This is a genomic window from bacterium, from assembly GCA_037147175.1.
Lineage (GTDB): Bacteria > Cyanobacteriota > Vampirovibrionia > Gastranaerophilales > UBA9971 > UBA9971.
The window spans coordinates 1-52,905 of record JBAWVS010000013.1 but is presented as its reverse complement, the minus strand read 5'-3'; the positions used below and the strand labels follow the sequence as shown (position 1 = coordinate 52,905).

General features: G+C 33.0%; 50 protein-coding genes, 1 tRNA gene and 1 CRISPR repeat array. Of the genes, 30 read left to right on the top strand and 21 right to left on the bottom strand.

Annotated elements, in window-relative coordinates:
• Nucleotides 1–131: 131 nt before the first annotated feature.
• The 7 genes from WCG23_04860 (at nt 132) to cysK (ending at nt 5,736) form a co-directional block, all read left to right on the top strand.
• The gene (locus WCG23_04860; protein MEI8389200.1) at nt 132–872 is read left to right on the top strand and encodes a hypothetical protein; all 741 of its coding nucleotides are present in this window, start codon (nt 132–134) and stop codon (nt 870–872) included.
• Nucleotides 873–918: 46 nt separating this feature from the next.
• Nucleotides 919–1,689: a hypothetical protein gene (locus tag WCG23_04855; GenBank protein MEI8389199.1), complete on the top strand. Its 771-nt coding sequence runs from the start codon at nt 919–921 to the stop codon at nt 1,687–1,689.
• Nucleotides 1,690–1,854: 165 nt separating this feature from the next.
• On the top strand, nt 1,855–2,307 hold the full coding sequence (locus tag WCG23_04850; protein ID MEI8389198.1) for a CBS domain-containing protein: 453 nt from the start codon (nt 1,855–1,857) through the stop codon (nt 2,305–2,307).
• 169 nt (nt 2,308–2,476) lie between these two features.
• Nucleotides 2,477–2,698: a hypothetical protein gene (locus tag WCG23_04845; GenBank protein MEI8389197.1), complete on the top strand. Its 222-nt coding sequence runs from the start codon at nt 2,477–2,479 to the stop codon at nt 2,696–2,698.
• A gap of 107 nt (nt 2,699–2,805) precedes the next feature.
• Entirely contained in the window at nt 2,806–3,747 is a 942-nt protein-coding gene (locus WCG23_04840; protein MEI8389196.1) for a tetratricopeptide repeat protein, read from the top strand.
• 28 nt (nt 3,748–3,775) lie between these two features.
• On the top strand, nt 3,776–4,672 hold the full coding sequence (gene era / locus WCG23_04835) for a GTPase Era (protein ID MEI8389195.1): 897 nt from the start codon (nt 3,776–3,778) through the stop codon (nt 4,670–4,672).
• A 119-nt stretch (nt 4,673–4,791) separates the two neighbouring features.
• On the top strand, nt 4,792–5,736 hold the full coding sequence (gene cysK / locus WCG23_04830; GenBank protein ID MEI8389194.1) for a cysteine synthase A: 945 nt from the start codon (nt 4,792–4,794) through the stop codon (nt 5,734–5,736).
• Between the two features lie 339 nt (nt 5,737–6,075).
• On the opposite strand, the gene WCG23_04825 is transcribed toward cysK, so the two are convergent.
• Nucleotides 6,076–6,612, bottom strand: a complete 537-nt coding sequence (locus WCG23_04825; GenBank protein ID MEI8389193.1) for a hypothetical protein — start codon at nt 6,610–6,612, stop codon at nt 6,076–6,078.
• Nucleotides 6,613–6,795: 183 nt separating this feature from the next.
• On the opposite strand from WCG23_04825, the gene WCG23_04820 reads away from it, so the two are divergent.
• Entirely contained in the window at nt 6,796–7,671 is an 876-nt protein-coding gene (locus WCG23_04820) for a sugar ABC transporter permease (GenBank protein ID MEI8389192.1), read from the top strand.
• Here WCG23_04820 and WCG23_04815 read toward each other — a convergent pair.
• Nucleotides 7,668–8,069, bottom strand: coding sequence for a hypothetical protein (locus WCG23_04815; GenBank protein MEI8389191.1), 402 nt, complete (start codon nt 8,067–8,069; stop codon nt 7,668–7,670). The two genes, WCG23_04820 and WCG23_04815, sit on opposite strands and share 4 nt — an antisense overlap.
• A gap of 233 nt (nt 8,070–8,302) precedes the next feature.
• On the opposite strand from WCG23_04815, the gene WCG23_04810 reads away from it, so the two are divergent.
• Entirely contained in the window at nt 8,303–9,133 is an 831-nt protein-coding gene (locus WCG23_04810) for a carbohydrate ABC transporter permease (GenBank protein MEI8389190.1), read from the top strand.
• A 9-nt stretch (nt 9,134–9,142) separates the two neighbouring features.
• Here WCG23_04810 and WCG23_04805 read toward each other — a convergent pair whose 3' ends face one another.
• Entirely contained in the window at nt 9,143–9,466 is a 324-nt protein-coding gene (locus WCG23_04805; GenBank protein MEI8389189.1) for a hypothetical protein, read from the bottom strand.
• A gap of 224 nt (nt 9,467–9,690) precedes the next feature.
• Between WCG23_04805 and WCG23_04800 the strand changes: the two genes are divergently transcribed.
• The gene (locus WCG23_04800) at nt 9,691–11,745 is read left to right on the top strand and encodes a phospholipase D-like domain-containing protein (protein ID MEI8389188.1); all 2,055 of its coding nucleotides are present in this window, start codon (nt 9,691–9,693) and stop codon (nt 11,743–11,745) included.
• Nucleotides 11,746–11,760: 15 nt separating this feature from the next.
• Nucleotides 11,761–13,665 (top strand): 3'-5' exonuclease, encoded by a 1,905-nt coding sequence (locus WCG23_04795; protein MEI8389187.1) that lies wholly within the window; start codon nt 11,761–11,763, stop codon nt 13,663–13,665.
• 116 nt (nt 13,666–13,781) lie between these two features.
• Here the strand turns inward: WCG23_04795 and rpsT are convergent, their stop codons facing one another.
• Both rpsT and WCG23_04785 read right to left on the bottom strand, forming a co-directional pair.
• A complete protein-coding gene (rpsT, locus tag WCG23_04790) occupies nt 13,782–14,057 on the bottom strand; it encodes a 30S ribosomal protein S20 (protein ID MEI8389186.1) in 276 nt (91 codons plus the stop codon).
• A 162-nt stretch (nt 14,058–14,219) separates the two neighbouring features.
• Nucleotides 14,220–15,410, bottom strand: a complete 1,191-nt coding sequence (locus WCG23_04785) for a phosphodiester glycosidase family protein (GenBank protein MEI8389185.1) — start codon at nt 15,408–15,410, stop codon at nt 14,220–14,222.
• Between the two features lie 393 nt (nt 15,411–15,803).
• On the opposite strand from WCG23_04785, the gene WCG23_04780 reads away from it, so the two are divergent.
• Entirely contained in the window at nt 15,804–16,364 is a 561-nt protein-coding gene (locus tag WCG23_04780) for an NADH peroxidase (GenBank protein ID MEI8389184.1), read from the top strand.
• Nucleotides 16,365–16,583: 219 nt separating this feature from the next.
• On the opposite strand, the gene WCG23_04775 is transcribed toward WCG23_04780, so the two are convergent.
• On the bottom strand, nt 16,584–17,090 hold the full coding sequence (locus WCG23_04775) for a hypothetical protein (protein ID MEI8389183.1): 507 nt from the start codon (nt 17,088–17,090) through the stop codon (nt 16,584–16,586).
• Between the two features lie 420 nt (nt 17,091–17,510).
• On the opposite strand from WCG23_04775, the gene WCG23_04770 reads away from it, so the two are divergent.
• Entirely contained in the window at nt 17,511–18,038 is a 528-nt protein-coding gene (locus WCG23_04770) for a hypothetical protein (GenBank protein MEI8389182.1), read from the top strand.
• 96 nt (nt 18,039–18,134) lie between these two features.
• On the opposite strand, the gene WCG23_04765 is transcribed toward WCG23_04770, so the two are convergent.
• The gene (locus WCG23_04765) at nt 18,135–18,905 is read right to left on the bottom strand and encodes a glycosyltransferase family 2 protein (GenBank protein MEI8389181.1); all 771 of its coding nucleotides are present in this window, start codon (nt 18,903–18,905) and stop codon (nt 18,135–18,137) included.
• Between the two features lie 191 nt (nt 18,906–19,096).
• On the opposite strand from WCG23_04765, the gene WCG23_04760 reads away from it, so the two are divergent.
• Together WCG23_04760 and WCG23_04755 are read left to right on the top strand one after the other, a co-directional pair.
• On the top strand, nt 19,097–20,278 hold the full coding sequence (locus WCG23_04760) for a patatin-like phospholipase family protein (protein ID MEI8389180.1): 1,182 nt from the start codon (nt 19,097–19,099) through the stop codon (nt 20,276–20,278).
• 192 nt (nt 20,279–20,470) lie between these two features.
• On the top strand, nt 20,471–20,893 hold the full coding sequence (locus WCG23_04755; protein MEI8389179.1) for a hypothetical protein: 423 nt from the start codon (nt 20,471–20,473) through the stop codon (nt 20,891–20,893).
• A gap of 53 nt (nt 20,894–20,946) precedes the next feature.
• On the opposite strand, the gene WCG23_04750 is transcribed toward WCG23_04755, so the two are convergent.
• Nucleotides 20,947–21,582 carry a sigma-70 family RNA polymerase sigma factor gene (locus WCG23_04750; GenBank protein MEI8389178.1) on the bottom strand — a complete coding sequence of 212 codons (636 nt, stop codon included), beginning with the start codon at nt 21,580–21,582 and terminating at the stop codon, nt 20,947–20,949.
• 29 nt (nt 21,583–21,611) lie between these two features.
• Nucleotides 21,612–22,694: a flagellar biosynthesis protein FlhB gene (gene flhB, locus WCG23_04745; GenBank protein ID MEI8389177.1), complete on the bottom strand. Its 1,083-nt coding sequence runs from the start codon at nt 22,692–22,694 to the stop codon at nt 21,612–21,614.
• A 107-nt stretch (nt 22,695–22,801) separates the two neighbouring features.
• On the opposite strand from flhB, the gene tsaB reads away from it, so the two are divergent.
• Nucleotides 22,802–23,530: a tRNA (adenosine(37)-N6)-threonylcarbamoyltransferase complex dimerization subunit type 1 TsaB gene (gene tsaB, locus WCG23_04740; GenBank protein ID MEI8389176.1), complete on the top strand. Its 729-nt coding sequence runs from the start codon at nt 22,802–22,804 to the stop codon at nt 23,528–23,530.
• Nucleotides 23,531–23,539: 9 nt separating this feature from the next.
• On the opposite strand, the gene WCG23_04735 is transcribed toward tsaB, so the two are convergent.
• A complete protein-coding gene (locus tag WCG23_04735; GenBank protein MEI8389175.1) occupies nt 23,540–25,381 on the bottom strand; it encodes a hypothetical protein in 1,842 nt (613 codons plus the stop codon).
• Nucleotides 25,382–25,660: 279 nt separating this feature from the next.
• Here WCG23_04735 and WCG23_04730 point away from each other — a divergent pair, with 279 nt between their 5' ends.
• The gene (locus WCG23_04730; GenBank protein ID MEI8389174.1) at nt 25,661–25,981 is read left to right on the top strand and encodes a hypothetical protein; all 321 of its coding nucleotides are present in this window, start codon (nt 25,661–25,663) and stop codon (nt 25,979–25,981) included.
• Nucleotides 25,982–26,138: 157 nt separating this feature from the next.
• Nucleotides 26,139–27,008 carry a class I SAM-dependent methyltransferase gene (locus WCG23_04725; GenBank protein MEI8389173.1) on the top strand — a complete coding sequence of 290 codons (870 nt, stop codon included), beginning with the start codon at nt 26,139–26,141 and terminating at the stop codon, nt 27,006–27,008.
• Here the strand turns inward: WCG23_04725 and scpB are convergent.
• Genes scpB through smc form a run of 3 tightly spaced genes read right to left on the bottom strand, consistent with a single transcriptional unit; the run spans nt 27,005 to nt 32,041 of the window.
• Entirely contained in the window at nt 27,005–27,619 is a 615-nt protein-coding gene (scpB, locus tag WCG23_04720; protein ID MEI8389172.1) for an SMC-Scp complex subunit ScpB, read from the bottom strand. The two genes, WCG23_04725 and scpB, sit on opposite strands and share 4 nt — an antisense overlap.
• Nucleotides 27,619–28,554: a segregation/condensation protein A gene (locus WCG23_04715; GenBank protein MEI8389171.1), complete on the bottom strand. Its 936-nt coding sequence runs from the start codon at nt 28,552–28,554 to the stop codon at nt 27,619–27,621. The genes scpB and WCG23_04715 overlap by 1 nt, the downstream gene beginning before the upstream one ends.
• A complete protein-coding gene (gene smc / locus WCG23_04710; GenBank protein ID MEI8389170.1) occupies nt 28,547–32,041 on the bottom strand; it encodes a chromosome segregation protein SMC in 3,495 nt (1,164 codons plus the stop codon). The genes WCG23_04715 and smc overlap by 8 nt, the downstream gene beginning before the upstream one ends.
• A gap of 234 nt (nt 32,042–32,275) precedes the next feature.
• Here smc and WCG23_04705 point away from each other — a divergent pair, with 234 nt between their 5' ends.
• Together WCG23_04705 and WCG23_04700 are read left to right on the top strand one after the other, a co-directional pair.
• Complete coding sequence (locus tag WCG23_04705; protein ID MEI8389169.1) at nt 32,276–34,117, top strand: cation diffusion facilitator family transporter; 1,842 nt, start codon at nt 32,276–32,278, stop codon at nt 34,115–34,117.
• A 359-nt stretch (nt 34,118–34,476) separates the two neighbouring features.
• Nucleotides 34,477–35,547: a CoA protein activase gene (locus tag WCG23_04700; protein MEI8389168.1), complete on the top strand. Its 1,071-nt coding sequence runs from the start codon at nt 34,477–34,479 to the stop codon at nt 35,545–35,547.
• 85 nt (nt 35,548–35,632) lie between these two features.
• On the opposite strand, the gene WCG23_04695 is transcribed toward WCG23_04700, so the two are convergent.
• Nucleotides 35,633–36,964, bottom strand: coding sequence for a hypothetical protein (locus WCG23_04695; GenBank protein MEI8389167.1), 1,332 nt, complete (start codon nt 36,962–36,964; stop codon nt 35,633–35,635).
• A gap of 211 nt (nt 36,965–37,175) precedes the next feature.
• Here WCG23_04695 and rsmH point away from each other — a divergent pair, with 211 nt between their 5' ends.
• The 4 genes from rsmH to WCG23_04675 are packed head-to-tail and all read left to right on the top strand — an operon-like array spanning nt 37,176 to nt 41,844.
• Nucleotides 37,176–38,102, top strand: coding sequence for a 16S rRNA (cytosine(1402)-N(4))-methyltransferase RsmH (rsmH, locus tag WCG23_04690; GenBank protein ID MEI8389166.1), 927 nt, complete (start codon nt 37,176–37,178; stop codon nt 38,100–38,102).
• 12 nt (nt 38,103–38,114) lie between these two features.
• On the top strand, nt 38,115–38,555 hold the full coding sequence (locus WCG23_04685; GenBank protein ID MEI8389165.1) for a hypothetical protein: 441 nt from the start codon (nt 38,115–38,117) through the stop codon (nt 38,553–38,555).
• 2 nt (nt 38,556–38,557) lie between these two features.
• Nucleotides 38,558–40,318 (top strand): penicillin-binding protein 2, encoded by a 1,761-nt coding sequence (locus tag WCG23_04680; protein ID MEI8389164.1) that lies wholly within the window; start codon nt 38,558–38,560, stop codon nt 40,316–40,318.
• 29 nt (nt 40,319–40,347) lie between these two features.
• The gene (locus tag WCG23_04675; GenBank protein MEI8389163.1) at nt 40,348–41,844 is read left to right on the top strand and encodes a UDP-N-acetylmuramoyl-L-alanyl-D-glutamate--2,6-diaminopimelate ligase; all 1,497 of its coding nucleotides are present in this window, start codon (nt 40,348–40,350) and stop codon (nt 41,842–41,844) included.
• On the opposite strand, the gene WCG23_04670 is transcribed toward WCG23_04675, so the two are convergent.
• Genes WCG23_04670 through WCG23_04660 form a run of 3 tightly spaced genes read right to left on the bottom strand, consistent with a single transcriptional unit; the run spans nt 41,834 to nt 43,873 of the window.
• Entirely contained in the window at nt 41,834–42,250 is a 417-nt protein-coding gene (locus tag WCG23_04670) for a secondary thiamine-phosphate synthase enzyme YjbQ (GenBank protein ID MEI8389162.1), read from the bottom strand. The genes WCG23_04675 and WCG23_04670 overlap by 11 nt on opposite strands.
• A gap of 3 nt (nt 42,251–42,253) precedes the next feature.
• Nucleotides 42,254–43,288: a PHP domain-containing protein gene (locus tag WCG23_04665; GenBank protein ID MEI8389161.1), complete on the bottom strand. Its 1,035-nt coding sequence runs from the start codon at nt 43,286–43,288 to the stop codon at nt 42,254–42,256.
• 12 nt (nt 43,289–43,300) lie between these two features.
• Nucleotides 43,301–43,873: a helix-turn-helix transcriptional regulator gene (locus tag WCG23_04660; protein MEI8389160.1), complete on the bottom strand. Its 573-nt coding sequence runs from the start codon at nt 43,871–43,873 to the stop codon at nt 43,301–43,303.
• A gap of 224 nt (nt 43,874–44,097) precedes the next feature.
• On the opposite strand from WCG23_04660, the gene pth reads away from it, so the two are divergent.
• The 3 genes from pth to WCG23_04645 all read left to right on the top strand — a co-directional run bounded on the left by pth (nt 44,098) and on the right by WCG23_04645 (nt 45,286).
• Nucleotides 44,098–44,673, top strand: coding sequence for an aminoacyl-tRNA hydrolase (gene pth, locus WCG23_04655; protein ID MEI8389159.1), 576 nt, complete (start codon nt 44,098–44,100; stop codon nt 44,671–44,673).
• Nucleotides 44,674–44,723: 50 nt separating this feature from the next.
• Nucleotides 44,724–45,200 (top strand): GNAT family N-acetyltransferase, encoded by a 477-nt coding sequence (locus WCG23_04650; GenBank protein ID MEI8389158.1) that lies wholly within the window; start codon nt 44,724–44,726, stop codon nt 45,198–45,200.
• Between the two features lie 14 nt (nt 45,201–45,214).
• Nucleotides 45,215–45,286: transfer RNA gene (locus WCG23_04645), tRNA-Asn, on the top strand.
• A 1,273-nt stretch (nt 45,287–46,559) separates the two neighbouring features.
• On the opposite strand, the gene WCG23_04640 is transcribed toward WCG23_04645, so the two are convergent.
• Nucleotides 46,560–47,093, bottom strand: coding sequence for a hypothetical protein (locus WCG23_04640; protein ID MEI8389157.1), 534 nt, complete (start codon nt 47,091–47,093; stop codon nt 46,560–46,562).
• A 212-nt stretch (nt 47,094–47,305) separates the two neighbouring features.
• On the opposite strand from WCG23_04640, the gene WCG23_04635 reads away from it, so the two are divergent.
• A complete protein-coding gene (locus WCG23_04635; GenBank protein MEI8389156.1) occupies nt 47,306–47,644 on the top strand; it encodes a MerR family transcriptional regulator in 339 nt (112 codons plus the stop codon).
• 58 nt (nt 47,645–47,702) lie between these two features.
• Here the strand turns inward: WCG23_04635 and WCG23_04630 are convergent, their stop codons facing one another.
• The 3 genes from WCG23_04630 to WCG23_04620 all read right to left on the bottom strand — a co-directional run bounded on the left by WCG23_04630 (nt 47,703) and on the right by WCG23_04620 (nt 49,057).
• Nucleotides 47,703–48,023, bottom strand: a complete 321-nt coding sequence (locus WCG23_04630) for a hypothetical protein (protein ID MEI8389155.1) — start codon at nt 48,021–48,023, stop codon at nt 47,703–47,705.
• A gap of 67 nt (nt 48,024–48,090) precedes the next feature.
• Nucleotides 48,091–48,450, bottom strand: a complete 360-nt coding sequence (locus WCG23_04625) for a hypothetical protein (protein ID MEI8389154.1) — start codon at nt 48,448–48,450, stop codon at nt 48,091–48,093.
• 76 nt (nt 48,451–48,526) lie between these two features.
• Complete coding sequence (locus tag WCG23_04620) at nt 48,527–49,057, bottom strand: hypothetical protein (protein ID MEI8389153.1); 531 nt, start codon at nt 49,055–49,057, stop codon at nt 48,527–48,529.
• Between the two features lie 197 nt (nt 49,058–49,254).
• Here WCG23_04620 and WCG23_04615 point away from each other — a divergent pair, with 197 nt between their 5' ends.
• Entirely contained in the window at nt 49,255–49,467 is a 213-nt protein-coding gene (locus WCG23_04615) for a helix-turn-helix transcriptional regulator (protein ID MEI8389152.1), read from the top strand.
• 8 nt (nt 49,468–49,475) lie between these two features.
• A CRISPR array of direct repeats spans nt 49,476–51,754; the repeat unit is 36 nt; unit sequence GTTTTGAATCTACCGTCTTTTCAAATATGTTATAAT.
• Nucleotides 51,755–52,026: 272 nt separating this feature from the next.
• Entirely contained in the window at nt 52,027–52,875 is an 849-nt protein-coding gene (locus WCG23_04610) for a transposase (GenBank protein ID MEI8389151.1), read from the top strand.
• Nucleotides 52,876–52,905 lie beyond the last annotated feature (30 nt).

Genomic DNA, 52,905 nt, shown 5'->3' with positions numbered 1-52,905 from the left:
AAGACGTGAAAAAAGAAAATTTGTTCTAAACTTTTAACTTAACTGAACACTAGAATATTTAAATTTAGGCAATTTATTTTCTTTACGATTTTTATAAAAAAGAAATAAAAGGAAATTTAAGAGCAAAAATTATGAATATTTGTAGTTTGATTAAATATAAATATAATGGTCTTTTTGAAAAAAAAATTCCGATAAATACCTATGGAAAAGTGTCAAAGCCTTTTATAAATGAAATGGAATCCACTATATCTGACTATCCCCGGATAATCCTTTCAAAATTACAAAAAGGTCGTCTTCTTGATGGTATAAGGCTTGCACCGAAAGTCTCGGACGCTTTCCCCGATTGTCCTGAAATACAAAAGTTTTACAGAGAAAATTTTTTACCCGGAACTAAAGGGACATTTGATGAATTATGTTATGGGATTTCTAATATTCTTGAAGGCGGACGGAAATTTATAGGTTTTTTTGAATCACCTTCTAATGGTGATAAAGCAAATAAAGGAGCCGTAGGGCATGAATTGGGGCATAAAATTAATGAGTGGTTGAAAAAGGCTATAGGTATGGAGATTTCTCAGACAGAAAGCTTTAAAGAGGTTGTAAGAAATGACTTGATAAACCTCCCTGATAGAATAAAGGAAAACCCCGATCTTCATCAAAAGTGGGGGAAGTTCAGTATAGACTATACTATTCAAGGTAGCAGTCAGTATAATCTTAAACCGTACGGCTTAAAAGAAATCTTTGCCGAATGCTGCGCTGCAAATACTACAGGAACTGCATCGGAAATAAGAATAAAATCAAAAGTCATGAAAGTATTTTTCCCTGAATCTTATAAATATGTAAAAAAATTCCTATATTTAATGGGAATGAGATAATAAAAAATTTATTTAATAAAAGAAAGGAAAGTTAAGAGAAAAAATTATGAATCTTTGCAGTTTGAATAATTATAGTAATAGTAAAGGAAATCTTTCTTTCGGGAAAAAAATCCCGATAAATGCTTATGGAAATGTATCCATTCCTTTTGTAAAAGAAATACAATCTTCTATAGCTGAATATCCCCAAACAATACTTTCAAAAATACTAAAAGATGGACTTATTGATGATATAAGAATTGCAACTAAAGCATCTAATGCATTTCCTGAGTTTCCTTATCTGCAAAAGCAGTTAAAAGATGAGACTGTTCACGGAGTTCTTCCTCCTATGACTTGGGATGATTTTCTGGCAGGAGTTGCAGTATCACATGAATGTTCAGGCAAACTTTTTAAAAATTTAGGTTTTTTTGAATCACCTTCTTCTGTTTGTACTAAAGCAAATAAAGGGACTGTTGGACATGAATTAAGTCATAAGGTTGATGAATGGTTAAAAAATCTTACAGGTGTTAATATTTCGCAGACAGATAGTTTTAAAAATGCTGCCAGAAAGGATATAGAGCAACTTCCTGAAAGACTAAAGTTAAATCCTTATTTACATCAAAAGTGGGGAGAAGAAAGTATAAATTATCTTACACAAGGCGGTACTTTCGATAATCTTAATGAGTATGGCTTAGGAGAAATTTTTGCCGAATGCGGCGCTGCAAATACTACAGGAACTGCATCGGAAATAAGCATAAAAGCAAAATTCATGAAAAATTTTTTCCCAGAGTCTTATCAATACGTTCAGAAATTTTTGTATTTGATGGGAATGAGAAAATAAAAAATTTATTTTTTTGAAACAAATTCGATAGTATTTCTGTTATAAAAATCATGAGAAATTTTAGCCATATTATGCACTTTCTATGGATGAAAAGGGTTTGGGGATTTGTTATTTTCAATTATATCAATGTCGCAAAATTAAAGAATACAGCTTGAGGAGAAAATTATGCAATTTTATGTAAAGGACATAATGTCCACAGAGCTAATAACAATAAAGGAAAACACCCAAATAAGAGACGTAATTAAAATATTTGTAAATAATGACATCTCGGGATTACCTGTGCTTGATCAGGACGGTTACCTTGTCGGGGTTGTAAGCTTAACAGATGTGCTTAAAAAAGAAAGTTCACATACTTTTTACCATACAACAATGAACAAAAACTATGAACTTGAACTGCTGGAAGATGCAAAGTTCTTTGATATGCCTGTTTCTTCCATTATGTCAGAAGATTTATACACTGTAGAAACGGATGCTACTATTGAGAAAATGTCAAAAATTATGTATGAAAAGAAAATACATCGTTTGCTCGTAACTGATTATAATAAACTTATCGGAATTGTAACAACTTTTGATCTTTTAAAACTTCTGGCTACAAGTGATGAATCTGTAGTTGTATAAAAAGTAATCTTTCTTAATATTTCATAAAAGCTTGAGTTCAATTTTTAATTGCAACACTACCCGTTTGGATATATTAAAATTCTCTAAAAGGGTAATAAAAAAATTTTGTTAATAACAGATAATCATGCACGTCCGATAGTTTTAGAGAAGAATAATAAGAAGAGGAAAAATGAAAAAAATATCTTATGTTGTTACTTTAGCCGCTGCATTGATTTTTGCAGGAAGCCAAATTGCAATTAGCCAAACAAATCAACCATGTCCGGTAAACAAACCTTGTCCATGCCAAAAAGTAAACAAACCATGCCCGCAAAAAACAACAAATACTCCTTGTCCTTGCCAGAAAAAGGCAGATAAAAAAGTCCATAAAACCGAATGTAAACACAAAGTTTAAGCAACGGCTCTTAATCTCTTAGGTAACTAATAAAAAGATTTCTGTTATTCTTCACAACAGAAGTCTTTTTGTTTTAATATTCCTGAATCTTTGGTAGAATTTACATTATGAATAAGATAAAAAAGCCGACAACATTAAATGAAATCAAAGAACTGATAAAGAAAAATCCTTCTGATACAAAAATTAGGGAAAATTACGCAACAATTTTGCTTGATGAAGGATTTCTCGATGAGTCTCTTGAACAGTATTCTCAGCTTTTCAGGATTTTCCCAAACAATCCTGATTATTGTTTTAACATAGGCATAATTTATGAAAAACAAAACCAAATTGACCATGCCATAAATTATTACGAAAAAGCAGTAAAATTATGCCCCCAAGATCCTGACTTTAGATATAGTTTGGCCTTTATGCTCGACAAAAAAGGTGAAGTGGACAGGGCTATAGAAGAATATAAAAAAACATTAACCCTTGATTATGAAGATTCCAACGCTCATTTTAACGTTGGCTGCCTTTATTTAAAGAAAAAAAATACAGAATTGGCAAAAAAACACTTTGAAGCCGCTGTAAAACTCAATCCTGATGATGTTTATGCCAGATTTAATCTTGCTTTTGAATATAAAAAAGAAGGCAAAATACAAAAGGCTCTTGAACAATACTATAAAATAACAGAATTAAGCCCTGATTACAGCTGGGCTTACTATAATATAGGCTGTATTTTATTTGAGCAGGGACAGATTGACAAAGCGGAAACATTCTTTAAAAAGACAACCGAACTAAATCCCAAAGACTTTGAAGCTTTCAAAGTCCTTTCAAATATAGCTATGGCAAAAAACAACCACGAAAATGCAATTAATTATCTTGAATCAGCTTTAATACAAAATCCTGAAAATGGCGATATTCATTATTACATAGCAGAAATTTATAAAAAAATTAACGAACCTGAAGATACTTTATTCCATTTAACCAAAGCCCTTCAAAATAAAGAAACTTTATCAATAGCGAAAGAAATTATTATTAGAGAACTTGAGGAACTTAAAAAGCAAATTTAATTATTATTAGTAAAACATAGGAGATAAAATGTCTTATAAATCAGGTTTTGTAGCAATAATAGGCAGACCGAATGTCGGAAAATCAACATTATTAAATCAAATTTTAGGTCAGAAAATCGCCATAACAAGCTCAAAACCCCAAACAACGAGAAGACGCATAAAGGGCTTTCATACTTCTGAAAAAGGGCAAATAATCTTCGTAGACACTCCCGGAGTTCACAAACCGCTCTACAAGCTTGGCGAATTTCTTCTGGACGAAGCAAAGCTTGCTATTCCTGATGCAGATTTGATTTTATTTATGGTTGACGGAACAGAAGTCGCAGGTCTTGGCGATAGATGGATTGTAGAAAACCTTCTGAAAACCGAAATACCTATCATAATGCTTATAAACAAAGTCGATCAGGTTAAAAACATGGAAACCAGAGATAATATAGTAAAAAGTTACAAAGATTTATTCGGGGAAAAATCTGTTCCTGTAATAAAAATTTCCGCAAAAACAGGCAGAAATGTTGATGACCTGATTAAAAACATCTACAGAAAGCTTCCTAAAGGTCCTCAATACTATGAAGAAGACCAAATAACAGACCAAAACCTCAAATCCATAGTTGCAGAAACCATAAGAGAAAAGGTCATACGCAGAACAAAAGAAGAAGTTCCTCACAGTATTGCTGTTATTATCGATAATTTTGAAGAAAAAGAAAATATAACAAATATTTCAGCAACAATTTTTGTTGAACATGAATCACAAAAAGGTATAATAATAGGCGACAAGGCCTCTATGCTCAAAGGAATAGGTACGGATGCACGAATAGATATAGAAAAATCTCTGGAACAAAAGGTTTTCCTTGATTTATTCGTCAAATTGAAAAAAAATTGGAGAAAAAATCCTTCTGCGCTTAAGCAGTTCGGATATACTTCAAAATAAATATTAAGAGACCTTTCTACTTGCTATTTTTTAAATTATCATATTTAATATAAAATCTAAATACGAATTTTAGGCATCCCGAAATTTTTTCTATTAGCCAAAAAAATGGAGCAGCACTGATGAAAATAGCAAATAATGTTACTGAATTGATTGGAAACACCCCTCTTGTTTATATAAACAGATTGACTGAAAGTTGCAGCGCAAAAGTAGCAGCCAAGTTAGAGTGTTTTAATCCGGCATGCTCCGTTAAAGACAGAATAGCTCTAAATATGATAGAGCAAGCCGAAAAAGAAGGCAAAATTACACCAGGAAAGACTACACTTATTGAACCTACAAGCGGAAATACCGGAATAGGACTTGCATTTGTCAGTGCAGTAAAAGGATATAAATTAATTTTGACCATGCCGGAAACTATGAGCATAGAAAGAAGAATGCTCATAAAAGCTTATGGTGCAGAAGTTGTACTTACACAGGGAAGTCTTGGAATGAAAGGTGCTATAGCAAAAGCCGAAGAACTTTCTCAATCACTTCCTGATGCGTATATTCTCCAGCAATTTGCCAACCCTGCAAACCCTGATATTCACAGAAAAACCACCGCAGAAGAAATATGGCTGGATACTGACGGACAAATAGATATTCTTGTATCAGGAGTCGGAACAGGCGGAACCATTACAGGGGTTTCGGAAGTTTTAAAACAGAGAAAGCCTGAACTTAAAGTGATTGCAGTAGAACCATCAAACAGTCCTGTTCTTTCGGGAGGAACTCCCTCTCCTCATAAAATTCAGGGAATAGGCGCGGGATTTGTGCCGGAAGTTTTAAACACAGGAATTATAGACGAGATTGTACAGGTAAAAGACGAAGATGCGCTTGAAACAGCAAGAAATCTTGCCCAAAAAGAAGGGCTGCTTTCGGGAATTTCATGTGGCGCGGCAATGTGGGCAGCGCTTGAAGTTGCAAAAAGAGAAGAAAACGCAGGCAAGCTTGTTGTAGTTATTTTACCAGATTTTGGCGAAAGATATTTGAGTACCGCTCTTTTCCAGCATCTTGCCGAAGTAAAGGCCTAGTAACAAATCATCTGCTCGACAATCTATAATAGTTTAATGTCTTTTAAAGGCTAAATGGATTGCCACGTCAGCTCTTTGAGCTGCCTCGCAAGGACGGGTTGAGTTAATCTGTCTATACTTTAATTTTGGTCAACTTTTATGCCTACCCGAAAAAGTTGGCTAATACTAAATTGCGGTTTATCAAGTAATAACACACAGCTGTCATTCTGAGGCTGAGCCGAAGAATCTGTTTAATTAACTTAAATTGCTAAAATCGTCATTGCGAGCAAAGCGAAGCAATCTATAAAAAATAAAACAGATTGATTAAGTTATTTAGCAATTCGACTTGATTATTTATTTCTATCTGAAATATTTTGAAATTTCTTCAAGATATTTTTCTAATACCTGATAGCCTGTATAATTTTTATTTGTATCTACATATCTTGTAGCGATAAGGTGCTTAAGTTCTTTCGCCCTTATTTGAATAATTTGGTCTGCTGCATACTGAAGTTCTCTATTTCTGGAATAACTCCATCTTTTGAGGAAAACAAGTTCATCTTCAATTTGCTTTGTTGTGCTTAATCCAAGCAGATTAAAGTCATATTTGGAAAGAATAGCTTTTTCTTCATCGTTGATTTTTGACTGAACAACAGGATGTCCAAAAACTTTTTTTATTATCATGAAGTTATCAGCAACTCTTCTATGAGATTCAGGAACACCTTTTCTTATAAAACAATTGTTTCTCATCATAAAATTAGGTTTCATTGTTTCTATTGTTAAGCTTTGTATACCTGAATTGGAACCATGAGGGCTTGTCATATATGTTTTTTTAACACTCTGCTCTAAAATCTGCTCTATAGGCTTTATTGATTCTTCTTTTATGATTTCTACTGCCATATTTATCCCCAAGTTATCTAATTAATTATATTGTTTGTCCAATTTAGTCAACAAATCTAAATAATATACTTCTCTATATTAAAACACAGGAAGTTATAAAATTAATTTATTTTGTAAATTTTATAAAAAATGTTTACAATTAGTATAATAAAGATTTGAATTTTTTATCTCAGGAGAAAAATTTTGTATAAATACTCAAAACGTTTTGTTCCATATCTTTTTTTGGCACCGGCAGCCATTATATTGATATTGTTCTTTTTTATTCCTTTCCTTGAAAGCTTTGCACTGAGTTTTCAAAGCTACAGAAATGACATCTACAATCCTCAATGGGTGGGTTTGGAAAATTATATAAAGCTTTTTCATTCCCCGATATTCTGGAAAACTCTGACAAATACATTTATCTATCTTATAGGCGTTGTTCCTTTGCTTGTTGTTTTGTCTCTTATAATTGCAATTCTTGTAAATCAAAAACTGAGAGGAATAAAATTATTCAGAGTAGTTATTTATATCCCCGTAATAGTGTCTATAGTCGTTGCAGGAATAGCATGGAAGTGGATTTATGCAGATAACGGGATTCTCAATTATTTGATGAGCCTGTTTAATCTTTCCAAAATAGGCTGGCTGACTGATCCGAGATTTGCCCTGTATTCGGTAATGGCTGTAACTGTGTGGAAAGGGCTTGGATATTATATGGTAATTTATCTTGCTGCATTGACGGGCGTACCGAAGGACCTTTATGAAGCTTCTGATATAGACGGTGCAAACATCTTACAGAAACACTTGGCGGTTACTGTTCCTCATTTAATGCCTACAATTACACTTGTAAGCGTTATAAGCTCAATTTCTGCAATGAAAGCTTTTGTGGAAATCTATGTAATGACGCAGGGCGGGCCCTTAAACGCAAGCAAAACAATAGTTTATTATATTTATCAAAGAGCTTTTGAAAACCTTGATATGGGCTATGCATCGGCAGCAGGCATGGTTCTTCTTGTTATCGTAATGGTGATGTCAATTATTAATGTTAAGTTTTTTGAGAAAAACAATATTCCCGCAGCTTAAAAGCTTGATTGAAGTTTTATATCGCCTTTTGTTTTATCTGCGTTTTTGTAAAGTTCTATTTTTCTTAAATTTTTATAGCAGGATCTCAGCTCTTTTTCTGTGTCTAAAGCTTGACAGTATTTTAAGGAAGCTTCAAAATTAGCTTTCCTGTCTGCCCATTTATTGTTTTTTTCTCTTAACTGCACGTTTTCTTTCATCAATAACCCTATAGGCAAGCCAACAAAAGAAATAATAAAAATTTTACTGAATGCTTTTTCTACAGCTGTTAAACCTTCACTATTCGGTATGGCGTTTACATATTTAGGAGGCGCAAATTCGCTAAATTCAGGGGCTTTAATTTTAGAATTTAATAAGGACTGTTCGATATTTCCCTGCAAGTTCTGCGAAAAAACAGGCATTGTCAAAAAACTTAAAACGAGAAATAAACTTATAAAGCTGCGCATATTGGTGCTTACCTACATTAATATTTCACATTTTATTATAATTCAGTCTTTTTTTGCTGTAAATTGTTTGTATAATTTTTAATTACCGTATTATATAAGCTGAAAAAATACAAAAAGAGTTTATAGGCTGTAAAAATCTGAAAGAAAATGTTAAAATAAATTAAAAATAATGGATAAAAACCTTGAACTTGAAAAAAATATTTTCTTATATAACACTGCTAATCCTTGCAATAATCTCTATAGGTCCTTTCCTATGGCTTTTATCTACAGCATTAAAATCACAAAACGAAAATATTTTTGCTTATCCGCCTGTATTAATTCCTCAACACTTCACGCTGGAAAACTTTACAGGAGTATGGAAGCAAATTCCTTTTATGGGATATATAATAAACAGCTTTATCGTTTCAGGAATTACCGTATTTCTTAATCTTTTGCTTTCTGCTCTTGCCGCATACCCTCTTGCAAGGATGCGTTTCAAAGGCAAAAACATGATTTTTTATGCTGTACTTGCAACCATTATGGTTCCTTTTCAGGTAATTATGATTCCTATTTATTTAATGGTATTAAAACTTAACCTTGTTGATTCTGCTTCTGATTTTGCAGGCTTTGCAGGGCTGATTTTGCCTTTTTCAGTTAATGCTTTCGGGATTTTTCTTATGCGTCAAGCTTTCCTTGGAATCCCCAAAGAACTTGAAGAAGCTGCAATAATTGACGGATGCAACACTTATGACATCTGGCTAAAAATATTTATGCCTCTGGTAAAACCGGCGCTTGCAACACTTGCTATATTTACTTTTGTCGGAGCATGGAGCGAATTTCTCTGGCCCAGTATCGTTTTGACAAGACAGGAAATGTATACGCTTCCTGTTGGAATAAATCACCTCCAAGGCGTATTCAGCTCAAATTGGCGCTATATTTCCGCAGGCGCGATAATAGCAACTATTCCTATTCTTGTATTTTTCTTGATGCTTCAAAGATATTTTATAGAAGGAACTACACAGGGCGCTGTTAAAGAGTAATTTGAAATTCTAAAAGTTATCGACAATCTTTGACACAGGTTTTGCCACAATATTCCATAATTCTGAAAACCCGATAAGGAAAAGTGCATTACTTCCTGCTGATTTTAACAAAGCAGAGCCACGCTGTCTTGAAAGGAGTCCCATTCCCAATCCAAATATTACACCGACAGCTCCTTCCGTTAAAATTCTTTTAGTTACATCCCGACCTGACCGCTCATAGGAGTCTGCTGCCTTTCCAAAAGCAAGCTTTTGCTCTTTTGGTTTATGGTTATCCTGAAAATCAAAACGTACCTGTTTTAATGACAGGGCTGGCTTAATCGAATCTATAGTCATATTTTTTCCTTTGTTAGTCCTTCTAAATAATTAAACCCGATAAGAATTAATTATTGCTATAATTAGCTGAGTGTATTAAGAATTGTAAAAATTAAAACAGTAAAAGTATTTTAGTATCATGTTTTTTTATGTTTGTATTTTATACAGATAGGTGGATAAAAAGTTTTTATTGAAAATTTTAATGTAGCAGGTTTTGGGTAGATATTTAAGAGAGTGTCTCTAAAATGAATTTAATTACAAATAAATTTAATAAAGAATTAAATAACAGCTATTTTAATTTAATATCTTTTGCTGCGTCTAACAATGACAATTCTGATCCAATTTTAAAGCAAAAAAAAAGAAGAAATGAAACAGAAGTTATTAAGGTAACTCCTAAAATATATAAAAGATTACTCCAAATTTCCGAAGACAGAGCCAGTTCAGTCAGTGCGATTTTAGAACAATTATTGCCTAAAGCTGCTGTGTCAGGAGTAATACCGCAGTCCAGTATTACAAGAAAAGTCGGTAAAACAAAAATCAAAACACTTATTGACGGCGGACAAATCTTTGATGAAGCTCTTAAATATGTAAGATCTGCAGAAAAATCTATTCAGGTAGAACTATTTGATTTTCAATGCAAAGAAGATCTTAATATTAGCCCGAGTTATTCAAAAGTCCCCGGTTCAAAACAACAGCAAGACCTATACGAAGAACTTATTAACAAAGCGGAAGAAAAAAATCCTGACGGCTCCAAAAAAGTAAACATTCAGGTTATTCTTGATTCAAAAAAATGGTACAAAAAAAGCGGCAATTATTATAAAAATATACAAATGATTAAGCGAATGGTTGAGGCAGGTATTGATGTTGTTCCTTACCCGAGACCAAGACAGGGCGGCTCAATAATTCAGCACGTAAAATTCCTTGCAGTTGACAGCAAAAAAGTGATTCTCGGTGGCATGAACTGGAGTAATCATTCACCTGTTAATCACGATGCTTGTTTGGGTATTGAAACAAACGAAGATAAAAACCCTGAAAAAAATTCAGAAGTAGATAATTTAATTGACACTATTTTTAATAATGACTGGAAATTTTCCTGGAAAATGCTTGGTATATACGGAGCTATGCCTGAAAAAGAACGGCATTCGAATTTAAGTATCCTTACTGAAATTCTTCCTGAAGCTGAAGATTACATGAGGCTTATAGGCGATATTTTTGATACACCAAAGTATAAAGACAGATACGAAAAAGGAGATTTAAACCTCCCCGTTGTGAAACCTGTAAAGAGTCCTGCCGTTAAGATACTTGTAAATTCTTCAAGAGAATATAAAGAAAATGATATTTATGATAAAGACTTTGATAACGAGGCAATAAGGACTTATTTGCTCGGGAAAAAAGACGAAAAAGGCGTCGAAATAATAAAAGGCAAATTAGATGACCCTCATATAAATTATTTAAGGCTGGAACTCTTTGCTCTCGCTAATAAAGAAGTTGCGGAAAAAATCAAGAAAAGACATAGAGACGGAACCCTGGATGTAAAAATCATTGTTGACCCGAGGCTTATAAGCGAATTACCGGGGGTAAACAATATATATCTGGACTTAATCGAAGGAGATACTCCTGAATCAAGAGTGCCTATCGAACCTTTTAGGGTTAATAAAGAAACAAAACAGTCGCTTCACTCAAAATGGGGAGTTAGCGGGCATAAAGATGAAAAAGGCAAGTTGAGCGACCTTGAACTTATAATCGGTTCGGCAAACTTGTCTGCAGTAGCAATGGAAAGCAATACCGCTAAAGGGAAAAGACCTGATTATAAAGGTTTTAACGCAGAAGTTATTAAAAAAATTAATAATAAATTCAAAGATCCCATAAATAAACTTGAAAACGAGTTGAACAGTAGTTTAAATTATGATGAAGCAGGAAAAGATACCGCATTCTTTTCTAAAGACGGAAGCATTAATTATACTAATTTTCTTGCCCGAAAAAAATTGTTAAACAAAAAAGCAAAAGAATTTAGTAAATCAACAGTAGTAACCGACCGCAAAGTTTATGATAAAATCCGTGTGCTTCAAGGGTATTATGAGCTTGTTGCCGATTTTCTCGGAACTCAACCCAGATATAAACGTGGAAACCATGAATGTGCAGTTGTTGTCTCCCATCAGGATATTGCACGAAACTTTATAAAACAGTTTGAAAGAGACTGGAATTATACAGCAAATGAAGAAAAATTAGGATTTACGGGCAATAAAAATCCGAAAACCCAACAGGAACTTAAAGTATACAAATTTAACAGGTTCGCTTAAGGAAAGAAAAAGAAAATGATTTCAATCATAGACAACAAAACAAATATAGCCCCTACTTCACGATATTCCGGTGTTAAAAATGCAGGAGCATCTTTAAACACAGGGCTTTACAACAGAGTTGCCTTAAAAAATAACAATTTTTATCATGCAATTCCTGTTAGTACTTTTAAAGCTTATACGATTGCATTTTCATCAAATAAAGAAATTTCTCATGAAACAAACACAGCCCCTGTAAAAATAGAAAGCAAACATATAGAAAGTGTTGTGAAATCTGTAAAAGGAAAGAAATTTCAGGGAGCGGCTCTTTATACTCCTGAGGGAGAAACGGATCCGACATTGCGTTTGCAATGGTCAAAGATTAAATGGCGAAATTTGAAAGAAGAGCCTATTAACTGGGAAAAAGCAAAAAAAGAAGATGTTCTTGCCTTCTGGCATGCTCTTTCTTTGTGCGAAACTCAGGAAACTTCCTGGGTAAATATATATAACCCTAATACAAGCAAAGCACCGCGCGCGGTATTGCGTTCTATTTCCAATCCTGATCCGCAAAAAGAACATCGTATTTTACTCAGTCAACTTGAATCAAAATTAAACGATAAAAATTATGCTTATCTTAAAAAACCTTTGATTGACCCTGATACCGGAAAATTTCTTGTTAATTTAACTGTTTTCGATACTGAAACAACAGGAATTGAAGAGAATGACAGAATAATTCAGCTTGGCGCAATAAAATATGATGAAACCAAAAAAACACAGACAAAATCAGATATATATAAAAAATTCTTTGATCCCGGAAAAACTGAAATTTCCGAAGGGGCTTCTGAGGCTCATGGACTTACCAAAGAAATATTATTAAACGAACATAATGCCAGACCCATAGGAGAAAGCTTAAAAGAGTTTAATGGTTCTTTTACAAAAAACAGGCTGTTAGTTGCTTATAACGCAAAATTTGACATTGACAAAATTAATCATGAAATTGATTTGTATAATCGTTCCTATAAATCAAAAGGTATTATAGATAAAAAAGAACGGTGTGTCGCTCTTGATCCGTATTTATCATTGCAAAGAATCCATCCTTATGTAGGAGCAAGGAAAAAACTTGGACTGCAATACAGATTTTTATTCTGCAAAGGCATTGAAGGGCATGCTCATGATGCGCTTGATGATGTTAAAGCTACAGCAGACATTTTAAAGTATACAGCTCTCTACCTGAATAAGCACTTTACTCCGACAAAAAAACATCCCGCGCTCACTGTAGCTGATGTTTTGAAATTTCAGTTCGGAGGAGAAGTTAAAGATCTGAATATAAAACTTAATAATTTTAAACTTGATAAAAGTAAAGATTTTAAACTTTCTTATCAAAAAAATGCCATTCTTTCAGATGCATTCCCTGATGGTTATTTAGTAAATGAAGAAAATTTAAGAAATTTGAAAGAAAAGTATTCAGCTGAACTTGGACCCGAGAATATAAATACCCTAACTAAGCTTTGCAAAAACGAGGCTATGCAAGAGAGGGTATTGAGGGCTAAGAGACGGGCTGAAAAACCGGAGCCTTCTAAAACTCCTAATGGTTATGCAGGTTCAACGCTGGCTAGGAAAGTATTTAAAAATAGTACCGAATATAAAATCAAGCCTTATAACGGAAATACCGCTAAAAAATTAATTGGTTTGATTATAGAAAATATCCCGAATAAAAGAGATGACTTTTCAAAAACAATGTATATAAAAAATGTTAATCCTTGGGATGTTGGAATGAATGAAGCGGGTAATATTGTTAAAAATGACCTGCCGGATATGGAAGTTGCCAGAGAGGTAATGCTGGATAAAACACCTGTGCAAATAAAAGCTCTGGTTAAAGAAGGCAAGCTTCCCGATCTTTCCAATCAGCAGAATCCTGAATATTACGCTAAATTTAATTCTTAAAAACTTGTTTTAGGTAATTACGGTTAATCAGGTTTATAGGCCTGGTTCTCAAATGGACATAATAAAAAACCGACTCATGTAAGCCGGTTTTTTTATTATTTTTTTATAAAAATTTTCTACGCAGGAACATCGCCTTTATTAACGTGTCCTACAATTCTTGATTTTTTTCTTGCAGCTGTGTTTTTATGAAGAACACCTTTTGAAACTGCTTTATCGATTAAGCTATACGCTTTATTTACAGCTTCTTGAATCTGTTCTGCGGTTTCGTTTGCTTTTATAGCTTCATAAACTTTCTTAACAACTGTTTTAACGGAAGATTTAATTGCAATGTTGCGCAATTTATTTCTTTCGGTCACGTCTACTCTTTTTTTAGCTGATTTAATATTTGGCAATTTGAATTCTCCTGTTATTTTTTTTAAATTTTGTTTAGATTATTTTTTACTGAGACATCTGAATTATATTACATCAAGGTCAAGTGTAAATAGTCAGTTTTATATAAAGATAAAGGCAGCATTTGCTGCCTTTGTTATGATGAGTTAGTTCAAAAGAGTTTATTAACCCGCTGGAATTATCACAAGTGCGTTTGTAACTCTATTTCCGCCGCTTGTGGTAGGTCTGTTTACTACTTTGCCTTTATAAACCATTTGGGTTGAAGATCCGCCGTCAAAGTTCATTGCGTTGAAGGCTCCAAGCTCGCTCATTAACTTTGCAAGTTCCGGTAGGGTTGCTCCGCTGGTTCCTTCTTGTCTGCCATCAACTGTTACAAGGAGAAGGCTTCCGCTTTTTGTATATCCTACTGCTGTTCTTGGTGCTTTCATCCAGAGAAAACTTTTGCTGAAGCGTTGTCTGTCTATGAAGACTTTGCCTTCTTTTATTAGATAAGGTCCGCCGCCTACGGCATATTTTACATTGTTCCAGTCTTCAGGATTTACTTTTACAGAGTAATTAATGCTGTCTTGTTGTTGTATTGTTTTTGGGGTTTTACTTCTTGGTCCGACTACTACGTAACCGCCTTGAGGGATTAAAACGCTGCTTTGTTTTATATATTGAACTTTTCCGTCAAGAACAACTATATGACAGAAGTATTGTGATGTGCGAGGGGTTTTTGCTCCCCATCTGTCCGTATATACCGTAAAACCTGTTTGGCTTAATGACGGTTGGTTTATGTTAAATAATGGAAGATTAATATTGTTTCCTATTTTAATTTCTCCAGTTACGCCGATTTTTTCCATTTTGAATTTATTATCTTCTGTGATTCCGAATACAACTCTTTGATAAAGAGGACCTGTTAAAATTTCCCCATTAACAATAGAAGCCCCTAATGGGACTCCTGTATCCGGTTTAAAATATGATGCATTAATTCCTGCGATTGCATTTTCTATAGTAACTAAATCTTTTACTCTCCTTACTGAATTAAGTTTATAAGAGCCATAAGACGGCTTAATGATTAGTTTTTCTGCATCAGGGTTCACGATTATTATGTTTACCATAGCAGGCCTCCCGTTAAGCCAGCGTTTCACCCGTTTATGGGTTACGCCTTTGCCGCGAACCAGATTAGTAGAAAATTCGGGGTTATTGTAGCAAAGCTTTATGTTATTTGAGCTACAATCAGACCTTGTTGCGAAATTACTGGTTTTAATACCGGCTAATTCCTGAGTAAGTGCTTCTTGTGAAATAAAGGCAATAAGTGTTGCTAAAACTAAAACTCTTAATAATCCTTTTTTTGAAACAACTCTGACTCTCATATCTCTGCCCAACGTCTTCTCACTTTTTGTAACTCATTTTGCTTGCTACAAGTGTAACGATTGTTTTATTATTAATATATCATATTTCGCATTATTTTTAAAGTGGGTGATTTGAATTTTTCGCTTATTTTAAAGGAAAATTTTGGGTTTTAATCGCTGTATTTACACTTATTATTGCAAATAAAGAAAATGATTTATATTTTTTCTTTATCAGCAAGCGTTTTGAGTGTTTTGGATAAGTGTATGTTTTACAAATAATAAAAGCTTTTTAGTCTCTTAAAAAATTAATTTTCTGTTAATTTTTATGTGTATGTGTAAAAATTTCTGTATAATCTATGGAATCAAATAAAGTTATACTAAAATGGTTTATTAAAACTAAGAGAGGAAAAAATTATGAGTACAGCAGTTGTAAAAAAATTCGTATGTTCAGTTTGCGGATACGTGCATGAAGGTGATGTTCCTCCTTCAAAATGTCCTCAATGCGGAGTTCCTTCAGAAAAATTCAATGAAGCAAGTACACAGGATTTTGTTTGGGCTGATGAGCATAAAATCGGTGTAGCTAAAGGTTTGGATTCTGAAGTTGTAGACGGATTAAAAGCACACTTCGCCGGCGAATGTACAGAAATAGGAATGTATCTTGCTATGAGCCGTCAGGCAGACAGAGAAGGATACCCTGAGATCGCTGAAGCCTATAAAAGAATTGCTTTTGAAGAAGCAGAGCATGCCGCTAAATTTGGCGAGCTTCTTGGTGAAGTTCTTGATACGAGTACAAAGAAAAATCTTGAAATGAGAGTTTTGGCTGAAAATGGTGCTTGTGCCGACAAGAAAAGAATTGCTACAAGAGCCAAAGAATTAGGCTATGATGCTATTCATGACACTGTTCATGAAATGTGCAAAGATGAAGCAAGACATGGTCAAGCTTTCAAAGGATTATTAGCAAGGTATTTCGGTTAATAATTTGTTTTTATTGCTTAATTTAATAACTAACTCGAATTGCTAGATAGTTGAAATCCACATTAATATTGCTATTGTCATTCTGATGACTTTAGTCAGAAGAATCTGTCCAAAAAAGTATTTAAGCTTAAAACTCAAAAGGGACAGATGTTTCGCTTTGCTCAACATGACAATAAAAATATTAATTGGCAATTGGAGTTAAATAATTGCAATAGTTTGTTAAAAAGATATTTTGTTTGGATTTTTAAGACCTGCTTTTTTGAATTCTTTGAAAAAAGTCGACCCATTATTTAATAAATAATTTAGTACAGACCCGAGGCTATCTTTTTTTAAAGTTGTCAAAGTAGTTTTACCATAGTTAACTGTCAAAGTTTTTCTTTCAAACGGATAAGAATACAAATCATAACGATATGATTGAAAGCCGTTAAGTGCATCGGACTTTCTGAATTGTTCTCCGAATGACTTTAAAAATGCTTTTGGTTCAGTTAATAAAGTTTTAATCGGAGGTAATTTAACATAAAGTTCGTAATTACCAAATTTCTTCTTGATTTCATCGCTGAATTTATCGAGTCTATTTAATAAAACTTCTTTAGCCGCAGGGGTTTTTTCGTCTAAAGTGTAGTCGAATTGCTTAAAAAGCTTATGTTCCTCGGGCAATGCTTGTAAAGCTTTTCTGGCTTCATTCCAATTTACACCAAATGAAACTTTTGATTGTTGCACTTTCATTAGTATTTCCTTCCTTTTTATTTAATTATTTGATTAACTCGAATTGTTAATTAAATTTGCGCATCATTGCGAGGAGAGGCTTTAGACTCGACGCGGCAATCTATTTTGGTTTTTATAGATTGCTTCGCTATGCTCGCAATGACGATTTTAGCAATTCAAATTAATTTAATTTTGTATCTGATGAATATAAAAACCCTGAAAATAAAAGTTAATAGACTGTCACTTTTTTTTTACAAAACTTTATAAAAATATTTTTTCCGGTCACTATAAGGATTTTGCTCTTTCTTGAGGGTTTTTTGTCTTTAAAGTAGGCAATTTTTGCTTTTGAGTTGTTTTTAACTTATTAGGAAGTGTAAATGTGCGAAAAATTAAAAGGAATAAAGACGGTTAGATAAAAAAGTTCAAAAGAAGGAGACAGTAATGTCAGTAGATTTTAATGCAAACGTTCCGCCACAGGGAACTGAAAATAAAAAAAATAGTCATGCGTCTTCTATTGTTGCAGGCGCAGGTGTTGGCGCAGCAGTCGGCGCACTTGTCGCAAAAATGAAACAAACAGAAGGAATAAGCGCTGATGTCTTACTAGATGCGGGTCTTACTAAAGATACTTTGAATCTTAGCAGTAAAATATCAAATTTTGCAGAAAAGTATGATAAGGATTTAACAAGATCTGCGAAAAGAACTATTCGAATTGTGAATGAAAAATTAGTGAAAAGTTTAAAAGAAGCACGAAAACTTGGTGAGTATGCTGATAAGGCTAAGGAGCAGGTAAGAGAAGATGCAATTAAAATGCTTGAAAATGGAACAAAAAATTATGGTAAAAATATTATAACAGGCGCAGTTGTTGGTGCAGCAGCCTTGTTAGTGCTTCAACTTCTTAATAAAGGTAAAAAAGAAGAAGGCATTGAATTAGAGGCAAATAAAGAAGATAAAATACAAGAACATTCTTAATGTTTTAGCCTTTATAACCAAAGTGGATTGCCACGTCAGCTCTTCGAGCTTCCTCGCTATGACATTTTGATTATTTTATTTAGAAATCCGGGTTATTTATATTTCTAAATTCAATTCTGATTGCCAGAGTTTTATTATTGCAACGAACTTGTAAATACCCATTAAAATTGCAAAAATAAAACCATGCCAGCCGTCTTTGTAACCTTTTTTCAAAAGATACCTTTTGAAAAATTCTCCTATTGGTCTGGTAAAAAGTAATTTTGCGGAGAATTTAATGTTTCTTTCGCTGAATTTTTCAAGCTCAAGAGAAGTGTATTTATTCATTCTTGAGATAAAAGCCTCTATAGAGTCGTAATTATAATGAATTAAAGCAAGCTCTGTTCTTTTCGGGTCGATAAAAAATTCCCCTATTGATCCATGCACAGTAGGAGTGCAGTGGACTTTTTCATCAAAAGTTACAACACCATTTTTGAAAAATCTCATAATCGGATTTGGATACCATGACCATAAAACTTTTCCGAGAAGTATGTTTTTTCGGGGAATATAAACAACTTCATAGTTGGTTTTGTAATTTGTCATATATTCTCTTAAATACTCAAGAAGCTCTTTAGGAACGATTTCATCGGAATCAAGCACGAGAATCCAGTCCTGAGTAGCATGCGATAGTGCAAAGTTTCTTGCAGGGTCGGCAAATCCGAGATTTTCATGATAAACAATTTTTGCGCCGTATTTTTGGGCTATTTCGATGGTTCTATCTGTTGAATGCATATCGCAAATAACGATTTCTTCAGCGGATTTAACCGATTCAAGACACTTTTCCAGATATTTTTCAGAATTATATGTATGGATTACAACTGATATAGTCATTTATATTGCCTTTATTTATTTTAAGAACTTACCCCGAATTCAGTCATGTTTTAAAAATTTTACTGTTTCTTCGGACAATTAATAAAAACCATCAGAATGGCTGCGCAAAAAAATATTAACAAATACTGCAATATCATTATAGGATTAAAGTATTATAATTGAAATAAATTGAATTGCTAAGGTAGATTTTAATGGGTCATAAAAAAGAATATTTTGCTATATTTGCCGGTGGGGGTGTTCGAGGGGCTGCATACATCGGGGCAATAAAAGCTCTTGAAGAGCTAGATATAAATTTGACAGGGTATGCAAGTTCTTCTGTAGGAGCAATTATTGCAGCACTTATTGCTGTCGGTTACAACCATGAAGAATTGAAAGAGTTATTGTTCAAGCTCAATTATAGCAAGTTTAAGGACTTGTATTTGCCGTCCGGAAAAGATTTCGGGTTTTTTAAAGGGGATGGTTTATATTATTGGATTAAAAAAAATATAGAAAAAAAGTTTTATGAAAACGAAAATAAAGATAAAAGTTTTAAAAAGAAACCGGTAACCTTTAATGATATAAACAAAGATTTAATTATAATTGCAACAGACATCAGCAATGGAAGTTTTAAGGAATTTAGCAGGATAAAAACTCCTGACATTGAGGTGGCTCATGCTGTTAGAGCGTCTGCAAGCATACCGGGATTTTTTAAACCGGTGTGGGAAAATGGTAAATGCCTTGTTGACGGGGATTTAATAAATAATTTTCCTGTATGGAAAAACTCAAGCGATATTCTGGCAAATACTAATTCTAAAATATTGGAATTCAGGCTTGAAGGGGTAGAAAAACAAAAAGAAATTTCCTGTTTTCTTGATTATTTCAGTGCAATACTTGAAACAAGCTATAATATTTCAACAGAAATGCTGGATGAAAAATACGGAAAAAACGACCAGTATGACATAATAAGAATCGATGCAGGCAAAACCAAGATTATTGATTTTAACATTTCTGATGAACAGAAAGAAGCTCTTGTTATTAGCGGGTTTGAGTCTGTAAAAAAATATTTTAATTATGATCTCGTCAAGAAAAAAAGAAATATTAATGAGCTTTATGAAAAAATATTGGATAAACTCAGGGAATTAGGTGAAGTCATTTCCTGGAACAGATCAAAAGACTGTTTAATAATTATCGGAGGATTAAGTATTTATTTTGCTGAAAACAAAGATTATATCCACAAAGAAATTTATAATCAGTTTATGGAATTACAAAATGTCCTTTTAGAAAATACCCATATTGTTAAATTTATAAAATTTAATATTTTGCGTAACAGTAAACATTTAACTGTAAAAATCAATAAATTGATTAGTGATTTACAGGATTTTACGACTTTTTGAAAATATACTCTGTAACGAAATATTAATCTCCTGTTAACATGTTCTAAAGTTTTTAATCAAGAATTCCGATATCTTTTATGTAAGGTTAAATTTAAAATTCAATCGTTACATAAACCATTTTCGGCTCTTATAATATCGGAGAGCTTTTTTAAAAAAAACCAGTTGTTAAATTCATATATAAGGAGAAGAATAATGAGTGAAATTAAAATTCAAAGTATCAGTATCGTTAATCCTCAAAAACCTGTTAAACTTCAAAAAACTGAAGAAGTAACACCTGAATTACAAAAACAGACTCCTGTAGTAAATCAAAAATCTGCTGATGAAGTTTTGAATTATCTCTCTAATTCTTCCACTATTACTGCTAACAAAGGCAGTCAGGCTAAAAGTAAAAAAATAGAAGTTTCTAAATATGTTAGTGCCGAGCAGGCAGCAAGAATTTCTGAATCTGTAAACAAATTTTTTGCGGGAATGGAAAAACATGTTGGACAGGCAATGAAAGAGCTTAATTTGACTCAAGCACAAGCTCAAAATTTAACTGCTATACAGTTTAATCAACAATTAGATGATGAAGATTTTGCTATAATAGCATCAGGCGAAAAATTTATTTCAACATAGTCAAGAATAAAAAAAAGAGCCGGGATCTTTAAGATTCCGGCTCTTTTTTTATTTTAAATCTGGTCGTTCTCTAATAAATGTTGTCTGATATTGTTTAAAGCCGCCTGAATAATCCTCGTAATCCTTGAGGATGAAAGACCAACTTGTGTTGCAATATCTTTTATCTGCAAGTTTCTGTAAAAACGGTATTCTACAATAGTTCTTTCTTTTGGAGGAAGACTTGCAATAGCTTTCTTTATGGCTTTGCTTAATTCAATAAGCTCAAGCCTTTCGTCAGGAAGGGCAGAACCGTCTTTAATAAAGTCAAAAGGACTGTCGTTGTCAGAAGCATCTGATATGCTGTCAATGGAGAGTATTGTCGAATAAATACCTTCTCTTATTTTTTCGGGAGCTAAATCAATTTCTGAGGATTCGGTTTCTTCGCCTTCAGTTTTTCCTGCTTTATAGGAATACCATCTGTAGCGATTCCGAAGTTCATTCCTTATAGCCCATCTTACAGCAGTTCCAATATATGATTTATTGTATTTTTCAAGTTGTTCAGTGGTTTTATTTTTCACAAGAGCCTGTATTGCAATAATACCAATACTAACCAGTTCTTCGTATTCCACCATGTGCGATGGTATACGTCTTTGCTCTATCCGAGCAACTTTTTCTATTATGTCAATGTATTCTTTTACCTGGCTTTGCAAAATAAATCAAACTCTCTTATAAACTTTATTTAAATCATGCTGTTTTTAATATTATTTTCTTTATGTAAATTATATACAAATAATAAAATTTCTGCTACCGCTTTATATAATTCAGGTGGAATTTCTTTGTTAATATCGACAAATCTGTACAAAGCCCTTGCTACAGGCGGGTTTTCTATGACAGGAATATTATGTTCTTTGGCTATTGTTACAATTTTTTTAGCAAAAAGTTCTGTTCCTTTGGCAATCACTTTGGGCGCTTTCATTGCATCAGTGTTGTATTTTAATGCCACTGCTACATGTATAGGATTTATTGTAACAAAATCGGCTGAGGGTACAGCATCAAGCATGCTTTGTTGGAGCATTTGCATACGCCGCTGTCTTAACGCCGCTTTAACATGAGGATCTCCTTCACTATTTTTATATTCATCTTTCATCTCTTTGAAGGACATTTTTTGGTCTTTTAGGAATTTCCAGCGTGTAAACATGTAGTCGGCCGCTGCGATTATTAAAAATAATGTTCCTGCCTTCATGACGAAATCAATTACTATTCTACCAAATTCATACAAAATTGAGAACGTGTTTTCAATAGCACAAAGCCCGAGTAAGGCAGTAATGTGGCTTTTGAAAACTATATAGGCTACATAGCCTAGTATTAGTACTTTTACAATGTTTTTTACCAGTTCAAAGTAGGTTTTTGGTGAGAAAAATATCCCCTTAAATCCGCTAACAGGGTTCAGCTTGTCAAATTTGGGTTCTATAGTCTTTGTCGAAATAAGAGGACCTACCTGAATAAAATCCCCTATGATTGAAACTAGCATTGCCAAAAGCATAATTGGCACTAATATTATAATCATCGGTAATATTGTTAAAAAAAGTAAATATGAATAGCCGATATCTTCCAGATGTTTATTTGGAATTTGTTGATAAATAAGGACAAACATTTTTGAAATCTGATCCCAGATCATAGGAGAGACGGTATTCAGTATTGTAAACATGGCTAATAAAGATATAGCAGTAGAAAAGTCTTTACTTTTGATTACCTGACCTTCTTCTTTTGCTCTTTTTAGCTTTTGAGGCGTCGCATCAAACTGCTTATCTTCATCCGACATTTTATTTCAATCCTTTTTTTATTCTAATATTATACTTAAAACACCCTCTTATTTCTCTTTTTCATTAACTATTTTAAACTTTTTTATATTTCCGATAAGATATATTTATGAAAATTCTTACTTTTGATACAAGCACGGACGTAATGTATGTCACTCTCGGTAATGATAACAACGTTGAAGCGTATAGGATAAGCGGATTGCGAGCTGAGGCTGAAGAAGTGGCTTTGCCGCTTCGTAACGCCGTTAAAGGCGAGAAATCAAAAAGTTATAATTCTGCGTATCTGCTGCCTGTGATTATAGAACTTCTGCAATCGCTGAACCTTACAATGCAGGATATTGAAGCAATAGGTGTAAATATAGGACCGGGAAGCTTTACAGGAATAAGGGCTTCGGCTACTGTGGCAAAAGTTATGGCGCAACAGCTTGATGTCCCTGTGGTGGGAGTTTCTTCACCTGAAATTTACTCGCTTTTGAATACTACCGATAAAAATACTCTTTGTCTGCTTGATGCAAGAAGGGGCAAAGCTTATATGGCTGTTTACGGACAGGATGAATGTATAATTCTGGAGCCGCATGCTGTTGAATACGAAAAAGCAGCTGAATATGCTCAAAATAATGATGTGTTTATAATTTCCGATAATAAAATGTCAGAAGTCATAAAAGAAGCGGGATTAGAATGTATAAATCTTTCCGAAACCGAAGAAAATATGGGATTTTATCTTGCCAAACTGACCTATAAGCATTTACAGGGGGGTAATTTAGACTCCTTTAAATGGCATAATTTAAAGCCGCTTTATATTCAACCTCCGCCGATTTCCATGCCAAAAGTTAAATAAGTGCTTTAATTAATTCAAAAACTTTGATAAACCTGAATATTGTGAATTATTCAACATTTGCATAAATGCTTCTTTCCAGTATGACCTGTTATAGCACTCAAGGATTCTGCCGCTCTTTATTCTGCTTTCGTTGAACCACGTTATATTTTCAAGAGCATTTTCAGAACCGTTATCGAAGGGAATTTCCAGACCATATTTGGCTTCTTTAAGAGAAGGTGATTTTAAAAATCTTATAACCATTGTTTTTATTATTTCTCTGTCTATATCAAGGTTAATTTTTTGATTTAATTTATGCCACTTAACGCAGAATTCAATTATTCCTTCGTGGATTTTGTTGAGAATATTTATTCTTGTCCATGAATCTTCAAACAATAATGGTTCACAACCTTCATATCCTATAACACCGCCATGGGGTGCGGAAAAAATGGTTTCCAGTAATCCTCCGTAGCCATAAGTAAGGTTTTCTCCGTTAGAAATATACCCTTCTTTCCGACAATCGAGCTGAATGTTTCTTTTGTACACTTCAAAATATTTTCCGTCAAGTTTGATATCTGTAAGCAGTTCCACGCAGTACTGAATCGAACCGTTATAGCCTATGTCGCAAAACACATCATTGTTTTTAATATTTAAACTTTCTATATAGTTCAACAACGCTTGTTTTTTAGGGAGACAGTTGTCATAAATTTCGGTTTCGATTGATAATAAAAGGTTTTGGATTTTTTCATGTATTTCCTGACCGTTAAATTTAAAAGGTTCAATATTATCTTCATCGTTATTAAAGCCGGCTTTTATAATTTTTTGAAATACCTTTTGGCTGTCCAAACCAATGCATCCCAGCAGTTGTTTTATATTATTTACCCTTTGAAATCTCAACGCATTATAAAAATAAAGATTTTTCTCATGATTAATCGGGTAATCTGTGTCAAAGGCTATAAAAGCTGAGGATCTTCTTGCCAGAAAAACGTAATCACAGTCTATTCCTATTATACATTTTGCTATTTTGTAAGGTAAATAGCCGTCCCTGCTGTTGAAAAGTATTCTTCTGCCGTCAGCTTCTTCTATGACCCATTTTACAAAATTATAAAATACGGCACCCCAGTAAAAGCCTATTTTGTTATATTTATCTGCATTAGTACCCTCTTTTTCGGTTAAAAGCTTGGCAAGAAAGGAAGTCGCATAATTTTTATGGTCGTATAATTCAATAATTTTTTTATTTTTCACATCGTCATTTGAAAAAGATTTATCGTAGTTATTTATTGAATAATAAGTGTTTATTCCTTTTTTGCTTGCAGATAAAATGTCAGAGCGGTAATTATCACCGATATGCAGTAATTCTTCGTATTTTATGCCCAAATCTTGAATCACATAATCAAACAATTCGCCTTGAGTCTTGTTAATGTTAAGTTCCCCCGATAAATATATCGGATGATCGCCGTAACCTGCATTTATAAGCATAGTTTTTATTGCAGCTTTATCTAAGTACATATCGCTTATAAAAATGACGTTATAGTTATCTTTAATAGAAGTATAAAAATCGAATATTTCTTTATTTTGCTGAGAGTGTTTTATTTCCAGTGAAATTTCATAGTTTTTTATTTCATTTATTTTGTCGCTAAAAGCAGGTGTTATTGTTGAAAAAATTTTATAAATATCGTCTAGAGAACATTCTCCCGCATTTTTTTCTCTGGCAAAGTTTTCTGCTTGCATTCTCTGTTCTTTGAAATTGTTTTTGTATTTGCTCTCGATGATGTCAAAAATGTCTTTCGGGCGAAAAGTTTCCCGTAAAATAGCTGTATCAAAAATATCAAATGAAATCGCTTTAATATTTTTATAATTTTTTAAATCCAGCATTAAAGAACCTTTGAAATCAATATGCCACAATAATTTTAGTTTAACATAAAAAATGAAAAATTAATATTTCTTAACAAAATGGCAATTTTCATGAACTGCTTGTTTTTATATTAATAAGGAAATATGAAAAAGGGTAAAGAGGATTAATAAAGTTTTTCAGTATTAACAAAACAAAAGTAGCTTTAATTAGCTGGGAAATTGCTGATTAAAAGTGATTTTAAAAACATAGTATATGTAATTTAGTTAAGGGTAGAGAGAGAAAGAAAGAGGAGAGAAATTATGGTGGCAGGAGTTGGCACTTCAGTAGCAGCAAAAAGTAACGTAGTATTTGTCTTTGATCCTAAAGATCCAAAAGCTTTACAAAATGCAAAGGAGGCAATAGGTCTATTATTAAATAATGCGCAAAACAGCTTATCATCTGATACATTTACTAAATCAGGATCGTCAGAAGGCAGCGGACTCCTGAGTACAGCAGCAGATTTAGCTACTAATCTTATACCCGGCGCTGGCATAGCAAAAGCGGCTTTAGATGTTGTTGAAAAAGTACCTGTAGTTGGTGATATTTTTAAGGGAGCTAAAAAGCTTTTAGGCGGTTTGTAATCTGATAATATTAAATAAATATTAAATAAAAAAAGCTATCCAAAATTTAAAAGGGTAGCTTTTTTATATATTTAAATATCTTCTGAAAAAGCTGACAAATCAACAAAAAAGTGCAATAATTGCGGCAGCGTTTTTGAATTCAAAAAAGGAAAAGCAAATGTCCGAAGTTGTAACAACATGGTCAAAATGGCTTAATAATTCAAGATTTGCAGGTTCTTCAGAAGAAGAAAAACAACAAATGAACTCATTGCTGTTTGAAATTAGAGATACAATTCTTGATAGGGCTAATTTGAAATTAAATGATGTTCTTCTGGATGTAGGAACAGGAACAGGACTTCTTGCTTTTGGGGCGTATGAAAGACTAAAAGGCGCAGGAAAAGTTATTGCTTCTGATGCTTTTTTAGATTGTGTTGAAGAATGCTATAAAATTGCTGAATCTTATGGAATAGAAAATGAAATAATCTTTCTTCAAACAGATGCTGCTGATACAAAGCTTCCTGATTCTTCGGTTGATGTTATTGTTACAAGGTCAGTTCTGGTTCATATTCTTGATAAACATAAAACAATAAATGAATTTTTCAGGATATTAAAACATGGCGGAAGAATATCAAGTTATGAAGCCGTTATGAACAAAAATACAAAATTTTATGAGCTAATTAATCCGGATAATTTTTCTAACTATGAAAAATTAAAAGAAGTAGAAGATAAAATTATATCTAATGAAAGTGACCCGCTTTTAAATTTTAACGAAAGTACTCTTAAAGAAAATTTGAAAAATGCTGGTTTTAATAATATTGATATAATTCCTGCCGAACCTTTTTCAAAAATTGATTTTTCAAAAGACATTGTTGATGATTGGTTTAACTCCGTATTAAGCGTTGGGCAGCCCACTATAAAAGAAAAATATCTTCGCTATCTTTCAGAAAATGAAGTAAATGAATTTATTGAAAATTTGAAAACAGAATTTAGCGAAAAAATAGTAACTATTAATCTGCCAAAAGTTTATATTTCCGCAGAAAAATATTAATTTGGGTCTGTGTCGGCAGCACTGTTTATATCATAATCTATTTCTTTTTGAATCCCTTCCACATCAGGAGTGGCTTCTATGTCAAGAATTTTTGCCAGAGCGCGTGTATCGCCTTTCATTTTGAAATATTCAGCAAATTTAGAGGTGGTTTTTAAAATAAATGATCTGCCGTTTTTATCTTTTTTCCTTGTAATTAAACCCTTTTCCAGAAGTTCGAGGATGTGATCGTAAGCCACAGCGCCGCGAAGTTCTTTTAATCTGGATTGTCTGATGGGTTCTTTTATCGCAATAATTGTTAAAGTCCTTAAGATAGGTGTTTTAAGCTCCACAGGAACAAGTTTTTCTACGATATCCCTATAATCTTCGTTTATTTGAATTATATATCCGTTTTCATCATCAATTTCCAGAGCGGTTTCGCGGGTAGAATAATCCATAATTAAGTCAAGAAGAGCTTCTTCCACTTCAACAGGTTCTTCTTTAAGTATTTCAGCTATTTCTTCAATAGAAGCGGCTTTTCCTATAACAAAAAGAGCTGCTTCAACCCTGCATTTTAAAGGCGTAGAGGGAGCGACATCAGATGATTTTTTTTGCAGCCCGTCTTTTTTAGACATTAAAACGCCTCCGATTTACTATTTGAAAGCGAATCGGGATTGAACGACCTAATATCAGATTTCATTTTTCTTGAAGGTTTTAAGTCATCAACTTTTATTGATATTTCCGGCTTTTGTTCACAATTTTCCTGAACAATATACAGTTCCGAATAGAACTCATCTTGAACAAGGTCAATATCACTTGTTGCAGAAAGAAACAGAAGCGCAATATAGACAGAAACCTTGTCCATGCCTGTTTCGATTAATTCAGAAAGGGAAGCTTTTTTGTCTGTAAGAAAAATTCTTTCAAGTACGGACTGAAGAACTTTTATACTGTTGTCAATATATTCATCGTGAGCCATGTTTATGATGTCTTCGGCGGTAAATTTCTCGTAGGACTTGGCTCTTCTTAATGCTCTGCTGTTTTTGTTCTGGAGTGCAAGTCTTTTATCGATTTTTTCGTAAAATTCAAGTTGTTTAATAAGGTCTTCAAGCGTTACAATACGTTCTCTATGAAGCCGTACACTGGTTCTCCTTTCGAGAACATCGTCAAGTGAAATGACATTGTTCATATTGATGTTTTCGGTATCGTCATCAAAAGTATTATCAAGCTCTTCAAAGAAATCCTGTTCGTGAAAATCATCCTCATTAAGATTTATGCCCTCAAGAATATCCGATTTAAGCCTTAAAAGAACAGCCGCAAAGAAAAGAGTTCTTCCTGTAAGTTTAAGGTTATTGGTTTTAATTTCTACCAGTTGTTGAAGATATTTGTCAGTTACATCAGCAATATCAATATTCCACGGATCAATTTTTCCTTTTTTTGACATTTCAACAAGAATTTCTATTCCGTCAACAGCATTTTCAGCCTTTTTATTAAGGTCTTCATAAACTTCAAGAGTTAAAGCGTTTATTGGCTGCGTGAAGGCAGTATTGTTTTTAAAACCCGTATTAGCCATGCAACTTCACTCCTGTAACCTTAGTAATTCCGCTGTTTTTCTGTGTAACGCCTATAGTTCTGTCCGCAGCTTCAATCATAGGTTTTCTTAATGATACCACTACGAATTGAGTATTAGAAGACTGTGATTTTATTAATTGGGCAAGTCTTTCTGCGTTTATTCCGTCAAGGTGCATATCTACCTCATCAAATGCATAAAAAGGTGCAGGAAGGTATCTCTGAATGGCAAAAACAAATGCCAGAGCCGTTAAAGATTTTTCACCACCGCTCATTGATTCAAGACGCTGCATTTTTTTGTCTCTTGGCTGTGCTTCTATAGTTAAACCGCCTAAAAGAGGGTTTTCTTCATTTTCAAGCACTATTTTTCCTGTACCATCGGAAAGTTGAGCAAAAATCCCCTCGAAATTGCTGTTTACATTATCATAAGTTTCCTTAAAAGACTTTATTTTAAGGTCTTCAAAGCCGTTCATTCTTTCAACTATCTGTTGTTTTTCTTTTATAAGCGTGTCTATTTTGTTTTTAAGCTCGTCTTTTCTGAATTTTACCTCGTCATATTCTGTAAGAGCTTTCATATTGACAGGTTCCATCTCTTCCATACGTTTTTGAAGTCTTGCAATGCTTTTATGAACTTCATCAACAGAAATTGTTGTTGGCGAAAGCTGTGCTATTTCAAAGCCTTGTTTTATAAGTTCTTCTCTTATCGCGTCAAGCTCGGGTTCTTTTTCTTTGCGGCTGACTTTAAAGGCTTCTACCTGAGCAACAAGTCTTTCTATTTTTAATTGAAGCCCGTTTTTATTGGTTTCCAGATTTAGAACTTCTGCGTGGAATTTATCTCTTTCGCCTTGCAGTTCGCTTAATTCTAAACTTATTTCACGAATTTTTTCTTCGAGTTCTTTTGCTTTTTCTTCTGTGTTCGAGATTTCAACAACAAAAGATTCATTTTCTTTGGAAAGTTTGATATTTTCTTCAGTTGTGCGCTCTATTTTGTCTTTTTGAGTTGATATTGTAAGTTTATTAAAGTTGATTTCTAATTCAACCGATTTAATATCATTGAGGCAGTTGGAAAGTTTGCTTTCATAACGCTTAATTTCGAACTCTATACCCTCTGTTTGCTCATTGAGCTTTAATAATTCATCTTTCGGAAGGGCTTGTTCTATTATTTCCATTTCTTTTGCAAGTTTTTGAATTTCAACAGAAAAAGTGTTTAATTTAAGTGTAATTTCTTCCAATTCTTTTTCGGCAATTTCAAATTCAGGAGTTATCTTTTCAATGTTTTGCTGCTTTAAAATTATTGTTGTGTCTGCTTCTTTAAGATTTTTAAGCAGATTTTCAAGCTCCATTTTCTTTTTGTTTGATTCAGTCATCGCATTTGAATAATCCCGGCGGACTTCGTCAAGTTTTTTTTCTATTTCCTGCTTTTGTGTTTCGAGATTTATCGCTTTATCTTGAAGTTTTTCAAATCTTTCTTTGAATTTACTAAGTTCTTCGTCTTCAGATTGAGCAAATTTAAGCCCTGATTTCTGCGCTTCACCGCCTGTCATTGCACCGGACTTTTCTATAAGCCCGCCATCAAGCGTAACAAGCCTGTATTTGCCCATTAAACGCCTTGCAACATTCAAATCCTCTACTATAAGCGTATCCCCGAGTGCGTAATTAAATGCCGGTTCATAAACACTGTCAAACTCAACAAGATTTATTGCAAAATCTATTATACCGGCATCTTTTGGAGGTTTCATTCCCCAAGGGCGTGGTTTCATTTTGTTGAGCGGAAGAAAAGTTGCCCTTCCCGCACGTGAAGATTTGAGAACTTCTATAGCTATACTTGCTGTTTCATCGTCATCAACGACAATATTTCTCATTCTTCCGCCCATAGCTATTTCAAGAGCGGTTGAATATTCGTCATCAACTTTTCCCAGCTTTGCCAGAATATCGTGAACACCTTCAATATCAGCTTTAAGCACCGTATCAATGGCTCTTCCGAATCCTGCATCTTCCGCAGCCCTTTTGTTAGCTTCAAGCTGGGCAATTTTTCTGTAAGCAGTGTTGATGTTATAAGTTAAATCGCTTATTTCATTTTTAATTTTATCGTGATTATAAAGATTGTTCTTTTGAACGAGCTCGAAATCTTTTAGTTCTTTATCCAGCTCTATTGTCTGTGTTTCCAGAATATTTTTCTTTTCAACAGATTCTATTTTAAGATTTTCAACTTCAAGAATCTTTTGTTTTGATTCTTCTATGTCTCTTGAAAATCTGGAAACCTTTTCTTGGAGGGTAAGTTTCTCTTTTAAAATAGCATTTTCTTCGTCTTTTTTGTTCTCGATCTGTTTTCTTAGAGCGTTTCGTTTTTCTAAATGTGCATTTGCAGTTTTGTTAATTCCGGAAACTTCGTCCAGAACTCTTTGAAGATGTTCTTTTTCTGTTTTTATATTTTCTTCAAGGATTTTTATTTCGGTATTTTTATTGGAAATTTTGAGGTTTGAATCCTCTATTTTCTCTGTTAATTCCTGAATATTTCTTTGAGCGCTTTCTATTCCGTGAATATTATCCTTAATTTGTTTTTCTGTAAAGGTTATACTGTCTTTTTTTCTGGAAATTATTCCTTTTAATGTTTCTATCTGCTTTTTAACTTCTATCTGCTCGTCTTCACCTTTGTTTTTTATGTCTTCAGATAAGTCTTTAAGCTTTGTTTGCGCTGCTAAAAGCATGTTGCTTAACTCTGAAAGCTTTTTTTCTTCTTCTTTTTTTTCTTTATTAGCGTGAAGAATGCTTTCATGTAAGCGTTCAAAAGAATTTTTTATCTCAAAATACCTGACCACATGCAGTTTGCTCTCATGTTGATGTTTTTCTTCTCTTAATTTCTGGTATTTTAAAGCATGCTGTTTTTCTTCTTCCAGCTGAATAAGCCTGATATCAACTTCGCTGAGAATTATATTGGATTTGCCAACGCGTTCTTCGACAATATCAAGTTCTTTTTTCGCCTGTTCTATCCTTCTGTCAAAGTCGGCTACTCCTGCTATTTCATCTATGATTTTGCGCCTTTCATTAGCGCTTATATTAATAATATTGGTAACATCACCCTGCATCATAACGTTATAGCAGCCCGGTGAGATGTTATATTTTGATAATTCATCGTGAATATCTGTGAGTGTGGAAACTTTGTCGTTAACGTAATAACTGCTGACGTAACCGTTAGATGATTTTTTGATTTTTCTTGTTATAGAAAACGGCTCTGTACCGTCTTTTTTTGCAAAATAAACTTTAACGCTGGCGTCATTTCTTTTATTATGTGTGTTTATCAGGTGAAAAATCTTTTCAGCACGAAGTGTTCTTGAGGTCGACAGACCCAGAGCAAATAAAATACCGTCTATAATATTGCTCTTTCCAGAACCGTTTGGTCCCGAAACCGTCGTAAATCCTTCAAGAAAAGGGATTTCTGTCTTATTGGCAAAAGACTTAAAATTGTCTATTTCAATTTTGCTGATGTACATCCAGAAATATCGCTGACTTTCCCCTTAACACAACACCGATTATTCAATAAATTGTTTAGTGAACATATATAAGAATTACACTATATGTAGAGTGAGTTGTCAAGAATTTTAAGCAATTTTTATAAACAATGAAAATATTATGCATATTTGAAAAATATTTGATATTATAAAGTATAGTTATATTTTTAATTTAAATAAATATAGTAAAAATATTCTTTGAGAGAAGCATAATTTATGTCATCAGACCCGTATAACAAAAATACAGAACCAGTTAATCATGAAACAATAATAAAAATAGAAAAAGATTCAGATTTTGAATCTCTTCATATTATCAAAGAGAAAGCAATTTGGAGAGCCTTATTTGCAAATATAGGCATAGCAGGAATAAAACTGGGATGCTGGTACGTGAGCAAAAGCTCGGCAATGCTTTCAGAGGCTATTCATTCGGCAGCAGACGGCTTTAATAGTGTTTGCCTGTTAGTTGGACTGAAAAGAGGAAGCAAACCCGCGGACAGGTTTCATCCTTTCGGATACGGACTTGAAGCAAATGTATGGGCGATTTTTGCCAGTATATTTATGCTTGCAGGTACGGCTGTTTCTTTGTATAAAGGCTGGTCAAAGCTTTTTATAACTCATCACAGCGAAATCCAGCTGCTTAATAACTATCCTTTAATTGCTATAACTTTAACAGGAAGCATTTTATTTGAACTGTGGGCGGTTCTTAGTGCAAGCAAAGCCGTAATATCAGAAGCAGAAATCACGGCTGACAGCCCTATTGATGTTTTTTTAAAATCCATAAAATGCATAAACCAAATAAAAAGTCCTACTACAAAATTTGTCTGGTACGAAGACACTGCTGCTTTAACGGGTGCAATAGTTGCTTTAATTGCTTTAACAATAGCAAAATTTTATACAGAAGCGCAGTTTTCATACATTCCTGATGCTATAGCCTCCATAATAATAGGTTTTATGCTTTTAGGACTTGCTTTTTATTTGCTTCGCTATAATGTAAACTTTCTTACAGGGACTTCTGCAAAACCTGATATTGAAGCAAACATAAAACATATTGCCGAGATGACAACAGGAGTTTCACATGTTCTTGACCTGAAAACAATGGATATGGGGTCATCTGGTTTAATTATTAATATGGGAATTGAAGTTGATCCCGAAATTCAGGTTAAAGAAGCTGATGATATTGCCGATAAACTTGAGCTTAAGCTAAAAGAAAAAATTAAAAACGTTTCCCATATTACAATAGAAGTTCAGGCAAGTGATGCTGAAGATGACTGGCAAGATAAATTTAAGAAATTAATTGAAGATGGCAAAAAGATCGAGATTTTAACGCCCAAAGAAGCCAAAATGCTCTCTAAATTCTTTGATTTTACCAATACTGTAGTTGATGAAATTATGATTCCAAGAACTGACGTTAAGTTTATAGACACAGAAGCTACTGTTGATGAACTCATGGATGTTATTATTTCATCGGGACACACCAGAATCCCTGTTTATGAAGAAAATATCGATAATATTATCGGTATTATTAATGCAAAAGATGTTTTAAAAGCTATAAAAAATTGTGAAGACAAGAACTTGATTCAAATAAAAGACCTTGTTCGAGAAATTACAATTGTTCCCGAGAATAAATCAATAAGCAGTATGCTTAACGAATTTAATTTAAATAAATCGCAAATTGCGGCTGTGGTAGATGAACATGGCGGAGTTGCAGGTATTGTAACCGTAGAAGATGTTCTCGAAGAAATAGTAGGCGAAATTTGGGATGAATATGACGTTCAAATTCCTGAAATAACAAGGATTGATGATAAAACAATAAGTGTTTATTCAAAAATGGATATTTATGATTTGAATGAAAGATTCGGGCTTGACCTTCCTACAGAAGATTTTCAGACAATAGGCGGATATATATTCGGTTTGCTTGGCAGAGAGCCGGAAATAGGCGATGAAGTTGAAGCTAATGATATAAAAATGAAGGTCGAAAACATGGATGGGCATAAAATTGTCAGAGCCATTTTATACAAAGAAGACGGCCTTATAGACCAGTTTGCCTCAGAAGAATAATTATAAAAAATTTTCTATGCCAAAATATATATTTTTCTGCTTTTTATAGATTTTTTAACATTCTTTAATATCTTTGAGGCAGCTTGTCCGTGGGTTAATCCATCTTCCTCGAGAGATTTTATAGCAAGCTTGAATTGCTAGATAGCCAAACTAAGCTCTAAGTGTTGCAGTTTGATTGTGAATTCATACAATAAAAAATAACAAAGCCATTGTGGATTAATTAATTTATATTCTTAATAATGTTAACAGTTCGGCTTATAAATTCAAAAAATATAGACAAACAGCTTTATTCGGTGTCTAATTTATACTAAATGAGGAATAACTCGGAGGGTAAGAAAATTAAAGTTTCATTTCCACATATGGGAACTATTTATATAGTAATAGCATCTTTAATCCGTTCACTCGGAGGTGAGGTAGTTATCCCCCCCAAAACAAGCAAAAAAACATTATCTATAGGGACTCAATACAGTCCTGAAGCAATTTGTCTTCCTTATAAACTGCTTCTCGGCAATTACATCGAAGCTATAGAACATGGCGCAGAAGCTGTAATAATGATTAACAGTCCCGGTATTTGTCGGCTTGGCGAATATAGCACATCAATCAGAAATGCTCTTGATGATCTGGGATACAAGATAAAATATATAGATTTAGACCTTTACAAAGGCAAGTTTGCCGAAATGATGAAATGTTTGAAAATGGTAACAGGAAATTCTAATCTGCTTACCATTGCTAACGGTTTGAACATTGCATTTAACAAAATTTTCGTACTTGATAATCTCGATAGCATCCTTTCTCATTACAGAGCAAGAGAATTTGAGTATGGAGAATCAGAAAGAGCATATAATAAAGCTTTAAAATGGATCGATGAAGCTTCTACAAAAAAAGAACTAAAAGAAGCACACATACTTGCAATGCAGGAAATTAAAAAAACTCCTATAGATAAAGAAAAAGAAATATTAAAAGTTGATCTTACGGGAGAAATTTTTATGGTTCTTGACTCTTTTTCCAATCAAAATCTCGAAAGAGAACTCGGGAAACTCGGCGTTGAAACAAAAAGAAGCATGAATCTTAGCGGATGGCTCAAAACAGCAATAATTCCAAAATTTATGAGAAAAGAAGAAACTCATATCGAAAGAGCCTTTAAATTTGCAAAACCTTACCTTTTAAGAGATATAGGCGGAGATGCAATAGAATCAGTGAGTGACGTGGCTTATGCCACAAGCAAAGGCATTGACGGGATTATACATATAAGCCCTTTTACTTGCATGCCGGAGATTATGTCGCAGAATATTTTCCCGAGAATGAGGGAAGATGGTTCAATTCCTATTCTTGCACTTGTACTTGACGAGCAAACAGGCACAGCAGGATTTGTAACAAGGCTCGAAGCGTTTGTTGATCTCATCAGAAGAAGAAAGCTGGTTATGAGCTAAACCTTCCTGACGGGGTTTATATGCACATATAATGCTTTAAAAAAGAAATCCCTATAAAGATTGCGTATTCGTATTTCAGCCCTTATTAATAATATTTAACTTCAACTCTGTCTACAGACGGTGTTAAATTTTCTTCTGTCGACATTAATTCAACCGCAAAATCAAGAAAAGCTTCTCCGATTGGCAAAGGATAATCTTTTAACCCTTTTATGATTTCCGCAGAGGTATTGCCGATTGCGGAAAAATTAATATTTTCAAATCCCGAATCAGTATTGACCTGAATCCAACCTGTTCCATCCCATTTTTCCCAGGTTGCTCTGCCGTCAAAGGAAACCAGCCATCTTATTTTAGTATTTGCAGGTTCTTTATAATTAATATCGAAAGAATAAATTTTATTTTTTATGTAATCAATATTATTATCTTCACCTGTTGTTAAAAGAGATTTAAAAAGAACTTCAGGCTGTTTTTTCTGCAAAATTATATTTTTATCGGGAATAGCAGAAGCCAAATCTGTATTTGCCGATACTTCAACAGCTGCTTTGTCAGGGTTGCCTTCTTTATTTTTTATATCTGCTTGCAAATTATTTGTTTTGTCTTTTTTGAAAATTGGAAAGAGTTTTTTCTCAGGTTTAACATCAGGATTTTCTGTTTGTGTTGTATCCTCATAATTTTTGTCGGAATCAATACTTACTGAAATTGCTTCTTCGTCTTTTTTATTTGCGGCAATCGGCAAAACGGGATTTGTTGCCAAAGAAAGTCCTGTTTTGTTAAATACTGCTTCGGCAGAAAGATTTTGGATAATAACAAAATAAGGTTTTTCCGCGGAATTAAATTCGTAAGTTTTAGAAGTAAAGATTTGGCAAGCCATACTGTTTTTATCGGTCATGCAGGTTTGGATTACACTGTCTACAATGTTATCCACATCTTTATCGTAATAATTTTTGAGTTTTTTATACATCACAGACTTGCCTGTGTTTTTAGCACTGGATTTCATGGCAAGATAATTTTTTATACTATAAGATTTTCCAAGAATTTCGCAATTTGAGCTGTTTTCTATACACCTGTTAATTAAAATATCGCAGGCTTTTTCGCCGCCTTTGCTGCAAATATTTCCCAACATTGACAGGATTTCTTCTGAATGAACCCCGTCATCACTGTAAAAAATTAATTTTTTACAAAAACCTGTTTGATCATTTGAACATTTTTTAATTACTCTTTTGCATGCCGGAGAATTCAGATCAGAAGCATTTTCATCTATGACACATCTGATAATATCTTTACCTGTTGCATTTTCTGCATTTTGATTTCTGACATAATTCGCGGTTATTCCGATAGTCGCACCCCAAATAATTAGCAGTGCAACTGTTTTTAATACAGAAATCTTTTTTGAAGATTCAGAATTTTCATCAATTTGCATATATTAGACCTTTTCAAACACGCAATAATATTAAACTAAAACGAGTTTATATTTTCAAAAACTCATCGTTTCCAAAAATAACGCTCCTACTAACGAATACCGCTTTTCTGCCGGTTGTTAAAATCCCGAATTTATTTTTGAAGCGGTATAGAGTTGTTGAATTTTATTCTATACTAAAATAGAGAGAACTAGAATATGTTTTTGAGGAAAAATGGAATTTACGCATAAAACTGTACTTTTAAACGAAGCCGTAGATGGTTTAAACTGCGAGAGAAAAAAGTTATATATTGATGCAACAGCCGGAGGTGGCGGTCATTCAAGTGAAATAGCAAAAAAAATTGGCACAGAAGGGCAGCTTCTCGCTTTTGATGTTGATGAAGATGCTATAAAAGCAGCTTCAGAAAAATTGGCGGGATTTTCAAATACCCGAGTCATAAAATCAAGTTATACCCAGATCCCGCTTGCTTTAAAAGAATTAGGAATAAAAAAAATCACAGGAGGGGTTTTATTTGACCTCGGTGCGTCTTACCACCAGCTTACAACGCAGGAAAGAGGATTTAGCTTCATGAAAGAAGCTTATCTTGACATGAGATTCAACAAAGAACAATCTTTAACGGCTTATGAAATAGTAAATAAATATAAAGAGTCAGATATTGCTGATATTCTTTTTAAATATGGAGAAGAAAGATTTTCCAGAAGAATTGCAAAAAAAATTATTGAAAAAAGAAAAGAAAAACCGATTGAAACAACCACAGAACTTGCAAATATTGTAAAAGCTTCAGTGTCTTTTCAAAAAAATGGTCTTCATCCGGCAACAAGAGTTTTTCAAGGACTGAGAATAGCTGTCAACAGGGAACTTGAAGTTATTGAAACAACCCTGCAACAAATCATTCATTTATTAGATAAAGATGCTAGAATAGTTGTTATAAGTTTCCACTCTTTGGAAGACAGGCTTGTAAAAAACATATTTAAACAGTACAGCACTGACTGTTTATGTCCGATGGAACAGCTTATTTGTTCATGTGAGCCTAAAAAATTAAAAATCCTTACGAAAAAACCTTTAACTCCTTCTCTTGAGGAGTTAAAAGACAATCCATCCGCCAGAAGTGCAAAAATGCGTATAGCCGAAAAAATATAAAAAGGAAAAAGAATGGGTGCCGTAAATATATTTGGACAAAAACCAAAAAAGAACGGTTTATCAAAAAAATCTGTTATAAAAGGAGATTTTTCTTCTTATAAAATAAATTATAGAGAATTAAGAATATATAAATTCAATAAATTCTTGGGTTTTTGTCTGTTAATTCTTGCATTTCTTTCAGTAGCAAGCTACATGGCAACTGTTTCACGAGAATTTATTGTTAAAGATATCCACACTAAAACAAATCAAATTTATTATGAAAATATCGACCTTCAAAATAAAGTTGATAACCTTAAATCTTTCTACGCAATTGATAACAAAGTTTCAAAAATAAATTTTCTTAAAAAAGCTGATAAAGTTATCGAAGTAAAAGTTGTAAATAACACCAACACCCCGAAAATTCAGAATAAAATAGGAAAACATAACTTAAAACAGGTTCCGGCAGGGTTTTAAAGATGAAATATCTATTCCAGCTAAAATCTAAAAAGTATGACAGATGGTCAATTATCATACAAGGTTTATTGTTTTTATTTGCGTTAATAATTATAGCTAAACTTTTTTTTATACAAATAATTCAAGGGAATGAACTCAAAAACAAAGCAAGTGAAAACAGACAGTCTGCAAGAGATTTCAGTTTTCGCGGAGAAATAGTAGACCGTAACGGAATCAGGCTTGCAGGCGATACAACACTTTATGATATTTATGCACACCCTCAATATTATAATAAAAAAACTAATCTTGATTTAATAGCTTCCATACTTTCACCTGCTTTAAAGCAATCCAAAAAAGAATTAAAAGAAAAATTGAGCCATTATACAGAATCAACTATTTCTATAGCTAAAAATGTTAGTATGGAAGTCGTTGAAAAAGTTATCAGACCTGAAATATCAAAAAACGAAATTAGAGGGCTTGACTTTGTAAGGAAAAACACTCGTGTTTATCCTCAGGGGAATTTAGCTTCGCACATTTTAGGGTATATAAATTCTGATGCAAATTTGTCGGCAGGGGTTGAAAATACAGGACGAAAAAATCTTGAAAAAACGCCCGAAATTAAGCCTATAGAATACGACGGCAGAGGGAATGTCATTTATGATCTGAATACTAATCCAAAAATCGTAACAACTCCGCTAAAAGGCTCTAAATTGTGCTTAACTATTGATTCTGCGATTCAGCACACAGCCGAAACCGAACTCAAAAAAATGATAGACAAAACAAGAGCAGAAAAAGGTGCTGTAATTATTCTATTGCCAAAAAGCGGTGAAATTCTCGGTTTTGCGGTATATCCAACATATAATCCGAACAAATATAACAAATTCAACGCATCAATAGTAAAAAATTGGGCATTAAGCGATGTATATCCACCCGGTTCAACTTTTAAAATCCTTACAGTTGCTTCAGCGCTTGAAACAGGAGCAATCACAAAAAATGAAACTGTACTGGATACAGGAAAAGCAAAAATACAGGGCTGGACAATTCAAAATTATGATTATGCAAAGCGACCTTACCCCGGTATAATTGATTTAAAAACTCTCTTTGTCCACAGCAGCAACATTGGAAGCCTTAGAATATCGCTCAAAATACCTCCCTATCAACATTACAAGATGCTAAAACTCTTTGGGATAGGTCAAAAAACAGGCATAGACCTCCCCGGAGAATCAGCAGGAATTTTCCCTCCACCAAACACATGGAGTGAATCAACACACGCTTCAATGGGGTACGGCTACGGTATAGCTTCTACACCGATCCAGATTGCTTCAGCAGTTGCTACTATTGCAAATAAAGGTGTTTGGGTAGCCCCGCATGTTATAAAATACATGAGTGAAGAAGAATATCACAATAAAATAAAAGCAAGAAGAGTGTTGTCAGAAAAAACAGCCGCCGATTTAACAGAAATTCTTGCTGAAAGTATAGAAGCAAGTGAAGCAAAATCAGGAAAAATTCCTAAATACAGGGTTGCAGGCAAAACAGGTACTTCAAAAAAACCTAATGCCAATGGAATAGGCTATTCAAACGGAATTTACACCTCTTTTGCCGGATTTTTCCCGGTAAAAAATCCACAAGTATTAATTATGGCAGTAGTAGACAGCCCAAAAACAGGAAATTCATGGGGAAGTACCGTGGCAGGTCCTGTGTTTAATGCTGTAGCTATTGAGGTAGGAAGAGTCCTCCACCTTGAACCTGATAAAAAAGACACTGACGATAACAAAAAAGAATAGCTTCTTTCAATGGCAGAATGGGGAAAATAATGACTGACAAACTAAATCAACTTATAGAATATCTTAAACCCGAAGAAATATATAACCTGAATGAAGATAATAATATAGAAATTACGGGAGTTTCTTTTAATTCTAAAACTGCAAAACCAGGCAACATCTTTGTTTGCATAAAAGGAGAGCATTCAGACGGTCATAATTTTGCAAAAAATGCTGTCGATAATGGTGCAGTTGCAATAATTTCCGAAAAAGAATTACCGGAAACAGATATTCCTGTATTAATAGTAAAAGATACAGAGCTTGCGCTTGCTCAAACAGCAGCCTGCTTATATGATTTTCCCTCTAAAAAAATAAATTTAATCGGAATTACGGGGACAAACGGAAAAACAACAGTAACACACCTTATACAAAATATTTTCGAAAAAGCCGATTTAAAATGCGGTCTTATCGGAACACTTGGAAACAGGTATTCTTCAACTGATACATATATTTCAAGCGGACATACAACGCCTCAGGCAAGCGATTTACAAAAAGTTTTCAGGGATTTTCTTGATAAAGACATAAAAAATGCAGTAATGGAAGTAAGTTCACATTCCATAGAACAGCACCGCATAGCTGAATGTACTTTCAAAGGAGCTATCTTAACCAATCTTACTCAGGATCACCTTGATTATCATATTACTATGGGGAATTATTTCCTTGCTAAAAGCAAATTATTCAGCACTCTGGAAAATAATTCCGAAAGTTATGCGGTTATTAACAGAGATGACAGCTATGCAGAAAGATTTATAGAAGCCACACCTTCTAATGTAAGAATATTATCCTATGGAATAAATAACAAAGCTGATGTTATGGCAGAAAATATTGAATTTTCTGTGTACGGCTCAAAATTTACCTGTATAACTCCTTTCGGGTCTAAAGAAGTAAATCTCCAAATGACGGGGATGTTTAGTATTTATAATGCACTTGCGGCTATCAGTGCAGGTCTGTCGGAAAGAATTCATTTAAATACCTGTGTAGAAGCACTTGAATCAACACCTTCTGTGGCGGGAAGATTTGAAGTGGTAGCAAGAAAACCGCTTATAATCGTTGATTACGCTCATACTCCGGACGGGCTGGAAAATGTATTAAATACAGCAAGAGAAATTGTCCCGCATAACGGGAAATTAATATGTGTTTTTGGATGCGGAGGCGACAGGGATGCAACAAAACGTCCTCAAATGGGTAGAATTGCAGAAACTCTTTCCGATAAGGCAATAATAACTTCTGACAACCCTCGTTCTGAAGACCCTCAGCAAATTATTACCGATATTTTGTCTGGAATAAAGACTTTGAATTCAAGAAAAATCCTTGTTGAGGTTGATAGAGGTGCTGCTATAGAAACAGCTATAAGAATTTCAAGTGAAAATGATGTAATTCTTCTTGCAGGAAAAGGGCATGAGGATTATCAAATATTAAATAACGAGACTATTCACTTTGATGACAGGGAAGAAGCAAAAAAAGCCCTTGAAAAAGCCCTTAATAAATAATCTGCACATAAACACACCGTGTGCGAGGTTTGTTGTCAAAATCTATCAAAACTATCTGCTGCCATGTCCCGAGAATTAATTCGTGATTTTTTACGGGAAAAGACTGTGAATTTCCGATCATAGATGCCCTAATATGAGAAAAACCATTGCTGTCATTCCATGTTTGGTCATGATGATATGTTTTATTCATTGGAACGATTGCCTCAAAAGCTTCAGGAATGTCTTTTAACAAACCCGGTTCGTATTCAATAGTAGTAATAGAAGCCGTACTTCCAGCAACATATACCATAACCTGCGCCTCTTTATGATCATGATTTTTAATAATTTCTTTTATTTGCTCAGTTATATCAACAATAGCTGTAAAGCCTTTAGTTGTGAGATTAAATCTTTCTGTAATAACAGGCATATACTACCTCTCAATGATTACAGGGTTTGAAAAAATCCATGGTCTATTTTTATATCGAACTTCAAGTCTGTATTTACCTGTTTTTAAGTCGCTCATTTGGAATTCATAAGTAAATACATCTTTAATAACTTTTCCATCAAGAAGAATTTTTATATTTCCTTTTTTAGGGAGTTTTACAGTTAATATGTTTTCTTCGCTAAAAGTTATTTTATCTCCTGAAAAAGCTTTTTGAGTGCTGTTTTCTATATAAAAGCCTATTTCATCGGATTTTTTGCTCCAAATACGGTTTATTATTATATTATTACCACCTCTTAAAGCATCATATATTTGTTTTTTTGCTTGATTAAAGTCTGAAGATAATTTTTCCTCCAGATAAATATAATTTGTAATGGTTTTGAAAGAATCATTATAAGAAAATATTTTAAGATGAAAGGATTTAAACAAATAGTGTTTTAGTGCATGCGCATCAAGACTGCCAATAGCAGGAAATATCTCGGGACTATCATTGTTTAATCTGTCCCACCAGTTAAGCACCTTCTGTGTAGGACCTTTTAATAAATGATTTTTAAATAAATAATGGTGAAAACCTTGTTTCGGATCAAATTCATCACCCCAATCTGATAAATAATTCCAGATTTCCAGTCCTTGAAAACCTTTTATTTCCCAATCAGTCCATATCAAAGGAGGCATGTTATGTTTTCTGCTTGTGCTTTCATCAGGATGAGCAATAAAGCCAAAACCGCCTTGCTTTGTAACCTCATCAATGACTTCCTGCGGTGTTAAATTCGCAGAAATTGTTTGTTGAATATCAAATGCAAGATAATGGTTGCTTGAAGGAGGGCTTATTTCTTCTCCGACAATAACAGCTAAACCGTCATACCAGCCTTCTTCTTTTAAACCGATAAGATTGTTATGGTCTGTTATTATTATCCATTCAAGTCCTGCTTTTTTAGCAGTTTTTGCTATTTGTTTTATTGTGCTTGTTCCATCTGAATAAGTTGTATGTATATGAGTTGCGCCCTTGCTTATAGTTTTCATTTTTTCCTGTCTTTATATTTTTAAATAACTTTTTGCCCCTTCAAACATTGAATCAAGCAATAAACTGTTTGCCATTATATCAATGCCTCCTAGCAGCAAATATTGCTGCATTCTGGATTGCCAGTACGGATAAATTTCTTTTGGAGAAATACCCAGAGCCGCTGCTATGGAAGAAAGGTAATTCCAATCTAACGGAAGCGGTTCAGCTCCTCTCCATAAGTCTACTATTTCTACCCTTTTTTGTCTTGGAAATTTTTTTATTAACTGAAGATTTGTCAATTCTGCCTTTTTTTGTTTTTCTTTAAGAAATTGTAAACCTTTATCTATTAATTTAGGCTCTTCTGAAATTTTGTATTCAGGAAATTCATCAGGAGAAAGGCTCATAACCAGAGCGATTCTTTCTAAAGTTGTTATTCTTGTTGAAAAAGGAATAGTATTGTCTATAAGGCTGTAAACATAAGACAGAGTTACACCGATCATTTCAGCAAAATCTTTTTTATGAAGATCAGTTGATTCCAAAAAATCAACAAGTCTTTTGCTGCTTTCACTTGTAGATATCTGGATTCCTTGAGTTCTAGCGGACATTTTCTCCCTCCATAACCATTAAAAATCAAATTTTTTTATACCACATCAAACTTATTATTTTAATATTAAGTTTTTATACTAAAATGTAGGTAATTTAAATTGGTTAGTGGAATTAATTTTTAATTGACTTAAATAAAATTCTTGTAATAAAAATCTGATTTAGCATAAGAATTATATTACAAAAGCAATGTGCAAAAATACCATTCTAAGATGAAGTAAATTAAATGAAAATAATAGCCGGTCTGGGAAATCCAGGTGAAAAATATAAAAACACAAGACATAACATAGGTTTTATGGCGACAGAAGCTCTTGCTTCCGGTCATAATATTAAAGGCACTTTTAGCACTAAGTTTAATGCTATAATCGGCAAAGGGATGATTAATAAAGAAGAAGTCATTATTGTTCAGCCTTTAACCTACATGAATCTTTCAGGGGAAGCGGTTTCTAAAATTATGAACTGGTATAAAGTTGATCTTGCCGACTTATTTGTCGTTTTTGATGATGTAAGTCTGGATATAGGCAAGATAAGACTTAGGGAAGAAGGTTCTGCAGGAAGCCATAACGGCATAAAATCAATAATATCGTGCTGCGGCGGACAAAAATTCCCCCGACTTAAAATCGGAATAGGACCCAATCCGGGTGAGCATTTATGGGCATCTTACGTACTTGAAAAATTTACTGATGAAGAATCAAAAATTCTCAAAAAAATAATTCCTTTAAGCGTAGAGGCTATGGAAGATTACCTTTTAATGGGTATAAATTTTGCCCAAAATAAATATAATGGTATTAGTGTTATATAATCTAAATTTTTTGTTTTTTATCATCCATACCTGATAAGGAGACACGGAAGATGGAAATTTTTGTCAGATCAGCGCTGGAGTCTGATATAGAAAAAATAAAGCCTTATCTTGATGAATACGGGCTTGATAACGAAAATCTTGATTATCGCCGGTTTTTTGTAGCTGAAATCCTAAACGAGTTAGCCGGGTTTGGAAGAATTAAACAATACGGTAATATCTGTGAAATTGCATCAATAGGTGTTATAGAGCAATTTAGAGGAACTGGTGTCGGACGAAAAATAATAGAAAAGCTTATAGATATTGCACCTTCAGAAGAAATTTGGCTAACTACTATTATCCCTGAGTATTTTGAACAATTTGGTTTTCTGAAAGAAGAAAATATCCCTGATGAAATACTTTTAAAGTGCGAAAGAGTCTGCGGCAAAGTAAACAAAACAGCACAGAATTCGCACTTTATGTGTTATAGGAAAACAAATTCCTTTAAATACACTAAACCTACTTTACATAAAAAACTCTTGTTGCTATAATAAAAATCAAATGTTCCTCAGTAGCTCAATGGCAGAGCATTCGGCTGTTAACCGAAGGGTTGCTGGTTCGAGTCCAGCCTGGGGAGAGATTTTCCAAAATAGCGTCCTTATCGGTTTCAAATCCGCTCTGGGCGTTATTTTTTTGAGTTCGATCGGAGTTTTTTGAAAGATTTTCTAAATTAACGGTTTCTGCTAAACAACTGAATACGGAATTAAGCTCTATGCTTAGTTCTTTGTCTTTATATACAGAGTTCGAACACACTAAATTTAAGATATTTCTCTTTTCTTCATTGTTTGCTCCTAAAAACAATGAGTGAGCATCTTTACAGAACTCAAGAATACGGTTCGAGCTCTCATAGAATTTATTATCACTATTGTTTAATATTTTTAATTTATTTATTAATTCGTCCTTTTGCTCATGCCACGAGGTGTTTTTTTCTTTCCAAAATTCGTTTGAGATGTTGCCATCCACCTTATCAATATAAGCCTGCTCAATTCGTTTCTGTAGCGTTTTAATTTGTCTTTCAATGGATTCCGTTGTTTCTTCATTATAAACATTTTTTTGTTTATGAAGTTCTTTTATAGAACCCATTATTTTAACAATTAAATCTTCAGATATTTTTATGCCTTTTAATACCTCAACAAAGTTTTCTTCAATATCTTTTTGTCTTACATAATCTTTCTTGCAATTTCCGCCATGGTTTCCTGTGCAATGATAATAAATATATTTTTCTTTTTTAAGTTCCGCAGTTAAAAAGCAACCGCAATGACCACATTGAATGAAATTTGTGTAAGGAAACTCCACATCATGAGATCGAACTTTTCTCGGGTCTCTTAATTTGGATTGAACAAGATAAAACAATTCTGAACTGATTATTGATTTATGATTAGCATTTTCATAACGTTTACCTTCATATTCAAAAACACCTGTATAAAAAATATTTTTTAATAAGTTTTCTATTGAACTTTTAGCATATTGCAAGCCCGCAGGAGTTCTAAAACCATCTTCATATAATTTTCTAGCAAGTCTTGTTAATGAATAGTTTGCGGTAGCATATAATTCAAAAGCTCGTTTAATATACATAGCTTTTTGTTCATCCAAGACAATTATTTTTTTACCTGATTTATCAGTTATGTTTTTATAGCCCACAGGCGCTTTACAAGGGAAATTTCCTTGAGCTGCTTTCTCTCTTAAGCCTTTCATTGTTTCTTCTTTTAAATTATCAATATAATTTTTTGCCATTAAAACCTTAATCCCATCCTTAAATATTACTTCACCACATGAATGACAAAATTTTTGAGTTAATCTGTTTATTTCTTGTACCATTTTTTGTTTACTCCTTCTTGTTTTTTAATTTATTACTCTCCTACTCCTGCTTGCATTATTTTATATTTTTGATGTATTGCATCAATTATTTTTATTTGACAAGTAAATTTATTCCTGACCATAGCAGCAAAGCTATTTTGTGAATCAACTTCTCCAACATAGATATAAATTTTTTCTTCTGGTTTGTATTTATCACTTAACAATACAGAATCGCCATTTTTATCCTCGTAAGGAAGAAATTTGGCTGTAGATGGGGATAACAACAGGTTTCTAATTTCATTTTCACAAGCAGGTTTAACAAGAGAACTATCTTCTATATATTCATCTCGGGCATTACCTTGATCTATTTCTTTCGGACTTTGTGACGCTACTTGAACTATTGAAACAACGATGCAAAAAACAAATAAAATTAAAAATACCTTTAAACAGCCAAATGGTTTCTTTTCGTTTGTACTATTTTTTGATTGTCCGACTCCGCACTTGACACAAATTTCAGCTTCTTTAAAAATTATTGCTCCACATTCATGACAAAATTTTTGAGTTTGTCTGTCGATTTCTTCTACCATAAGTTATTCCTCGTACCCTTTAACACATTACAATATTAAATAGTAAAAATATTATTGTCAATTTTTTATTGAATTATAAAGCCTATATATTGTAATTATTAATCTGGTATATAAACATAGTTGTAATTTTACCTTAATTCCAATAGCAATTGAATACGGATAGAATTTGATTAACTAACTTTTAGCTAAATCAATATGGTTAAGGTGAAACTATGGATTTAAAACCTGATATTCCGTTTTATTCTATATCCCAAACAGCAACGCTTGTTGGTGTTACTGCTGACCGTTTAAGAACTTATGATGAAGAAGGATTAATAAAGCCATATAGAAATCCGAAAAACAAACGATTATATTCACAAAATGATATTACTTATCTCAAATGTATCAGAAAATTTATACATGAATATGGCATTAGCATTAAAGGGTTGAAGCTGTTATTAGAACTTATGTCCTGTTCTGAATTATTAGCAAAAGTTTCTGATAATCCGGCATGTGAAAGTTGCGGAATTATTTCTTGCCGCATTTTGTACAAAAATTCGAATTTTCAATAAATTTAGAACCACATTGATTACAATATACTTGAGTTTGCATATTAAGTTTAATCTCCTTTTAATGTAAAAAGCCTAATGCGCTCATTAATCCTAAAATTCCCAAACAAACCAAACATGCCAAAGCACAAGCATTTTGTGCAATATTCTCGTTATTACTTGTATTTACAGATTGATTAGTATAAGTGTTTCTGGCTTCCGCCCTTATCCTTTCTTCTGCATAAATTCTTTTGATTTCTTCTTGGCTTAATGATGACTTTTTAACTATATTTTTTTCTTGTTCAAATTTCACTTTTTTTCCACAATTACTACAAAATTCATCGTCAAAAAGAAGTTTTGTTCCACAAAAATGACAATATTTTAAATTATTTTCATTACTCATAAGAGAATCCTTTTTTATAATTTTTTCAAAAAGTTGTCTGCCAGTCTTCTTATTAATATTTATTTACTTAATAACATAATTGAACAGAGCCATAAGGATTTACTGTAGTTGCACTATCCATAAACTTCTTATCTTTATACATTTTTACGTTTATTTTTCCACGTTCTGTATCTTTATTAACCATAATAGATAAAATTGACCCTTTGAATTTAAATGTTGATGGAACTTTTCCATTAATATTTTCTGCTTTAGAGCCACCGTTTGCTTGAGATAAAGAATATCCAAATGTAAAAGGTAATCCACTAGTACCCGTTACAACAACCACATATTCTTTGTTCTCGGGAAACCCTAAAAATGCTGACGCTATTTTAATTGAACTAAATAATATAAATATTGATAAAAATAAAATAGATAAAATTTTTTTCATTTTAAAGTCACTTTCTGTTTTCGCCTGATAAAACAAAAAAGCCCCTTAAAAAAGAGGCTTTCATAAACTACTACTATTAATTATTAAAAACTATTTCTCTGTCAGTTTTAATCTGAACAATTGAACCCGCAGGAATAATAGTGTCTTTTCCTTTTGTTAATCCCATATAGAGAAGCACCGGTAAGAAGATGCAAACTATAACATGAGGTACGAATGAACTACTATCTGGGTCGAATCTATCCACACCCTTTTTCTCTACAATATTTGATACAGGAATGATTTTTCCACTTGCCAAGCTAATAGATGTTAACTGAATACCTACTCTTCCACTTGTTCCGAAATAAGTTTTTGGTTCTACAGAAGATATTACACCTTTAACATGTGAGCCTGTTGGAATAACTACGGCATCATTAACACTAACATCATCTGCAACATCAAAATTCACTTTTTGACCAACAACGCTATCTTTTGAAGATAATTGGGTTTTAACAACTAGATTAAGTACGGTTCCTGGGTCTAAAACCAATTCTTTTGCCATAGAGATTGGACATACGAACACATTGACGAGCGTTACCAGTAAACCAGTAACAAGAGCTTTTTTAAACATAATAAATCCTTTCCTTAAACACACTCATAAACGTTACTTCTACTAAGAAATGACAAGCTTTTTGAGTTAATCTACCAATTTCTTGTACCATTTTTTATTTCCCTCTTTCTTTCCATTTTTTCTAAAAAAGTTGTTGATAGATTAAAGGTTGTCTGTCAGTCCTCGATTTTGTATCTTAAATTTATCACAATAACAAGATGAATGACAATGCTTTATCTAACTTTGGTAAAAAAGTTAAACAATTGAGAGAAGAAAAAGGCTGGTCGCAAGAGAAGCTTGCTTTGGATATAGAAGTGGACAAGTCTTATATCGGCAGAATTGAGCGTGCAGAACGTTACCCGAATTTAAAAACAATAATAAAATTAGCCGATGCGTTAAACGTTCAGGTTAAAGATTTATTTGATATTTAAAGTATGTAGTTTTGAATCTACAGTCTTTTCAAATATGTTATAATTTTCGGCGATATAATGACGCCTGTTATTCAGTTTTGAATCTACCGTCTTTTCAAATATGTTATAATTTTGGATTTTGTTTTTCAAGAATAGCTAAAGTTTTGAATCTACCGTCTTTTCAAATATGTTATAATTGTTACTACTCAGCAAAGATTAGCCGGCAGTTTTGAATCTACCGTCTTTTCAAATATGTTATAATTCATTCTCGCTTGACTACCGCCCTGAACTAGTTTTGAATCTACCGTCTTTTCAAATATGTTATAATCAGAAGTAACAGCAACCACACGAGATACAGTTTTGAATCTACCGTCTTTTCAAATATGTTATAATTTTAAAAGCAAGTGTTCAAAAGAGTCTATTGTTTTGAATCTACCGTCTTTTCAAATATGTTATAATACATATACAATTATTCAGCTAACCGGCATGTTTTGAATCTACCGTCTTTTCAAATATGTTATAATTCTTACAATATGCAAAGAAGCTTCCCTGAGTTTTGAATCTACCGTCTTTTCAAATATGTTATAATCTTTCGGGTTGAGATAACCACATGCCATCTGTTTTGAATCTACCGTCTTTTCAAATATGTTATAATTTTAGGTATGTCATTATCTCAAAGAAAATTAGTTTTGAATCTACCGTCTTTTCAAATATGTTATAATTTGTGGTACGAGATAGTCGGTTGAGTCATGTTTTGAATCTACCGTCTTTTCAAATATGTTATAATAAAAATTTTATTGAAACCTTTATTGCTATTGTTTTGAATCTACCGTCTTTTCAAATATGTTATAATGCCGAGAAATTCATCAAAAGGGATTATATTGTTTTGAATCTACCGTCTTTTCAAATATGTTATAATAATATTGCTTTAATTCATAAAATTTGTAATGTTTTGAATCTACCGTCTTTTCAAATATGTTATAATCTTCGTGTTGCGAATTATAGACACCACCGAGTTTTGAATCTACCGTCTTTTCAAATATGTTATAATACACCACCACCTTTTTGAGGCCAAGGAAGAGTTTTGAATCTACCGTCTTTTCAAATATGTTATAATGATTGCAAAATGAGTAAAGATATTTACACAGTTTTGAATCTACCGTCTTTTCAAATATGTTATAATCGAATTATGCCGACACAAGCAATATGCTCTAGTTTTGAATCTACCGTCTTTTCAAATATGTTATAATTGAAGGAAAAAAATATCACAGACCTGCTGTTGGTTTTGAATCTACCGTCTTTTCAAATATGTTATAATTAATCTTGGAAAAATCAATCATGCCGTAAAAGTTTTGAATCTACCGTCTTTTCAAATATGTTATAATTTTTGGTTAAACCTAACGTGCTATCTCCTTGTTTTGAATCTACCGTCTTTTCAAATATGTTATAATTTTAAGAGATATTACGCTTAGACTTTACAGTTTTGAATCTACCGTCTTTTCAAATATGTTATAATATGAAAAATCTCCTCTGCTCTTCGTCTTGGTTTTGAATCTACCGTCTTTTCAAATATGTTATAATTTTTGGAAATAAAAACAAATTTTGTACCGAGTTTTGAATCTACCGTCTTTTCAAATATGTTATAATAACTTACTGAACACTGCCCGCGCAACTCGTGTTTTGAATCTACCGTCTTTTCAAATATGTTATAATAAATTTACAAGTGGAAAACATCAAAAGAATGTTTTGAATCTACCGTCTTTTCAAATATGTTATAATCAAGGTTGTCGGCTTAGCGATAAAAGATTTGTTTTGAATCTACCGTCTTTTCAAATATGTTATAATGATTCTCCACACGGCAGCCTGTTCAAATTTGTTTTGAATCTACCGTCTTTTCAAATATGTTATAATTTTTTGGCTGAACTTATTTGATGGACGACTGTTTTGAATCTACCGTCTTTTCAAATATGTTATAATACCTGAGGACGACCATATAGAAGATTTATTGTTTTGAATCTACCGTCTTTTCAAATATGTTATAATAATGTCATTTCGTTAAAATAAACGAAAACGGTTTTGAATCTACCGTCTTTTCAAATATGTTATAATTTTTAAAGCTGGGTAATAAATGGACGGATTGTTTTGAATCTACCGTCTTTTCAAATATGTTATAATTCATTGATTGATGACAACTCAAAAGCCGTTGTTTTGAATCTACCGTCTTTTCAAATATGTTATAATTTATCTTCTTTTCTTAATTGATAAAAAGCTTGTTTTGAATCTACCGTCTTTTCAAATATGTTATAATATGATATATTTGAATATATAACATATTTGAAAAGATGATATTATTCTTAACTGATATAGAAATAGATTAGCCCTCTGATACATTAAGGTATAAACGGTTAGTTTCATTTCTTAAAATATTTTAACATTAAGGCTTTTAAATTACCAGAAAGTCATTTGTTTTGGTGCTTTTTCTGTTGGATTTATTGACAGGAGTTACGCAAAGTAGAAAAATTTCATAAAAATACAATATCCTGATTTTTCTTTTTTTGAAAAGAATGTCAGGATATTGCTATGAAACATATATATACTTACAGAATGGCACTATTATCAACAGAAGGCAAATTTTCTTGCCATAGATCATCGTGCAAACTTGAAAATGTTAGCCATGATAAATTAACAAGATTTTTGTCAAAAGCAGATACAAATCAAGAAATAGATATAAATAGCCTGCCTCCAAACGGTACTTTAATCTATGATGACACCTCAATAAGCAAATTGTTTGCTAAAAATATTGAAGGTGTTAGATATGTATGGTGTTCATCACTTGGAAAGGCAATAAAAGGTTACACTTTAATTAAAATAATATACATATATGGTAACCAAATATACAATCTGGCAGATATTATCTGGCAAAAAGAAATGGGGACAAAGAATGAAGTAATTAGAGAAAAACTTATTGAATTTCACAGCAAAGGCTTAAAGCCTAAAATAGTTCTGTTTGACTGTGGATATATGGCTTGTAAAAGTGTAAATCTTATCAATTCATTGGGGTGGAAGTATTTAACAATATGCAAATCGAATAAAATATTTGAAAAACAGCAAATTCAAACACATAAATTTTTCGGTGGAAAAAGTTTGTATGGTAAGGCAAGAGGGATTTATCATCAAGTACAGATTGTCAAACACTACAACAGATACGTAATGACAAATCTAAATTGCAACATTAAAAGTCATTCAGGCTGGAATATATACCGAAAACGTTGGGTTATTGAGACAATTTTCAGAGATTTAAAGACTAATCTTCATTTACAGGAATGTTCTTCAAGAAGCTTAAAAGCACAAATTAACCATATTCAAGCTTGCATGGATGCTTTTTTATTCTTAAAAAACAAATATCGGGACCTTAAGAAATTTTATTGATTCTCCGATAAAAAAAGAAGAGAAAAATTA

What these genes read in the sequence shown, in the direction of transcription:
- WCG23_04860 (MEI8389200.1), top strand. Translation starts at nt 132, where the DNA reads ATGAATATTTGTAGTTTGATTAAATATAAATATAATGGTCTTTTTGAA.
- WCG23_04855 (MEI8389199.1), top strand. Translation starts at nt 919, where the DNA reads ATGAATCTTTGCAGTTTGAATAATTATAGTAATAGTAAAGGAAATCTT.
- WCG23_04850 (MEI8389198.1), top strand. Translation starts at nt 1,855, where the DNA reads ATGCAATTTTATGTAAAGGACATAATGTCCACAGAGCTAATAACAATA.
- WCG23_04845 (MEI8389197.1), top strand. Translation starts at nt 2,477, where the DNA reads ATGAAAAAAATATCTTATGTTGTTACTTTAGCCGCTGCATTGATTTTT.
- WCG23_04840 (MEI8389196.1), top strand. Translation starts at nt 2,806, where the DNA reads ATGAATAAGATAAAAAAGCCGACAACATTAAATGAAATCAAAGAACTG.
- era (MEI8389195.1), top strand. Translation starts at nt 3,776, where the DNA reads ATGTCTTATAAATCAGGTTTTGTAGCAATAATAGGCAGACCGAATGTC.
- cysK (MEI8389194.1), top strand. Translation starts at nt 4,792, where the DNA reads ATGAAAATAGCAAATAATGTTACTGAATTGATTGGAAACACCCCTCTT.
- WCG23_04825 (MEI8389193.1), bottom strand. Translation starts at nt 6,612, where the DNA reads ATGGCAGTAGAAATCATAAAAGAAGAATCAATAAAGCCTATAGAGCAG.
- WCG23_04815 (MEI8389191.1), bottom strand. Translation starts at nt 8,069, where the DNA reads ATGCCTGTTTTTTCGCAGAACTTGCAGGGAAATATCGAACAGTCCTTA.
- WCG23_04805 (MEI8389189.1), bottom strand. Translation starts at nt 9,466, where the DNA reads ATGACTATAGATTCGATTAAGCCAGCCCTGTCATTAAAACAGGTACGT.
- WCG23_04800 (MEI8389188.1), top strand. Translation starts at nt 9,691, where the DNA reads ATGAATTTAATTACAAATAAATTTAATAAAGAATTAAATAACAGCTAT.
- WCG23_04795 (MEI8389187.1), top strand. Translation starts at nt 11,761, where the DNA reads ATGATTTCAATCATAGACAACAAAACAAATATAGCCCCTACTTCACGA.
- WCG23_04785 (MEI8389185.1), bottom strand. Translation starts at nt 15,410, where the DNA reads ATGAGAGTCAGAGTTGTTTCAAAAAAAGGATTATTAAGAGTTTTAGTT.
- WCG23_04780 (MEI8389184.1), top strand. Translation starts at nt 15,804, where the DNA reads ATGAGTACAGCAGTTGTAAAAAAATTCGTATGTTCAGTTTGCGGATAC.
- WCG23_04775 (MEI8389183.1), bottom strand. Translation starts at nt 17,090, where the DNA reads ATGAAAGTGCAACAATCAAAAGTTTCATTTGGTGTAAATTGGAATGAA.
- WCG23_04770 (MEI8389182.1), top strand. Translation starts at nt 17,511, where the DNA reads ATGTCAGTAGATTTTAATGCAAACGTTCCGCCACAGGGAACTGAAAAT.
- WCG23_04765 (MEI8389181.1), bottom strand. Translation starts at nt 18,905, where the DNA reads ATGACTATATCAGTTGTAATCCATACATATAATTCTGAAAAATATCTG.
- WCG23_04760 (MEI8389180.1), top strand. Translation starts at nt 19,097, where the DNA reads ATGGGTCATAAAAAAGAATATTTTGCTATATTTGCCGGTGGGGGTGTT.
- WCG23_04755 (MEI8389179.1), top strand. Translation starts at nt 20,471, where the DNA reads ATGAGTGAAATTAAAATTCAAAGTATCAGTATCGTTAATCCTCAAAAA.
- flhB (MEI8389177.1), bottom strand. Translation starts at nt 22,694, where the DNA reads ATGTCGGATGAAGATAAGCAGTTTGATGCGACGCCTCAAAAGCTAAAA.
- tsaB (MEI8389176.1), top strand. Translation starts at nt 22,802, where the DNA reads ATGAAAATTCTTACTTTTGATACAAGCACGGACGTAATGTATGTCACT.
- WCG23_04735 (MEI8389175.1), bottom strand. Translation starts at nt 25,381, where the DNA reads ATGCTGGATTTAAAAAATTATAAAAATATTAAAGCGATTTCATTTGAT.
- WCG23_04730 (MEI8389174.1), top strand. Translation starts at nt 25,661, where the DNA reads ATGGTGGCAGGAGTTGGCACTTCAGTAGCAGCAAAAAGTAACGTAGTA.
- WCG23_04725 (MEI8389173.1), top strand. Translation starts at nt 26,139, where the DNA reads ATGTCCGAAGTTGTAACAACATGGTCAAAATGGCTTAATAATTCAAGA.
- scpB (MEI8389172.1), bottom strand. Translation starts at nt 27,619, where the DNA reads ATGTCTAAAAAAGACGGGCTGCAAAAAAAATCATCTGATGTCGCTCCC.
- WCG23_04715 (MEI8389171.1), bottom strand. Translation starts at nt 28,554, where the DNA reads ATGGCTAATACGGGTTTTAAAAACAATACTGCCTTCACGCAGCCAATA.
- smc (MEI8389170.1), bottom strand. Translation starts at nt 32,041, where the DNA reads ATGTACATCAGCAAAATTGAAATAGACAATTTTAAGTCTTTTGCCAAT.
- WCG23_04705 (MEI8389169.1), top strand. Translation starts at nt 32,276, where the DNA reads ATGTCATCAGACCCGTATAACAAAAATACAGAACCAGTTAATCATGAA.
- WCG23_04700 (MEI8389168.1), top strand. Translation starts at nt 34,477, where the DNA reads ATGGGAACTATTTATATAGTAATAGCATCTTTAATCCGTTCACTCGGA.
- WCG23_04695 (MEI8389167.1), bottom strand. Translation starts at nt 36,964, where the DNA reads ATGCAAATTGATGAAAATTCTGAATCTTCAAAAAAGATTTCTGTATTA.
- rsmH (MEI8389166.1), top strand. Translation starts at nt 37,176, where the DNA reads ATGGAATTTACGCATAAAACTGTACTTTTAAACGAAGCCGTAGATGGT.
- WCG23_04685 (MEI8389165.1), top strand. Translation starts at nt 38,115, where the DNA reads ATGGGTGCCGTAAATATATTTGGACAAAAACCAAAAAAGAACGGTTTA.
- WCG23_04680 (MEI8389164.1), top strand. Translation starts at nt 38,558, where the DNA reads ATGAAATATCTATTCCAGCTAAAATCTAAAAAGTATGACAGATGGTCA.
- WCG23_04675 (MEI8389163.1), top strand. Translation starts at nt 40,348, where the DNA reads ATGACTGACAAACTAAATCAACTTATAGAATATCTTAAACCCGAAGAA.
- WCG23_04670 (MEI8389162.1), bottom strand. Translation starts at nt 42,250, where the DNA reads ATGCCTGTTATTACAGAAAGATTTAATCTCACAACTAAAGGCTTTACA.
- WCG23_04665 (MEI8389161.1), bottom strand. Translation starts at nt 43,288, where the DNA reads ATGAAAACTATAAGCAAGGGCGCAACTCATATACATACAACTTATTCA.
- WCG23_04660 (MEI8389160.1), bottom strand. Translation starts at nt 43,873, where the DNA reads ATGTCCGCTAGAACTCAAGGAATCCAGATATCTACAAGTGAAAGCAGC.
- pth (MEI8389159.1), top strand. Translation starts at nt 44,098, where the DNA reads ATGAAAATAATAGCCGGTCTGGGAAATCCAGGTGAAAAATATAAAAAC.
- WCG23_04650 (MEI8389158.1), top strand. Translation starts at nt 44,724, where the DNA reads ATGGAAATTTTTGTCAGATCAGCGCTGGAGTCTGATATAGAAAAAATA.
- WCG23_04640 (MEI8389157.1), bottom strand. Translation starts at nt 47,093, where the DNA reads ATGGTAGAAGAAATCGACAGACAAACTCAAAAATTTTGTCATGAATGT.
- WCG23_04635 (MEI8389156.1), top strand. Translation starts at nt 47,306, where the DNA reads ATGGATTTAAAACCTGATATTCCGTTTTATTCTATATCCCAAACAGCA.
- WCG23_04630 (MEI8389155.1), bottom strand. Translation starts at nt 48,023, where the DNA reads ATGAGTAATGAAAATAATTTAAAATATTGTCATTTTTGTGGAACAAAA.
- WCG23_04625 (MEI8389154.1), bottom strand. Translation starts at nt 48,450, where the DNA reads ATGAAAAAAATTTTATCTATTTTATTTTTATCAATATTTATATTATTT.
- WCG23_04620 (MEI8389153.1), bottom strand. Translation starts at nt 49,057, where the DNA reads ATGTTTAAAAAAGCTCTTGTTACTGGTTTACTGGTAACGCTCGTCAAT.
- WCG23_04615 (MEI8389152.1), top strand. Translation starts at nt 49,255, where the DNA reads ATGAATGACAATGCTTTATCTAACTTTGGTAAAAAAGTTAAACAATTG.
- WCG23_04610 (MEI8389151.1), top strand. Translation starts at nt 52,027, where the DNA reads ATGAAACATATATATACTTACAGAATGGCACTATTATCAACAGAAGGC.